Here is a 56085-nt window from a genome sequence, read left to right as displayed (position 1 = left end):
GACTTCAGGCGGCGCGCGGCGTCATCGGATCGATCCGATGCGCCTGGAACTGCGCCGAAAGCGGCGTGATCTCGATCGTCTCGACGAGGCCCGCCAGGGCATAGGGGTCGGCTGCCGCGAAAGCCTCAGCGGCCTCGCGCGAGGCGGCCTCCAGGATGCCGAAATTGCCGGTCGGGCTGGCGCCGTCCTCGGCCGTGGTGGCGCTGCCGACCAGGACCCGGGCGAGCCCGCCGCCGCCGGAGGCGACATGGGCGCGGTGCGCGTCGCGGTGGGCGGCGCGGAGCGCGTCGAGGCCGGGCCGGTGCCGGCAGACCATCAGCCAGAAGGTCGTGCTCATGCGGCCTGCACCTCCGGGTCGGTCGCCGGCGCCTCTGGGCCGGGGGACGGCGCCACCGGGTCGGCTTCCTCGGCCGTGGCGGCATTCTCCATCACGATCATGCCGGCGCCGGTCATCGAGGCCGGCACGAAATAGTGCGTGTGGCGGACGACCACGTCGCGGTCCATGGCGCCGCGCATGACCAGCCACATCATCAGCTCGGCGCCTTCGCTGCCGAACATCTCGACGTAGCGCTCGCGCGACATGGCGGCCAGGCGGTCCGGATCGGTCGCGATGTCCTTCAGGAAGGCGCGGTCCGCCTCCGGATTGACGAAGCCGGCGCGCGAGCCCTGCAGCTGGTGCGACAGGCCGCCGGTGCCGATCACCACGACGCGCTCGTCGCCCGGCCAGGACTCGATCGCCTGGCGCAGCACCCGACCCATCTCGTAGCAGCGGCTCGGCAGCGGGATCGGATACTGGATCACGTTGACGAAGATCGGCACCACCCGGACCGGCCAGGCCTCCGGGCGGCCGAAGAACAGCTCCAGCGGCACCTGCAGGCCGTGATCGACCTCGATCTCCTGGCAGATCATCGGGTCGAAGCGGCTGTCGACCAGCGTATCGATCAGGTGCCAGGAGAAGTCGGCCGCGCCCTCGAAGGGCGGGATCGGGCGCGGTCCCCAGCCCTCGTCGACCGGGCGATACTCCTCCGCGCAGCCGACCGCGAAGGTCGGCACGCGGTCGAGGAAGAACGAATTCCCGTGATCGTTGAAGATCACCACGGCGATGTCGGGCTTCGCGCGGGCGATCCACTCCTTGGCCGGAACATAGCCGTCGAAGAACGGCTTCCAGGCGTCCGTGCCGGCCAGGCCCTTGTCGATCGCGGCGGCGATCGAGGGCACATGCGAGGTGCCGAGACCTCCGATCAGCTTGGCCATTATCGCTTCCCCAGTCGCTCGCGCAGGAACGTGTCGTGGTCCATGCCGGCCTGATGTGCCCCGATCTCGGTGATGCGGACCGGGTCCACGGCGGAAATCTTGAGAATGAAGAAGAGGTTGCCGCCCAGCCGGACCATCTCGCGCCAGTCGCGCGCCATCACGGCCCGCTTCTCCTCGGCGGAGAGGCCGAAGCGGTCCAGATAGGCCTCCTCGCCGGCCAGGAAGGCGGCGCGGTTTTCGGGCCTGGACAGGCCCATCGCCATCTTGTTGATCCGGTAGCCGCGCCGCGAGCGGGCGCGGTCGAACAGCGGCACGGCCGGGATGCTGTCGGCGGGCGTCTCGGGCAGTCCGAGGAAGCGCAGGAGCGCGGCGGTCACCTGTGCGGGCTGTTCGGCCGGGGCCATGTGGCCGCTGTTCTCGATGACGACCAGTTCGGCGCCCGGGATCGCGGCGGCGATCTCCTCGTTCTGGGCGAGCGGGCTCCAGCGGTCCTGCCGGCCGACCATGACCAGGGTCGGGCAGCGGATGGCGCCCAATTGCGGCAGCGCATCGGGCCGGTCGAGCAGGGCGCGGATCTGGCGGCGATGCTGCTCCGGCGTGGCGCGCAGCACCATGGCGCCGAGCGGTTCCATCAGGCCGGCATCGCCGATGCGGTCCTCGTGCACCATCGGCGGCAGCCAGCGCGCGGCCAGCGCCGCCATGCCGTCCCGGTCGGCGAGATCGACCAGCACCTGCCGGGTCGCCTCCTCGCCCTCGCGGCGCGGTCGCGCGCCGGTATCGAGCAGGACCAGCTTGGCGATCCGCTCCGGCGCCCGGCGCACCATCTCCAGCGCGACCCGGCCACCCATCGAATGGCCGACCGCGACGATCGGGCCGTCCCTGAGCGCCAGCGCCGCCTCGGCCATGGCGCCGATCTGGTCCAGCTGCGAGAAATCGGCCACCACGACGTCGGCATGGGGCTGAAGCGCCGCGATCTGGCCGCTCCACATGCTCGCGTCACAGAGAAGGCCCGGTAGAAGGACGATCTGCACGGCGTTTCATCCCAGGGAAAGCGCTGTCGTTGCTTTCGGAGCGGAGCGCGGATCGGATGCCGCGGCCGCCTTGTCGGCGCCATGCTCCGTCCCGCCCGGTCCGGCTCTTCCGGCCGGTCCTCCGGCGGTTAGATGCTGGAATGCGGACAAATGAAGCAAATGGTTTGTTTTGTGCCTTTCATGAAATAGATTCATAGGAACGATCGACCGTAACGGAATGCCGTCATGCGCATCGACTTTCTCGGCCTGCACGCCTTCCTGGCCATCGCGGAACGCGGCAGCTTCCAGCAGGCCGCCGCCCATCTCAATCTGTCGCAGACCGCGCTCAGCCACCGCATGCGCAAGCTCGAGGACGATCTCGGCGTCCGGCTCCTGGCGCGCACCACGCGCGAGGTGGCGCTGACGCCGGCCGGGCTCGACCTGCTGCCGCGCGTCAAGGCGACCATCGAGGGCCTGGCGGCCTCGCTCGAGGACCTGCGCGGCACCGGCAAGGCGCGCCAGGAACGCATCGCCGTCGGCTGCCTGCCGACCATCGCGGCCGGGCGCCTGCCGGCCGTGCTGATGCGCTTCCGCCGTGCCCATCCGGACGTGACCGTCCAGGTCTACGACAATTCCGCCTCCGAGATCGCCCGCCATGTCGCCGAAGGCACGATCGAGTTCGGCATCACGCTGCTCGCCGCGCATCGCTGGGATTTCGAGGTCGATCTCCTGGCGCGCGAACCCTTCGTGCTGGTCTGCCGCGCCGATCACGTTTTCGCGGCGCGGCCGACCGCCAGCTGGGCCGAGCTGGAGGGCGTGCCGCTGATCCGCATCAGCCAGCAGACCGGCAACCGCATGATGATCGACGACGCGCTCGGCAGCCGGCGCGAACAGCTGTCCTGGCGCTACGAGGTCCAGCATGTCGCGACCGCCATCGCGCTGGTGCGCGCCGGGCTCGGCATGACCGTGGTGCCCCGCCTCGCCCTCGACACGCTCGACCGTGGCGACCTGCATGTCATGCGCCTACGCAATCCGGGCGTCACCCGCCAGATCGGCATCGTCTCGCGCCGGGCCGCGCCCCTCTCGCCGCTGGCCGAGGAGCTGCGCCGCTACGTGGTCGAGGAGTTCAGCCCGAATGCCGCCGACGGCGACGAGGATGAGCCGGGCGGGACGGCGCATACCTGAATCTCATTCATGAAAGGCGCCAAACAAAGCATTTGCTGCATGACGCATCCGGGCTCAGAACTCCTCTCCGTCACAACGAGGTTCGGGAGGAGAGCCATGCAACCGCGCGTCCCCTGCATGCTGATCCGGGGCGGAACCTCGAAGGGCGCCTATTTCCTCGCCGCCGACCTGCCCGCCGACCCGGCCGCGCGCGACCGGCTGATCCTCTCGGTGATGGGCTCGCCGGACAGCCGGCAGGTCGACGGCCTCGGCGGCGCCCATCCGCTGACCAGCAAGATCGCCATCGTCGCCCGCTCGACGAAGCCCGGCGCGGACGTGGAATTCCTGTTCGGCCAGGTCCTCGTCAACGAGGCGCGCATCGACTACACGCCCAATTGCGGCAACATCCTCGCCGGCATCGGCCCCTTCGCGATCGAACGCGGGCTGATCGCCGCGAGCGACGGCCGCACCACCGTGCGGGTGCTGACGCTGAACACCGGCACGCTGGCGGAACTGACCGTCGAGACGCCGAACCGGCGCGTGCGCTACGGCGGCGCGGCGCGGATCGACGGCGTGCCGGGCACGGCCGCGCCGATCGCGGTCGCCTTCATGGACACCGAAGGCTCGGTCTGCGGCGCGCTCCTGCCGACCGGTCACGCCGTCGACCGGGTCGCCGGCGTCGACTGCACCCTGATCGACAACGGCATGCCGGTCGTGGTGCTGGCCGCGGCTGCGGTCGGACGCACCGGCCTGGAGCCGCGCGACCTGCTCGACAAGGACCAGGACCTCAAGGCGCGGCTGGAGGAGATCCGGCTCGAGGCCGGTCGGCTGATGGGGCTCGGCGACGTGTCGAAGAAGGTCGTGCCGAAGATGTGCCTGGTCGCGCCGCCGGCGGCCGGCGGCACGCTCGCCACGCGCAGCTTCATCCCGCACGAGTGCCACGCCTCGATCGGCGTCTTCGCCGCTGTCAGCGTCGCCACCGCCGCCATGCTGCCGGGCAGCCCGGCCGCCGCGGTCGCGCAAGTCCCGGCCGGCGCCGACAAGACGCTCTCGATCGAGCATCCGACCGGCGAATTCAGCGTCGTCCTGACGGTCGGCGGCAGCCCGGAGGCGCCGGTCATCGAGCGCGCCGGCCTGTTGCGCACCGCGCGCCTGCTCTTCGACGGCATCGCCTTCGCGCATGAGGACCTCGCCGAGGCCGCCGCCGCGCCGGCCCGCGACGCCGCCTGATCCTGCTTCGCATCCGATCCACAGAGGGTTCCATGGCCACCGACAAGACCGGCCTCGTCGTCACCGCCCATCCGGGCGACTTCGTCTGGCGCGCGGGCGGCGCGATCGCGCTGCATGCCGCCCGCGGCTACCGGATGAAGATCGTCTGCCTGTCCTTCGGCGAGCGCGGCGAAAGCCAGTGGGCCTGGAAGAAGGGCGGCGTCTCGCTCGCCGAGGTCAAGGCGCAGCGCCGCGACGAGGCCGAGCGGGCCGCCGCCACCCTCGGCGCCGAGATCGAGCTCTTCGATGCCGGCGACTATCCGCTGCACCCGACGCCCGAGATGCTCGACCGGCTGGTCGACATCTACCGCGATCTCAAGCCGGCCTTCGTGCTGACCCACTCGCTCGAAGACCCCTACAATGTCGACCACCCGGAGGCGACCCGCTTCGCCCAGGAGGCGCGCATCATCGCCCAGGCGGCCGGCCACAAGCCGAACCCGGACCTCGCCTATGCGGCCCCGCCGGTGTTCCTGTTCGAGCCGCATCAGCCCGAGCAGTGCAACTACAAACCCAACGTGATCCTCAATATCGACGAGGTCTGGGAGACCAAGCGCAAGGCCTTCGAGGTGCTGGCCGCCCAGAAGCATCTTTGGGAATACTATACCCGCGTGGCGCTCAACCGCGGCGTCCAGGGCGGGCGGAATTCCGGCAAGGCCATGACCTATGGCGAAGCCTATCAGCGCATCTTCCCCGAAATCGTCGAGGTGCTGGCATGAAGCCCGTCGTCGTCACCGGCACCCCGCGCACCGACCAAGGCGTCGCCGACCGCCTCGCCGTGCTCGGCGTCGCCACCGCCCATGAGGCGCTCGGCCGGTCCGGGCTCCTGAAGCCCTATATGCGGCCGATCTGGCCCGGCGCGGCGATCGCCGGCAATGCCGTCACGGTGCTGGCCCAGCCCGGCGACAACTGGATGATCCATGTCGCGGTCGAGCAGTGCCGGCCCGGCGACGTGATGGTGGTCGCCTGCACGGCCGACAACACGGACGGCATGTTCGGCGACCTGCTCGCCACCGCGCTCAAGGCGCGCGGCGTGATCGGCCTGATCATCGACACCGGTTGCCGCGATGTCGCGACCTTGACCGAGATGGGCTTCCCGGTCTGGTCGCGCGCCGTTTCCGCCAAGGGCACCGTCAAGGCGACGCTCGGCGCCGTCAACGTGCCGGTGGTCTGCGCCGGCGCGCTGGTCAAGCCCGGCGACGTGATCGTGGCCGACGACGACGGCGTCCTGGTCGTGCCGCGCCGCGAGGCCGAGGCGACCGCGATCGCCGGCGAGGCGCGGCTCGCCAACGAGGCCTCCAAGCGCGAGAAGCTCGCCGCCGGCGTGCTCGGCCTCGACCTCTACGGCATGCGCGAGCCGCTCGCCAAGGCCGGCCTGACCTATGTCGCCTGGACCCCGGAGGACTGACATGACCGAGCGCATCGCGCTGATCGGCTTCGGCGAGGTCGGCCGGCTGTTCGCCCGGCAATGGATCCGGCAGGGCGTCGCCGTGACGGTCTATGACCGGCTGTTCGACGATTCCGCGCGCGGTGCCGCCCTGAGGGCCGATGCGGCCACGCTCGGCGCGACTGTGGCGACCGACCATGCCGGCGCCTGCCGCGGCCAGCCCCTGGTGATTTCCGCCGTCACCGCCGACCAGGCCGTGACGGCCGCCCGCCAATGCGCGCCGGCCCTGGCCCCCGGCCAGACCTATGTCGACCTCAACTCGGTCTCGCCGTCGACCAAGGCCGAGGTCGCCGCGGCGCTCGATCCCAGCGGGGTCGATTTCGTCGAATGGGCCGTGATGGCGCCGGTCGCCGAGCCCGGCATCGCCGTGCCGATCCTGGCCGGGGGCCCACGCGCCGCCGCATGGGCCGGCCGGCTCAACCCGCTCGGCATGCGCATCGACGCGGTCGCCGACCGCATCGGCGTCGCCTCGGCCACCAAACTGTGCCGGTCGATCGTCATCAAGGGCATGGAGGCGCTGATGGTCGATCTCGCCGCCGCCGGTGCCGAGCATGGTGTGCTGCCAGCCGTGCTGGCCAGCCTGACCGCCTCCTATCCGGGCATGGACTGGGCGCAGATCCTCGCCGTCATGCCGACCCGCGTCGCCCGTCACGGCGTGCGCCGGGCCGCGGAAATGCGCGAGGTCGCCGTGATGATGCGCGAGGCCGGGCTGTCCGGCGCGCTCGCCGAGGCGATCGCGGTGCGCCACGAGACCTTCGCGGCTGCCGCCCGGGCCGCCGAGGCAGCGACCCCGTCCGCGCCCCCGTCCCCATCGGAGCGGAGCCCCGCCCATGTCGCCTGAACCGATCCTCGACATCGCCCATCTCGGCCATCTCGAACTCCTGACGCCGAAGCCGCAGGAGAGCCTGGACTTCTTCGTCGACGTGATGGGCATGACCGAGAGCGGGCGGTCCGGCGACAGCGTCTACCTGCGCGGCTGGGACGACTACGAGTATCACACGCTCAAGCTGACCGCCTCGGCGAAGCCCGGCATGGGCCATATGGGCTTCCGGGCGCGCAGCCCGCAGGCGCTGGAGAGGCGCGTCGCGGCGCTCCGGGACACCGAATTCGCGATCGGCTGGACCGACGGCGACGACGGCCACGGCCCGGCCTTCCGCTGCCGAGACCCGGACGGCCACGTCATCGAGCTCTACTACGAGACCGTCCGCTACGAGGCCCCGCCCGCGCTCAGACCCGCGCTCAAGAACCAGGCCCAGCGCTTCCCGGCGCGCGGCTGCAACGTGCGCCGGCTCGACCACCTGAATTGCCTCGCCCGCGACATCGCCGCCAACCGGGTCTTCTTCGAGACCTATCTCGGCTGCCGGCTGACCGAGCAGATCGTGCTCGACAGCGGCATCGAGGCCGGCATGTGGATGACCTTCACCAACAAGAGCTACGACTTTGCCTATACGCGCGACGCGACCGGCTCGATGGGGCGCTTCCACCACCTGACCTATGCGGTCGACAGCCGGGAGGACATCCTGCGCGCCGCCGACATCTTCCTGGAGGCCGGCGTGCCGATCGAATCCGGTCCGCACAAGCATGCCGTCCAGCAGACCTTCTTCCTCTATGTCTTCGAGCCCGGCGGCAACCGCGTCGAGATCGCCAATGCCGGCGCGCGTCTGATCCTGGCGCCGGACTGGAAGCCGGTCGTGTGGACCGAGACCGAGCGCAAGAAGGGCCAGGCCTGGGGCCTGAAGACGGTGGAGAGCTTCCACACCTACGGCACGCCGCCGGTCTGATACCAAGAGGCATTCTGAATGCCTCTTGGTATTCCGTTTGCGGATTTTCCATGTCTCTGACACCTATGGGAAATCCGCATGATTTCAACGGTCGGATGCGTCAGCATCCTCGACCGTTGGCATCAGGACCCGCTCTCCGCCCTGCAGCCGGCGGCCGAGATCGCGGGTCAGCTGGATCAGGAGATCGAGGCCGGGGCGATCGGCGCCGGCCTGGCGGGTGGTCATGCCGACCGAGCCGGACAGGAAGCGCGCGCCGGTCGGGATGGCGACGAGATCGCCGCGCGCCAGATCCTCGGCGATCACACCGGCCGAGATGAACCAGACCGCGTCGGAGCCGAGCAGCAGGCCGCGGCCGACCGCCAGCGAGACCGTCTCGAACACCGGCACCGCCCCGCCGAGGCCGTGGGCGGCCAGATAGTCGGCGACCGGGCGGCGGATGATCGCGCCGGCCGGCGGCAGGATCAGCGGCGACCGGCGCAGCACGTCGCGTGCCGGCAGGCCGGCGAGCGGATGGCCGGCGCGGGCGCAGAGCAGGATCTCCTCCTCGTAGAGATGCTCGAAGGTCAGGCCGGCCATCTCGGCGGCCTCCGGCATGCGCCCGACCATCAGGTCGATGGCGCCGTCGCGCAGGCGGCGCAGCAGGTAGGTGTTCGGGCCGGTCTCGACCGACAGCACGATGCCGGCCCGCAGCGCGCCGAAGCGCAAGGCCACGCGCGGGAACAGCCGCGCCGCCACTGTCGGCAGCACGCCGACGTCGATCCGCCCGCCGGCGGTGGCCGGGGCGAGCGCCGCCGCGCCGGCCTCCAGCGCCTCGACCCCGGCGGCGGCATGGCGGCGGAACAGGCGGCCGGCCTCGGTCAGCGCCAGCCCGCGGCCCTGGCGCAGGAACAGCGGCTGGCCGAGCATGGCCTCCAGTTCGCCGAGGCTGCGCGACAGCGCCGGCTGGGTCAGCCGCCGCGCGCGGGCCGCCGCCGACAGGCTGCCCTCGTCGGCGATCTCCAGGAAGGCACGGATATGGCGCAGCTTGATGCCCGGATGCATAACCATTTCGGTATGGATCGCGCCTCAGTTTGCAGTATCGCGGGGCCTTTGACTGTGGAAGGTTATAGGTGACCGGCCGAGGCGGCAAGGATGGGAAGCCGCCGCCGGTGAGGGACGGGACGGGGCCGGACGACGGGGCGCGCGGGGGCGGGTCGCGCGGTCCGGGCCGATCGGGAGGAGAGCGTGTGATGTCGGATTCGGTCCAGAAGGCCATGGCGACGCGGCGGCGGGTGCTGGGCGATGCCCATGTCGATCGCGCCGAGGCCGCAAAGACCGCGTTCGACGAGCCGTTCCAGGCCCTGATCACCGATGCGGCCTGGGGGCATGTCTGGTCGCGCGACACCATCTCGTTGCGCGAACGGTCGATGCTGACCATTGCGCTCCTGGCCGGGCTCGGCAACGATCACGAGCTTGCCATGCATATCCGCGCGACGGCCCGGACGGGGGCCAGCCGGGAGGACGTGATGGAGGCGTTGCTGCATGTCGCCATCTATGCCGGCGTGCCGCGCGCCAACCATGCCATCAAGATCGCCCGCGAGACCTTTGCCGAGATGGAGCGGGCGTAACGAACGCCCAGGCTCCGACGGGGGAAACGAGATGTTGAGGAACGACAAGCCGAGACCCGGCGAATTCTTCCAGCGCGACCGGAGCCTGCATCCGCCGCAATACACGCCCGGCTACAAGACCAGCGTGGCGCGGTCGCCGCGCTATGCGCTCCTGTCGCTGGAGAATACGATCTCGGAGATGACCGGGCCGGTGTTCGGGCACAACGACATCGATCCGATCGACAACGACCTGATCAAGAACTACGCCAAGACCGGCGATCCGATCGGCGAGCGGATCATCGTCCACGGCCGGGTGCTCGACGAGAGCGGACGCGGCGTGCCGAACACGCTGGTCGAGATCTGGCAGGCCAATGCGGGCGGCCGCTACCGGCACAAGAAGGACACCTATCTGGCGCCGATCGACCCGAATTTCGGCGGCTGCGGCCGGACCCTGACCGACGAGAACGGCTTCTACTTCTTCCGCACCGTCAAGCCCGGCGCCTATCCGTGGCGCAACTACGTCAACAGCTGGCGGCCGGCGCATATCCATGTTTCGGTCTTCGGGACGAGCTTCGTGCAGCGGCTGATCACCCAGATGTATTTCGAGGGCGATCCGCTGATCAAGGTCTGCCCGATCGTCAACACCATTCCGGACCCGCAGGCCATCGACCAGCTGATCGCGCCGCTCGACATGAATGCCGCGATCCCGCTCGACTGCCTCGCCTACAAGTTCGACATCGTGCTCCGGGGCCGTCGCTCGACGCTCTTCGAGAACCGGCTGGAGGGCAATTGAGCCATGCCGCAACCGCTTGATTACCTGAGAGAAACCGCCTCGCAGACGGCCGGCCCCTATGTCCATATCGGGCTTGCGCCGGGCGCCGCCGGCTTCCAGATCTTCCGCCGCGAGCTGGGCTGGGACATTGCCGGGCCGAACGCGCCGGGCGAGCGCATCCGGGTCGAGGGCATCGTCATCGACGGCACCGGCTCGCCGGTCAAGGACGTCTTGTTGGAAGTCTGGCAGGCGGATGCCAACGGCGTCCACGCCCATCCGGAGGACCAGCGGCGCGACCAGGCCGCCGAGGGATTCCGCGGCTGGGGCCGGGTGATCACCGACTTCGACACCGGCCTGTGGGCCTTCGACACCGTCAAGCCGGGGCCGGTCCCGGGGCGCAACGGCAGCCGTCAGGCGCCGCATATCTCGCTCTGGATCGTCGCCCGCGGCATCAATATCGGTCTCCACACGCGGCTCTATTTCGACGACGAGGCGGAGGCCAATGCGGCCGATCCGGTCCTGAACATGATCGAGCATGTCAACCGCCGGCCGACCCTGATCGCCCAGCGCTCGATGCGGGACGGCAGCCCGGTCTACCGCTTCGACATCCGCCTGCAGGGCGACAACGAGACCGTCTTCTTCGACCTCTGAGGGTACGATGTCCAATCCGTGCATCATCTGCGTGGCGATCACCGGCAGCCTGCCGACCAAGGACAACAATCCGGCGGTTCCGATCACGGTCGCCGAGCAGATCGAAAGTACTCACGAAGCTTTCGAGGCCGGCGCCAGCATCGCGCATTGCCACGTCCGCGACGACGACGGCAAGCCGACCTCCGACCCGGAGCGGTTCGCCCGGCTGAAGGAGGGGCTCGAGAAGCACTGTCCCGGCATGATCGTGCAGCTGTCGACCGGCGGCCGTTCGGGCGCCGGCAAGGCGCGCGGCGGCATGCTGCCGCTCCGGCCCGACATGGCCTCGCTGTCGGTCGGCTCGAACAACTTCCCGACCCGGGTCTACGAGAATCCGCCCGACCTGGTCGACTGGCTCGCCTCCGAGATGCTCGCCTACGACATCAAGCCGGAGATCGAGGCCTTCGATCTCTCGCATATCGTGCAGGCGACCCGCATGGCGGCGGACGGCCGGCTGAAGGGTCCGCTCTATGTCCAGTTCGTCATGGGTGTGAAGAATGCCATGCCGGCCGACGAGCCGATCTTCGATTTCTATGTCGAGACCTTGAAGCGGCTGGCGCCGGACGCCGAGTGGTGCGCAGCCGGGATCGGGCCGAACCAGATCCTGATCAACGAATGGTCGATCGCCAAGGGCGGCCATACCCGCACCGGCATGGAGGACAATGTCCGCCTCGACCGCGACCGCCTCGCCCCGTCGAACGCCGCGCTGGTCCGGCGGGCCGTGGAGATCTGCGAGCGCCATGCCCGCCCGGTCGCGACCTGGCGCCAGGCCCGCTCGATCCTGGGCCTGCGCCCCGTCGCGGCCTGAAGCCCCGACACGCGACGGCGCCGGATTGCAATTTTCCTGGCGCCGTTACCCGGCATTTCGAAGCCCTTGCCGGCCGATCCGGTCCGATGCCTAAAGCTCCGGCCTGACCGTCCCGCCCGAGGCCGCCGCCGCGCTGACCGCCAGGGTGGCGGCGAGGGTGCGGGCGGCCGAGCGGGCATCGACCAGCGGCTTGTCCTCGCCGCGGACGACGGCGGCAAAATGCTTCAACTGCAGGACGAGCGGATCGGCCTCCGGGGCGACCAGGCGGGTCGCGGCGATCGGATGGAACCAGTGCGGCGCGCCCTCGTGGCGCCAGAGTTCCAGGCGCGGCACCGACAGGGCGGCTTCGGTGCCGGCGATCAGGTAGCAGGCCTCGCCGGTCGCCGGATAGGCCTTGTTCTCGCCCGAGGTCAGTTCCCAGCTCCACGGCCCGACCGCGGTGTCGGAGAGCGCCAGCGTGCCGAGCGCGCCGCTCGCGAAGGTGAACAGCACCGCGGCGGTATCCTCGACCGCGAAACCGCGCGTGGCGCTGGAGGCGACCGCCTGGACGGCGACGATGTCGCCGCAGAGCGCGCGCAGATCGTCGACGACATGCACCAGATTGATCAGGATCGGCCCGCCGCCGGGCTCGCGCCGCCAGGCGCCGGCGCCGTCGAAATAGCCGCTGTCCGGCTTGCGCAGCCAGGACATCCCGTTGACGGCGACGATGCGACCGAGCTGGCCGGAGGCGACGATGGCGCGGGCGCGCGCCGCGATCGGGCTGTGGCGGCGGTGATGGCCGACCAGGACCGGCACGCCGGTCCGCTCGGACGCCTCGGCGAGTTCGACCGCGCCCGCGACCGTCTCGGCGATCGGTTTCTCGACCAGCACCGGCACGCTGGCCGCGATCGCCGCCAGGCCGCCGGCGACATGGAGCTGGTTGGGGGTCGCCAGAATGACGCCGTCCGGGCGGGCGCCGTCGAGGCCCCGTTCCAGCGTCTCGAACCACGGCACGCCGAGCGCGGCGGCATGGTCCCGGGCGCCCGGCGAGGGATCGGCGATGCCGGCCAGCCCGGTGTCCGGATCGGCCAGGATGCGGCCGATATGGGCGCGGCCGATCAGCCCGGCGCCGGCGACGAGGATGCGGACCGGCGGGCGGCCGGACGGGCGTGCGGTCATCGGGTCTCGGTTCCTGTTCCTGTCCCGGGCCTTGTCCAGTTCGCGTCCCGGCAGGCGCCCTGCCGGGCGCCCGGTCAGCGCGCCGGCATGCCGGTCGGCCGGGCGGTGCGGCGCTGGGCGGCGGTGCGGAAGGGCGCGTTGGGGGCGCCGTAGCCGGTATAGTCGCCGCGCCGCTCGACGATCTCGAAGAACAGGCCCTCGCCGAAGGCGCGCCCGTAGAGCTGGAAGAATTCCCCGCCCCGGTCGCGGTCATACATGATCCGGCCGGCCTTCAGCCGCGCCAGCAGGTCCGGGTCGAGGCCGAAACGGGCGTCGAGGTCGTCATAGTAGTTCGGCCCGATGTCGAGCACCGGGAAGCCGCGTTCGGCCAGTGCGGCGGCGGTGGCGAAGATGTCGTCGGTGGCGAAGGCGATGTGCTGCACGGCCGACCCGAAGGTATCGGAGATGAAGCGGCCGGCCTGGGTGCGGCTCGATTCCGCGCCGTTCAGCGTCACCCGCAGCGCGCCGCCGGCGGTCTCGATCGCCTGGCTGCGGACGAGGCCGTCCGGGTCGGCGACATCGACCATCGGCGCCTTCGCGGCCTCGAAGATCGCGGTGTAGAACAGGGCCCAGCTGAGCATCTCGGCATAGATCATGGTCTGGCCGATATGGTCGACGCGGGTCAGGCCGGCGCCGGCCAGCGGACCGGGCCGGTCTAGGCGGAAATCGACCTCCCAGAGCCGGCCGAGATCGGATTTCGGATCGACGAAGCGCAGCACGCTGCCGCCGACGCCGCGGATCGCCGGGATCTGCAATTCGCCGGGCGCGGTCGCCTGCTCGAACAGGTCGGTGCCGAGCGCGCGGGCGCGGGCGAGCGTCGCCGGGGCGTCGTCGACCCGGACCGCGATGTCGCTGACCGTGGTGCCGTGGGTGACGAAGGCGCTGCGCGCGAAGCCGGTCTGCTCGGTATTGAGCAGGATGTTGATCGCACCCTGGCGCCAGAGCGTCACCGCCTTGGAGACGTGCCGGCCGGCCGGCTCGAAGCCGAGCGCGGTCAGGATGGTCTCCAGCCGTCCGGCATCCTCGCCGCCGGAGGCGAATTCGATGAACTCGATCGCCTGCGCATGGGCGCGCGGCGGCAGGGCCGGAAGGTCGGCGACCACGGCCGGCTCGGCCTGGCGGACGCGGTCCATCAGATGGACGAGCGAGCGCCGGCCGTCGGCGGCGATCAGGCGCGGCAGGGCGGCGCGGTACTGGTCGTTGAAGATCTCCAGGCTGATCGGGCCGCGATAGCCGGTCGCCATGACGGCGCGCATGAAGCCGGTCACGTCGAGGTCGCCCTCGCCCGGCATGTTGCGGAAATGGCGCGACCAGTAGAGCAGGTCCATCGGGATGGCCGGGGCGTCGGCCAGCTGGATGAAGAAGATCTTGTCGCCCGGAATGCGCCGGATGGTGTCGGGCGGGATCTTGCGGCCGAGCGAATGGAAGCTGTCGAGGATCAGGCCGACATTCGGATGGTCGGCGCGGCGCACGATCTCCCAGGCGTCGCGATGGTCGTCGACATAGCGGCCCCAGCACAGCGCCTCGAAACCGATGCGCAGGCCGCGCCGGGCGGCACGCTCGCCGAGCTCGTGGAAATCGGCCGCGGCCCGGTCGATCCCGCCGAGCGCTTCCGGGTGGACGGAGGAACAGACCAGCACCAGGTCGGTGCCGAGCTCCTGCATCAGGTCGAACTTGCGCTCGGCGCGGGCGAAGGCGCGCGTGCGCAGGGGCTCGGGAAGGCCTTCGAAATCGCGGAACGGCTGGAACAGCATGATTTCCAGCCCGTGGTCGCGCACCATGGCGCCGACCTCGCGCGGGGAGGCGTCGGTGGCGATGAAATCCTGCTCGAAGATCTCGATGCCGTCGAAGCCGGCGCTCTGGATCGCCTTGAGCTTGTCCCGGAAGTCGCCCGAAATCGAGACCGTGGCGATGGATGTCTTCATCGGGTCGCTCCCGTACGCCGAAACCGATTCGCTGCCAAAGGCATAGCGGTCTCAGGCGGCCGTTTCCAGGCTGCCGCCGAGGAACAGCTGCCCGACGCGCGGATCGTTGAGGATTTGTCCGGCGGTATCGAACATCCGGGTCTGGCCGAGTTCGAGCACCAGGCCGTAGTCGGACATCTGCAGGGCCGAACGGGCATTCTGCTCGATCATCAGGATCGAGACGCCCTTGGCGCGCAGTTCCAGGAGGATGCCGAAGGTCTCCTCGACCATCTTCGGCGACAGGCCGATGGAGGGCTCGTCGATCAGCACCAGCTTGGGATCGAGCAGGAGGCCGCGCACGATCTCCAACTGCTTCTGCTCGCCGCCCGAAAGCGTCGAGGCCTGCTGGTCGCGCTTGCGGCGCAGGACGGGGAAGCGGTCGAGTGCCGCCTCGATGCGCGCCGGCATGTCGGTGACGCCGCGGCCGGCCGCGATGGTGCCGAACTCGATATTGTGGAACACGGACAGTTCCGGGAAGATGTTGCGGCCCTGCGGCACGTAGCAGATGCCGGCTTCCAGCAGTTTGCGCGGGGTCCAGTTGGTCACGTCGCGGCCGTCGAAGGCGATGCGGCCCTCACGCGCCGGCAACAGGCCGAAGATCGTCTTGAAGACCGTCGACTTGCCGGCGCCGTTCGGGCCGATCACGGTGGTGATCGAGCCGCGCGGCACCGAGAACGTGGTGCCGTTCAGGATGGTGGTCTTGCCGTAGCCGGAGACGACGGCGTCGAGCGTCAGGATCGGGTCGGCGGGCGGGAGCGTGGCGGTCATCGGCGTCAATGTCCCAATCAATGGCCCAGATAGGCGTCGACGACCGCCGGATTGGCGCGCACCTCGGCCGGCGTGCCGGTGGCGAGCACGCGGCCCTCGGCCATCACCAGCACCCGCGAGCACAGGCTCATGACGAAGTCCATGTTGTGCTCGATGACCACGAAGGTCGCCTTGAGCTCGGCATTGATCGCCCTCAGGCGCTCCTTCAGGCTGGCCAGCATGGTCAGGTTGACGCCGCCGGCGGGCTCGTCGAGCAGCACCAGACGCGGACCGGCCATGAAGGCCATGGCGGCGTCGAGCAGCTTCTGCTGGCCGTAGGACAGGCCGCCGGCCTTCTCGTCGGCGAGATGTTCGAGGCGGAAGAAGGCGATCATGCGGTTCGCCTGGGCGGTCAGGCCGGCATCGCGGGCGCCGAACAGGCGCGAGACCATGCTGCCCTGGTGCTCCTGGCCGGCCAGGATCAGGTTCTCACGCACGCTCAGCTGCGGAAAGACCTGCAGGAGCTGGAAGGTGCGCGACACGCCAAGCCGGTTGAGCGCCGCCGGATAGAGGCCGGTGACCGGCCGTCCGTCGAGCTTCACCTCGCCGCCGCTCGGCCGCAACTGGCCGAGGATGCAGTTGAACAGCGTGGACTTGCCGCAGCCGTTCGGACCGATGATGCCGAGGATCTCGCCCTCGTCGACATGGAACGACACGCCGTCGACGGCGTGGATGCCGCCGAACTGCTTGCGCAGTTCGGTCACCTCAAGGACCCTGCCCATCCTCTTGTCCCCTCGTGCGACACGCCGGCCGCTTGCGCCGATCTGGCACCAATTGTCGGGCAAGAGCAAGACCCGGCCCGGGTGCCGGCGACCGTCAGGTCAGGTCAGGGCCGGGCAGCGCCGGGCAGGGGCGCGGAAGCGCACGGCCGGGCGAGGGTCAGCGGCAGCGCATGGTGCGCCGATAGTGCGGGCGGCCGTAGTGGTCGTAGTAGGAGAACACCACGCGGGTGACGCAGAACAGGTCGTTGCGGCCGTCGTCATAGATCACCCGGCCGGAATTGCCGTTGACGATCAGCAGCCTGTCCTCGGCGGCGGCCGGATCGGCGTCGATGATCGCACCCGCCTCGAGGTTGTTGGCCTGCACCACGACCTCGGCGCGGGCGGCGCCGGCACCGAGAGCGAGGGCCAGAAGGGCGAGGGCTGCGGTCGTGCGGAGGGTCATGGCGGGCTCCTGTCGGATCGGGGCTGTGACGCTGAGCCGTGCGGCTCGGTGACGCCGACGATGCCGGCATCGGGCCGCAATGGACAGGGGCCTGCCCGGCAATCCGTTGGGAGGTATCGAATTCGGTTGGTCGCCGAAGCCATCAAAACGTTTGCGCCGGTATATGCGGAGTATATGTCCCGCCATGCCGGCCATGTTCCATTTCGGGATCAGTAAAATATGCTTTCCGGACGGAGCCCGGTTGTTACGCCTTGTTAGGTACCTGCACTATCTGCTCTGATCAAATTCAGATTTTAAGATACTCGTTAGACTCCACGCGCCAATATGGTGTCGATCAGGCGACGAGCCATCCGACGCCCGGACGAGGCCGGTACCCGCAGTCTATCCGGGCGGCGGCCGCACGTGCCGGCCGTTCGGCGTGAGCGGCCGACGGCCCCGCATCCGGGGTCTCGGGGGCGGCGCCACTCGGGACGGGTCGACCGCGGACGGCAAGGCGGGAGCAGGCAGGAGCGAAAGATGTTGGCGAAACGCATGTTTGGCGACCCGAAGGTTGCAAGCCTCCCGGTCCGTCCCGCGCCTCCCGATCGGGCCGGCGACGGCGCCGATCCGGCCCAGACCGTCAAGGACAAGCTGCGCGTCGCCGTCGTCGACGACAACCAGACCAACTGCGTCCTGCTCAGTCACATGATCCGGCGCCTGGACGCCTTCCAGATCGAGACCTTCAACAGCCCGTTCGATGCCGCCGAGGCGTTCCGGAACAACAAGATCGACATCGGCATCATCGACCATCAGATGCCCGGCATGACCGGGACCGAGCTGATCCGGCACATCCGCGCCATGGACTGTTGCGCCGACCTGCCGCTGGTCATGGTGACGACCTTCGATCAGGACGACGTGCGGCTGGAGGCGCTGCAGGCCGGCGCGACCGACTTCCTGTCGAAGCCCGTCAACGCGGTCGAGTTCCGTGCCCGCTTCGCCAATATCGTCACCATCCGGCGCGCCCAGATCGCCCTGCAGGAGCGCGCGGACCGGCTCGCCCTCGAGGTCGAGGCGGCGACGCGGGATCTGTGCGAGCTGGAGGCCGAGGTGATCTTCCGGCTGTCGCGCGCCGCCGAGCAGCGCGACGGCAATACCGGCCAGCATACGCTGCGCGTCGCCGCCTATGCGCGCGAGATCGCCCGACGGCTCGGCTGCCCGAACTCCTTCTGCCAGGACGTGTTCCTGGCGGCGCCGATGCACGACATCGGCAAGATCGCGATCCCGGACGCCATCCTGCAGAAGCGCGGCCCGCTGACCGAGGCCGAACGGCTGGTCATCGAGAGCCATACCACCATCGGCAGCGCCATCCTGGACGGCAGTTCCCGGCCGGTCATCGCGCTTGCCGCGGAGATCGCCGCGGCCCATCACGAGCGCTGGGACGGCACCGGCTATCCGCAGGGGCTCGCCGGCGCCGACATTCCGCTCGGTGCCCGGATCGTCGCCGTGGCCGACGTGTTCGACGCCCTGACCACGCCGCGACCCTACAAGGCCGCCTGGGCGCCGTACGACGCGCTCGAATATCTGGTGCGCGGCAGCGGGCAGCATTTCGATCCCGCCTGCGTCGACGCCCTGGTGGCCGGCTTCGCCGCCATCCTGACCATTCTCGCCGATCATGTGGATCCGTGCCCGCCGGAAGCTGGCGCCGCATTCGATCCTGCCATCTGACTGCAACGTCAAACCGAAGAGAGGAGCCCGCTCGATGGGCGCAAAATCCATGATCCGCTTCCTGATTGCCGGCTTTCTGGCCGTCGGGCTGACCGGTCCGGTCTCGGCGCTGGACAAGCCGAAGGGGAAGGTCGTCCTGACGGTCACCGGCAAGATCACCGAAACCAACGGCAGTGCCGGCGCCGAATTCGATCTCGCCATGCTGGACGCGCTGCCGGGACGCACGGCCCGGATGAAGACGCCCTGGACGGAGGGAGAAACCACCTTCTCGGGACCGCTGTGCCGTGCGATCCTGGCGGCCGCCGGTGCGAACGGGACGGCGCCGATCGTCGTCAGGGCTCTGAACGACTATGCGGCCGATGTCCCGCTGGAGGACTGCAAGAGCCTGGACATGATCCTGGCCACCAAGATCAACGGCGAACCGATCCCGGTGCGCGCCAAGGGACCGCTCTTCGTGATCTATCCGTTCGACAAGGATGCGTCGCTCTACAACGAGAAATATTTCGCCCGTTCGGTCTGGCAGGTGAAGTCCATCGAAGTCCGCTAACGGCGCTTCCGGGAGAGAGGAATTGACCGGCAGTCGCAGCTTCAGGGCATTCACACCGTTTCTGGTCCTCGGCGCGATCGCCTTCGCGTTCCTGGTCACGGTCGTGCTGATCTTCGGAGCCCTGGACGACCGCGAGGATCAGGTCCGGCAGAGCGCGCGCGAGGACGCGCTCTGGGCGATCTACCAGTTCGATCGCGAGACCGCGAAATTCGCGGCGGCGCTGGACGGCGCGGTCGCGGCGGATCGGATCGACCAGGCGGCGTTGGAGGCGCTGGCCCTGCGCTACGACATCCTGTTCAGCCGGATCGAGTTCCTCAACAACGGCAACTTCGCGCTCGAATTCCGCAAGCTCGACCGGTTGAACACCGAGTTCGAACGCGCCTGGTCGGCGGTGCAATCGGCCCGCACCCTGTTCGACCGGATCGAGGCCGGCTATGTCCCGACCGTCTACGAACTGCGCCCCTTCCTGATCGTCTTCACGGATCTGCGCCGTTCCACCGAGGATCTGCTCACCTTCGCCAATGCGCGCGTCAACGAGATGCGCGCGGATTTCCGCGATGGCACCAGCCGCCTCTACCGATCGCTCGGCTTCGCCATCCTGTGCCTGACCCTCGCCATGGTCGGCATCGTCGCGCTGCTGGTCCGCCAGATCCGCGCCGCCTTGCGGTCGCGCGCCGAGATCGCCGCCCTGGTCGCCTCGCTGGAGGAGGCGGCAACGGCGGCGGAGGCCGGCAACCGCGCCAAGTCCGCCTTTCTGGCCACCATCGGTCACGAGATCCGGACCCCGCTCAACGGGGTGCTCGGCATGGCGGCGGCGCTGGCGGAGACCCGCCTCGACAAGGACCAGACCGCCTGCCTGGCGGCGATCGACGATTGCGGCCGGACGCTGGTCGAGATGATCGATTCGATGCTCGACTTCGCCAAGTTCGAGGCCGGCGAGATCCCGGTCAGCCCGATCGATTTCGAGCTGGCGCCGCTGATCCGCTCGTCCGTTTCGGTGATCGAGGCGCGGGCGCGGCAGCGGCACAACGCGATCTCCGTCTCGCTCGCCGCCGAGGTCCCCGAGCGCCTGCACGCCGATCCGAGCCGCCTGCGCCAGGTGCTCGTCAACGTGCTCGGCAACGCGGTCAAGTTCACCGAGAACGGGATCATCCGTCTGTCGGTGGTATCCGTCGGCCGGGATCGGCTGCGCTTCGCCGTCGAGGACACCGGCATCGGCATCGCGCCCGAGGCGCATCATCGCATCTTCAAGGAGTTCAGCCAGGTCGACAGCTCGATCAGCCGCAAGTTCGGCGGCACCGGCCTCGGCCTGTCGATCTGCAAGCGGATCGTCGAGCGGCTCGGCGGCGAGATCGGCTTCGAGAGCGAGCCGGGCCGTGGGTCGATCTTCTGGTTCGAACTGCCCTGGCAGGCGGCGCAGACCGCCTCGGCGACCGGTCCGGCCGCACTCGTCGACGATGCGCCGGTCGCCGCGAGCCTGCGCATCCTGGTGGTCGAGGACAACCGGGTCAATCAGGACGTGATCCGGCGCTTCCTGATGCGGCTCGGCCACTCGGTGGCGCTCGCCGACGACGGGCGGAGCGGTGTCGCCGCCGCGGAGGCCGAGCGCTTCGATCTGATCCTGATGGACATGCACATGCCGGGCATGGACGGCTTGGCGGCGACGACCGCGATCCGCGCCGGAACCGGCATCAATTCTCGGACCCCGATCGTGGCGGTGACCGCCAACGCCTCCGACCAGGACCGGCTGGCCTGCACCCGCGCCGGCATGAACGGCTTCCTGTCGAAGCCGGTCGGGCTCGAACAGCTGCGCGCGATGCTGTCCGAATTCGCCCCGCAGGCGTCCCTGCCGGGCGGCCCGGCGCCCGAGCCGGCCGCGGACGCCGCCGCAGCCTCCGATGCCGAGCGCGCCGGTGCCCGGACGGACGCCGCCGCCGTGCGGCCGACCGCGTCCGACCCGGCCGCCCGGCTCGCCAGCCAGGACCCGGACCGGCGTCAGGAGCTGGTCGAGGCGATCGGCGAGGACAGCGTCGGCGAGCTGGTCGAGAGCTTCGCCGACGATCTCGGCGGGCTGGTCGCCGCGCTGGAAGCGGCCGTGGCGGCGGCCGATCCGACCGCGATCGACCATGTCCTGCACACCATCGCGGGCGCCGCCGCCAATGTCGGCTTCACCGCCCTGGCCGAGCATGCGCGCATGATGCGCGGCGATCCCGCATCGGCGACGGCGGAGCCCTTCGCCGCCGCCCTCGGCCTGCTCGCCGAAGGCCGCCGCCGCGCCGCCTGAGCGCTCTCGACGGCGCGGGCCGGGCGGGCGATGATGCCGCCTTCCCGAGGGGGCCGGCCGATCCGATGTCCGCTGCCGATGCTTCGCCACTGATCGCCGCCCTGTCGGCGCAGCCGCTCTTCGCCGGCGCCTCGGCCGACGATCTCGCTGCGGCCGCCCGGCTGTTCCGGCGCCATCGCTACGGCCGCGACGAACTCGTCTTCGCGCGCGGCGATCCGGGCGAGTATCTGATCCTGATCGAGGCCGGCCGCATCCGGCTGTCGGTGATGGCCGCCGACGGCCGCGAACTGTCGCTGCGCATCGCCGGGCCGGGCGCCATCGTCGGCGAGATCGCCGTGCTCGACGGCGGTTCGCGCAGCGCCGATGCGACCGCGCTCGACGCGGTTTCGGCGCAGATCCTGTCGCGCGGCGATTTCGAGCGCCTGTTCGAGACCCGCCCGGGCTTCGCCCGCGGCGTCGTGCGCATGCTGTGCGGGCGGCTGCGCGACACCACCGACCAGCTCGAATCGATCGCCCTCTACCGGATCGAGGCGCGCCTGGCCCGGCTGTTCCTCGGGCTCCTGCGCCAGTCCCACGATCTCGACACCGCCCGCTCGGCGACCCTGCGCCTGGACATCAACCAGACCCATCTCGCCGAAATCGTCGGGGCGAGCCGGCCGAAGGTCAACCGTGCCCTGATCGACCTGGAGGCGGCCGGCGCGATCCGCCGCAACGACGGCGAGATCCTGTGCCGGATCGAGGCGCTGACCGGGATCGCCGAGGCGGAGGATGGAGGCCTGTGATGCGCGCCCCGGCCATCGCCCGACCGAGGCCGGTCCGATGACGGCGGCACCGTGAGGATCGGGCCGCGGGGCCGCGCCGCAACCGCCGGGCTGGCGGCGGGCATCGCCGTGCTGGTGTCGTGGTCGGTCTGGCCCCAGGCGGTCGAGGACGGGCTGTCGACCCCGGCGATCGATGCGCTCTACACGGCCTTTCCGGGCCCGGTGACGCCCGGCGTCGTGGTCGTCGACATCGACCGGGCGAGCTTCGGCCGCCTCGGTCCCTGGCCCTGGCCGCGCGACCGCCTGGCGGCATTGGTCGAGCGGATCGCCGAGGCCGCGCCGCGGGCGCTGGCGATCGACATCCTGCTGTCCGAACCGGACCGCCGATCCCCCGCCGCGCTCGCCCGCGCGCTCGGCGCCGCCACCGGTCGCGACGATCTCGCCCGGCTGGCCGAGGGCCTGCCCGATCCGGATGCCAGCCTGGCCGCGGCGATCGCGCGCGTGCCGACCGTGCTCGGCCTGGTCGCCGCGGCAGAGCCCGGCGGGGCGACGGCCGGACCGCCGATCGTGATCGCCCGTCAGGCGGCGGTCGGCTCGGTCTGGACGGAGCCCGGCGTCGAGGGACCGCTCGCGGTCCTTGCCGCCGGCGCGGCCGGGATCGGCGTCCTGTCGCTGACCGGCGACGAGGCGGACGGGGTGGTGCGCGGCGTGCCGCTGCTCGCGGTCTTCGGCGGACGCGCCTATGCGGGCCTTGCCGCCGAGGCGGCCCGGGTCGCCGAGGGCGCCCGCTCGCATCTCGTCGCCGGCAGCCCGGCCCAGATGGCGATCGGAAGCCGGCGGGTTCCGGTCTCGGCGCGCGGGACGATGGCGCTGCGGCCGACCGACCGGACCGGCCAGGCGGCGACCACGATCTCGGCGGCCGATCTGTTCGATCCCGACCCGGCGCCGGCCCGCGCCCGGCTGGCCGGGGCGATCGTCTTCCTGGGTTCGAGCGCGCCGGAACTCGGCGGCCTCCGGCCGACCCCGGCCGATCCGCTGACGCCGTCGGTGCGCATCCAGGCCGATGCGGCGGGGCAGATCCTGTCCGGGCGCATCCCGGTCCGCGCCGCGGCGGCCGTCGCCTGGGAACGCGCCGCCGCGCTGCTCGCGGCCGTGCTGGCCGTCATCTTGGCGCTGGTCACCGGACCCTGGTTCGGTGCGGCCGCGATGATCGCCGCCGCCGCCGCCTGGGCCGCCGGCGCCGCCACGGCGACCCTGCAGTTCGACCAGATCGTCGACCCGGTCACGCCGCCGGCGGTCGCCCTGATCGCCTTTGCGGCCACCTCGCTGGCCGCCTTCGCCGAGACCCGGCGCCGGGAGGGTGCGCTGCGGCGGCGCTTCGAGCAGCATCTGGCGCCGGATCTGGTCCGGCGCATCGTCGAGAACCCGGATCTCGTCCGCGTCGAGGGCGAGCTGCGGCCGGTGACGGCGCTGTTCACCGATGTCGAGGGCTTCACCAGCCTGACCGAGCGGGCCGCGCCGCGCGCCCTCGTGGCGCTGCTCGATCGCTATTTCGAGGGCATGACGCAGACCGTCGTCGCCCATGGCGGGCTCGTCGACAAGATCGTCGGCGACGCCGTGCATGCGCTCTTCAACGTGCCGGTCGATCAGCCCGACCACGCCGCCCGGGCGGTCGACTGCGCGGAGGCGCTGGCCGCCTTCGCGGCGCGCTTCGCCCGCGAGCCGGACGCCGCCGCGCTTCAGTTTGGGCGGACCCGGATCGGGCTCGAGACCGGGCCGGCGATCGTCGGCGACGTGGGCGGCGGACGGAAGCTCGATTTCACGGCGCACGGCACGGTGGTCAATTCCGCGGCCCGGCTGGAGGCGGCCAACAAGACATTCGGCTCGACGATCTGCGTCGGACCGGCCCTGGTCGCCGCGCTGCCCGCGCGATCCTGGCGCCCGCTCGGCCGGATCACCCTGCGCGGTCTTTCGGCGCCGACGCTGGTCAGCGAGCCCTGGCCGGACGGCACGCCCGCCGGCCTGATTGCCGGCTATGCGGCCGCCTTCGCGAGGGTCGAGGACGACCCGGCCGGTGCGGCGGCGGCCTTCGCGGTGCTGGCGGCGGACCATCCTGGCGACGCGGTTCTGGCCGGCTGGGCGGCTCGGCTCGGCGCCGGCGGTTCAACAGGCTGACGCGTCGCTCAAAGCACGCTCGCCATGGCCTCCGCGATGCGCGGCGCGCCCCAGCGGGCGACCGGGCTCGGCGGACGGCCGGGCGCCGGGATGTCGGTGCCCTCGCCGGCGCTCAGGAGGCGGGTCACGCCCGCCGCCGCGACCGTGACGGCGCCGCGCTCGACGAAGACGCCGAACACCCCGCGGCTCGGGCCGGCGAAGAAGCGCGTGCCGCGCACCGCGATCACGCCATAGGCCGAGCGCATCTTCACGTCGACCTTGGGCGCCTCCTCGGGCCGGTCGAACAGGGTGGCCCCGTCGGCGAGGTCGAGCACGCCGCCCATGTCGGCGATGAAGCGGTCGATCACCAGCCGGCTGCGGGCGCCGAGGCGCACGGTGGTGGCGAGGCCGAGCTTCATGGCGAGCCGCGCCTCGGTCCCGGTCCAGACCATGTCCTGAAGATAGAGATCGGCCGCGGCCGCAAGGCGCCGCTCGGCCGATCCGCCGCGCGCGAAGGCATCCCCGACCACCTCCTGCACGACGCCGATCCGGCCGGCCGTCGCCGCCGATGCCGGACCGACCAGGGTGGCCGATCCCGGGCCGGCGGCCAGCAGGGCTGCGGCGCCGAGTAGATCGCGCCGCGTCAGGGGCGGCCGCGAAAGGCTGTGCGAAGGATCCATAGGCCGCGTCTCCGTGCCGGTCGCGCCGGTGTCCGAGGCCGCACGGTGGCACCGTCTGCCTGAACGGAAGCTGACCGATGCCTGCACGCCCTGTAGCCTTCGCGCCGTACCGTCTCTTTGGACATGCAAAATATCGAATAAATCTCCAAAAGCATCAAACTGAGACGGCAAATTTCGTCTGCATGCGCAAAATGCCTGCACGATGTATCGGTTTTCAAAAATAGCTGGAGAAAACGAGAACGATCGGCCATGATCTGTCGGCTATTTTGGCTCCGACGGCACTTTAAATGCGCTTTCGGGTGGAGCGGAACTTGCCGTTTTGGCATCATCAGGTAGCGCGATATCTGAAAGAGCAAGAAACAATCCGTTCAATGCAGGTTCAGGTTAAGTTTGCGAAACTGAAAAGCATCGAGACCGCAAGAATGTCCGTGATCGATAAGCGCGATCACAATCTATGAAGTCAATATATGCGGTTTCAAATCGAGAAATTCGATCAAAATATCACCCGAACTGGAGTAATTTCGATGAATAAAATCGTCTTCACGGTCATGATCACTATGTTGGCTGCGTCGGGTTTGAGCGTTCGTGCGAGCGAAATCCTGATCAGCGATGGCGCCATGCGGCAGGACCTTGGGCAGAATACGGGCGGCGAGATCAGCCGGACCGTCAATCGCAAGGTGAGCCCTTCTGGTTTCATCATCTATCATCAGCTGAGCAGTCGCTGGACGCGGCACTATCGCAATTCAAGCAGCCCTGCGCCCCGGTAAACGGATGGGCTCGGCACCGCCAGCCGCCGACCGGTTCCGGCCGGTCGGTGAGGGTGCCGATCGCGACGTGACGGAACCCGGATGCCGGTCGATCGGGACGGACGAGTGCGATCCGTTCCGACCTGCCCGACGGGTGTCGCCGCCGCTCGGACGCCGAATGCTCATTTCCTGCCGAACCGGGCGCAGCCATCGGATATGTCATGCCGAAGATTCCTGGCCGTCTCGCCGTCTTGCCTCTGCTCTCCACGCTGCTTGCCTTGTCGACGCAGACTATCGCGGTGGCCGACCCGGTTCGACAACGCGAATTCATCTTGAACGAGCGGATGATCGAACGCCTCGGAACGCCGGCTGCGCCGCCGGCATGCGAACCGCGCACGGTTGTTGCCGATCTGATTCGACAGATCGGTCCATCGGCTACGGTCTATCCAACTGAAAACTATTACTATTTTAATTTCTTTCAAGATGGGAAATCATACTCCGGAAGCTTGCGATTCACGCCGGGCAAGCGTGAAAAAGGCATTCTCGAGTTCGCTTGCTATGAAACCTATGCCAGTTGGCTCCAGTTCGATCGTGACGCCGACTTCTACGCCGACCTTTCGGAAAAAGATGGAGTCCGGCTGACTCCTCGGGAGCATCTGGACTTCGAGTTGGCCGTGGACGGACATGCCACGGTCTTCAAGCTCAACGATGTCGATCAGACGCCGAATCCGGCCAACCTGACCTCCGGCGAACGCTTCGCCGGCCGGGTCTTCGATGAATCCGGCTTGCGGTTCGATCTGATCTACATTCCGGACAGAAAGGTTTTCTTCTTCGTTCTCGACACTCGAACGCCGGTCGCCGAGACATTTGTAACGGTGAGCGAGAATGTTCATCTCGGCCGGCGGACTGGCTTTGTCTTCTACGAAGACAAAATTCAAAAACGGCATATCCTGATCGCGGTCAATTCCGAGGAAACATACAAGAACAGCTGGCTCGACGGACCGTTCGACCAGCTTCCTGAGAACTATTATGAAACCAACGGTTTCTGGAACTATGTCTATGACGCCTATCCGGACCTCAAGGGACGCCTGACCGCGAACGGCACCTTCCTGGACAACGGCAGCATCTTTGCGATGATGCCGTATCGCGTCTACCTTTCGCAGGCGGGTCTTGCCTTCATCAAAACCTGCCAGGAAAGCAACGCCGACCGGACCGACCTTCTGGTCTGCTTGACGAACGGGCACGACAAGTAGCGCGGCCGCCGGCGTCGCAGCACCCGTGTGGCCGGGTTCCGTCCGCCGACCGCCGCCTCATGCCAACGGCCCAGGATGCTGACGCATCGGGCCGTTGAAGTAACGCGAATTTCTCATCTGCATCAGGGGCATGAGAAATTCGCCTATCGAATACCGACGATCATTTCATGACCGCCGCCTCACAGGCCCCAGCGCAGGGCGGCGGTGTGGACGCGGGCATCCCACAGGCGGGCCATCTCGTCATCGAGCCGGGTGACCGTCAGCGAGCAGCCGGCCATGTCGAGCGAGGTGACGTAGTTGCCGACCGCCGAGCGGGCGATGCGCAGGCCGTGCCTGTCCAGCAGGCGGGCGGCGTTGTCGAACATCAGGTAGAGTTCCATGGCCGGCGTGCCGCCGAAGCCGTTGACCAGCAGGAGCACGTCGGAGCCGCCCGCCGCACCGAAATCCTTGACGATGGCGCCGATCATCTCTTCGGCGATGTCGGCGGCCGGGGCCAGTTTGACGCGGCGGCGGCCGGGTTCGCCATGGATGCCGACGCCCATCTCCATCTCGTCCTCGCCGAGCGCGAAGGTCGGCTTGCCGGCGGCCGGCACGGTGCAACTGGTCAGCGCCACGCCCATCGAGCGGGTCGCCTGGTTGACGCGGTCGCCGAGCGCCTTGCAGGCGTCGAGATCGTAGCCGGCCTCGGCGGCGGCGCCGACGATCTTCTCGACCACCATGGTGCCGGCGACGCCGCGCCGGCCGGTCGACCAGGTCGAGCTCTCCACCGCCACGTCGTCGTCGGTCAGGATGCGGGCGACCGGGCCGGACGCCATTTCGGCGGCCATCTCGAAATTCATCACATCGCCCTCGTAGTTCTTGACGATGTAGAGGATGCCGGCGCCGCCATCGACGGCTTCCGCCGCGGCGAGCATCTGGTCCGGGGTCGGCGATGTGAAGACCTGGCCGGGGCAGGCGGCGTCGAGCATGCCCTGGCCGACGAAGCCGGCATGCAGCGGCTCGTGGCCGGAGCCGCCGCCGGAAATCAGCGCCACCTTGCCGCGCGCGGGGAAGCGCCGGCGCACGAACTTGCCCTCGTCGCCGAGCGTCACGATGTCGGCATGGGCGCGCACGAAGCCGGCGAGGCTTTCGGACAGGACGGTATCGACGGCGTTGATCAGCTTCTTCATGGACGTCTCCCTGCTGTTCGCGCCGGCCGGGACCTCAATCCTCGACCAGCTTGGCGATGCGTGCGACGAGATCGTGGATCATGTCGTCCATCGCCTTGTTCTTCTTGGCATCTTCGAAATCGGGCAGGCGCAGCGCCAGGGTCCGGTGGCGGCGCGCCTCGGCCGGCCGGCGCGCGCGGCGCGGATGCGCCTCCTCGTAGGCGGCCAGGAAGCGGGCGCGCTCGGCCGCCGAGAAATGGCAGATCTCCAGGATCGTCTCGACATGGGCGACCGGGATCGGCGTCGGATAGGCCGGATTGGCGATCTGGCTGACGAAGCTCGGGTTGCGCTCCAGCGCCTCGGCGAGGCGCCGGCGCATGCCGGACGGGCGCTTTTCGAGCACCTCGCGCAGCACAGCCTTGTAGGCGGCGACCGCCGGATGGCCGTCCGGGCCCGCAGACGGGGACTCCTGCGCGCTCATGGCCGGATGCCGGTCAGGTGTGTCGCCCGGATCGCCGCCTTGGCGCGCGGCACGGCGGCCGCACCCATCGACAGCGCCCGCAGGCCCGCGGCGAGCAGATGCGGGATCGCGGCCGGATCGCCGCCGGCATCGCCGCACAGGCTGACCGGCAGGCCGCGCGCGGCGGCATCGCGCGCGACGGTCTCGATCACGCGCAGCACCGCCGGAGCGAGCGGGTCGGCCAGCGCCGCCACAGCAGCGGAATCGCGGCCGGCGGCCATCAGATATTGGATCAGATCGTTGGAGCCGATCGAGACGAAGTCGGCGGCGAACAGATCGAGCGTCAGCGCCGCCGCCGGCACCTCGACCATCATGCCGAGCTCGAACCGGCCGGGCGGGGTGCCGGCGGCGGCGAGCGCGGCGGCTTCGCGATCGACCAGCGCCTGCACGGCGGCCATCTCGGCCGGCACGGCGACCATCGGGATCATGATCTTGAGCGGCCCATGCGCGGCGGCGCGCAGCAGGGCGCGCAGCTGGATGCGGAAGACGGCCTCGCGGGCGAGCGAGAGGCGCACGCCGCGCAGGCCGAGGAACGGATTGGCCTCGCCGTCGAGCGTGTAGCCCGGGATCGGCTTGTCGCCGCCGGCATCGAGCGTGCGGATGGTCACCGGCCGTCCGTCCGCCCAGGCGAGGATCGCCCGGTAGGCCTCGAACTGCTCGTCCTCGCCGGGCAGGTCGTCGCCGCCGCGGCCATGGAACAGGAACTCGGTGCGCACCAGCCCGATCCCGTCGCAGAGGGCCGGATCGAGCCCGGCGAGATCGCCGGGGCCGCCGATATTGAGCAGCACCTGGACGGGCGTGCCGCAGGCGGTCGCGGCCGGCTCGAAGGCCTGCGCGCCGGCCGCCCGGTCGCGGTCACGTCCGGCCGACCGGCGGATGTCGAAGGCGGCGCGGTCCGCGGCATCGGGGGCGAGATGCAGGGTCCCGGCCTCGGCATCGAGCAGGGCCTCGGTGCCCTCCGGCGCGTCGATCCCGGCCACGCCGACCAGCATCGGAATGCCGCGCGCGCGGGCCAGGATCGCGACATGGCTGGTCAGGCTGCCCTCGGCCAACGCGATGCCCTGGCCGGGACGCCAGTCGATTTCCAGGAAGCGCGACGGGGCGAGGTCGCGCCCGACCAGGATGGCGTCGTCGGCGAGCGCGCCGGCCGCGCCGGCCGCGCCGGCGAGATGCGCCAGGACGCGCGCCTTCAGGTCTTCCAGGTCGCTGCCGCGGGCGCGGAAATAGTCGTCGTCGGAGGCCCGGTAGCCGGCGATCTCGGCATCGAGCTGGGCCGCGAAGGCCGCCTCAGCGCCCAATCCCTCGGCGAGCGCCGCGAAGACCGGCTCGGTCAGGGCGTCGTCCTCCAGCATGGCGAGCTGGAATTCGAGCATCGCGGCGGCCTCCGCGTCGTCGAGGCCGCCGATCAGGCCGGCGAGGTCGGCCGAGGCCGCGGCCAGCGCGGCCTTCAGCGCCGCGGCCTCCTCGTCGGGCGTGCCGACGGCCCGCGCGGCCGCCGCGCCGGACCCGGGCTCCCGCTCCAGCCGCACGATCCGGCCGGCCGCGAAGCCCGGCGCGGCGGTGCGGCCTTGCAGGACCCGGTTCGGCTGCGCGGACGCGGCGGTCATGTCAGGCGCCTTCCTCGACCTCGGCGAAATCGGATTCGACCAGCCGCACCAGCGCCGCGACGGCCGCCTCGGCATCGCCGCCTTCGGCCCGGAAATGCAGCACGGTGTCCTTCGGCGCCTTGGCGGCCATCACCCGGACGATGCTCTTGGCGTCGATCCAGGGTCCGTCCGCGTTGGTGGCCAGTTCGATGCGCGCCCCGAAGCCCTTGGCGACCTTGGTCAGCTTGACCGAGGGCCGGGCATGCAGGCCGACCTCGTGGAACAGGAGAACAGAGGCGTTTGCCTTGGTCATGAACGGGCCTCCTCAACCCGGCGACAGCTCTTCGGCCGTGCGGCGCACCTCGTCGAGGCTCGCGCCGCCCCAGGCCTCGGTGGCGGCCATCACGGCGCCTTCCACCACGGGCGCATTGCAGACGACGATCCGGTCGCGCCGGTCCTCCGGCATCAGTTCGATCGCCATCTCGCTGTTGGTCTCCGCGCCGCCGAGATCGACCAGGATGGCGACGCCCTTGGGCGACCAGGCCGCATCGATCGCCGCCATGATCTTCTCGACCGAGGTGCCGAGCCCGCCGCCGGGATCGCCGCCGGTCCAGGCGAGCGGAACCTCGGTGCCGACCATCTGCCGCACCATGTCGGCCGTTCCCTTCGCCACGTCGGGCGAATGGGAGACGATGACGATGCCGACCTTGTCGCTCATGCCTTGGTCTCCAGCACGTCGAGGACCGCCTCGATCATGATCACCGACGAGCGCGCGCCCGGGTCCATATGGCCGATCGAGCGTTCGCCCAGGAAGGATGCCCGGCCGCGGATCGCCAGCATGGGCACCGTCGCGGCCGCGCTCTTGGACGCGATTTCGCGGATCTCTGCAAGGCTTGCGCCGGATGACAGGGCTGCGGAAACCGGCACCAGCACGTCCAGCATGGTCTTCTGCCCGGTCTCCGACTTGCCGCGCGCCTTGACGGCGTCGATCGCGGCCGCGAAGGCGCGGGCGACGCCGGCGCGGTCCGGCGCGGCGCCGAGTTCCTTGCCGAGCGTCATGAACAGCGTGCCGTAGAGCGGGCCGGAGGCGCCGCCGACCTTCATGACCAGCGTCATGCCGGCGGTCTTCAGCGCCTCGCCGGGTGCCAGCGCGGCGAGTTTGGCGCGGTCGGCGGCCACCGCCTCCATGCCGCGCTTCATGTTGCTGCCGTGGTCGCCGTCGCCGATCGCCGAATCGAGCGCGGTCAGTTCCTCCGCGGCGGCGATGATGCGGGCGGTCACGGTTTCGAACAGGCGGTCCATCGTGTCTTGCATGGGCATGGCCTCAACCGATGCGCCGGCCGGCGGCATCGAAGCAGAGCGGGTCGGCGAGCGTGATGTCGACGGCGGCATCGCGTTCGAGCGCGGTATCGGGATCGACCAGGGCGACCAGCGAATGGCCGTCGAGGGCGATGTGCAGGTGGCTCTGATCGCCGAGATGCTCGACCCACTTGACCCGGCCGCGCGCCTGGCCGTCGGCCGGGGTGACTCGGATATGCTCGGTGCGCGCGCCGACCGTGCGGGTGCCGGCCGCCAGCCGGTTGGCGGGCAGCAGGTCGGCCGGCAGCAGGTTGATGGCGGGCTGGCCGAGCCGCTGGGCGACATAGGTGTCGACCGGCTGCTCGTAGATCTCGCGCGGACTGCCGACCTGCACCAGCCGTCCGCGATCGATCACGCCGATGCGGGTGGCAAGCGTCATGGCCTCGATCTGGTCGTGGGTGACGTAGAGGATCGTGGCGCCGAGATCCACCTGGATTCGCTTCAGCTCCAGCCGGAGGTCGGCGCGCAGCTTGGCGTCGAGCGAGGAGAGCGGCTCGTCCATCAGGTAGACCGACGGGCGGCGCACCAGGGCGCGGCCGATGGCGACGCGCTGCATCTGGCCGCCGGACAGCTGCGTGGCGCGGTTCTTCAGCTTGTCCTCGATCTGCAGCAGACGGGCAAGCTCCCGCACCGTCGTCTCGATCTCGGCCTCGGGCACGCGCCGGGTCGGCGAGCGCAGCGGGAAGGCGAGGTTGTCGTAGACCGAGAGATGCGGGTAGAGCGAATATTGCTGGAACACGAAGGTCACGTCGCGCGCCGCCGGCGGTTCCGCGGTCACGTCGCGGCCGCCGATGGCGATGCGGCCGGCATCGGGCCGCTCCAGCCCGGCGACGAGGCGCAGCGCGGTGGTCTTGCCGGCCCCGGTCGGGCCGAGCAGGACCAGGAATTCGCCGTCCGCGATGGTCAGCGACAGGTCCTCGACCGCGGCAGTGCGGCCGAATCGCTTGGTGACGCCCTCGAGCCTGATCTCAGCCACGGCGATGCCCCTTCGTCTCGGCGGCGACGGTCCAGGCCGTCCGGAGCGCCCGGCCGGTCGCCTTGTCGAACAGCGACAGCTTCTCGGGCCGGAAGGCGAGGCCGACCGGCGCCCCGACGGTGACGGTCTCGGCAGAGGAGAGCCGCGCCCGCACCGTGCCGGCGCCGGTGCGGAGGGTGACGATCTGGGTGGTGCCGAGATATTCGGCGCCGAACACCTCGCCGCGCAGGCCGCCCTCGTCGACCAGTTGGACCTGTTCGGGGCGCACGCCGAGGACCAGATCCGTGGCGGTGGTGCCGTCGAGCACGGCCGGGATGCCGGCGACGGTCTCGCCGACCTGAACGGTGGTCGCGCCCGGCGCGAGCGGGCCGCGGCAGGGGATCAGGTTCATCGGCGGCGAGCCGATGAAGTCGGCCACGAACAGCGTCGCCGGCCGGCCGTAGATCTGCTGCGGGGTGTCGAATTGCTCGATCACGCCTTTGTTCATGACCGCGATCTTGTCGGCCATCGCCATGGCCTCGAGCTGGTCGTGGGTGACGTAGAGCGTGGTCGCGCCGAGCCGGTCGTGCAGCGCGCGCAATTCGGCGATCATGGCCTCGCGCAATTCGGTGTCGAGCGCGCCGAGCGGCTCGTCCATCAGGAAGGCCTTCGGGTTGCGCACGATGGCGCGGCCGAGGGCAACGCGCTGGCGGTCGCCGCCGGACAGGCCGGAGACCGAGCGGTCGAGCAGATGGCCGATGCGCAGCGTGCGCGCCGCCTCCTCGACCCGGGTCTTGATCTCGGGCTTGGCGACGCCCTGGTTGGCGAGCGGATAGGCGATGTTCTTGCGCACGTTCATGTGCGGATAGAGCGCGAACAGCTGGAACACGAAGGCGATGTCGCGCGCCGACGCCCTGAGTTGGGTCACGTCGTCGCCGTCGAGCCGGATCAGGCCGGAGGAGGGCAGTTCCAGCCCGGCGATCATGCGCAGCGTCGTGGTCTTGCCGCAGCCGGACGGCCCGAGCATGACGAAGAACTCGCCGCTCGCGACCGTAAAGCTCGAATTCTTCACGGCGACGAACTCGCCGAAGGACTTGTGCAGGTTTTCGACACGGATCTCGGCCACGGGCGCGCTCCTCAGGCCGGGAATTTCGATCCGACCACGAACAGCACCGTGCCGGCGAGCGTGACCGCGAAGGAATAGGTGTAGAGGGTCAGCGAGAAGGGCTGCATCAGCATGATCACGCCGGCGACGATCAGGGCGGTGGCCAGGCCCTCGGCGAGGCCGCGCGGCGAGAGCCGGCGCCTTTCGGAGCCCGGAGAGGCGAATTCGGGTTCGTTCAGCCGGCTCATTTCCTGACCGCTCCGAAGGTGATGCCGCGCAGGAGGTGCTTTCTCAGGAGCACCGTGAAGACCACGATCGGGACCAGGAAGATCGCCGTTCCGGCCGCGACGGCGGGCCAGTCCTGGCCGCCCTCGCCGATGATAATCGGGATGAAGGGCGGGGCGGTCTGCGCTTCGCCGGAGGTCAGCAGCACCGCGAAGGCATATTCGTTCCAGGCGAAGATCATGCAGAAGATGGCGGTCGCTGCGATGCCGGTGGCGGCCTGCGGCAGCACGACCTTGCGGAAGGCCTGCAGGCGCGTATAGCCGTCGATCATCGCCGCTTCCTCGTATTCGCGCGGGATCTCGTCGATGAAGCCCTTCAGCAGCCAGACGGCGAGCGAGACGTTGACGGCCGTGTAGAGCAGGATCATGCCGAACTTGGTGTCGGACAGGCCGAGCTCGCGATACATCAGGTAGATCGGGATGGCGACCGCGATCGGCGGCATCATGCGCGTCGACAGGATGAAGAAGAGCAGGTCGTCGGCGAGCGGCACCCGGAAGCGCGAGAAGCCGTAGGCCGCCATGGTGCCGAGCGCGACCGCGAAGAAGGTCGAGCCGAAGGCGATCACGACCGAGTTCCAGAAGCGCGGCACGTAGTTGGACGGCCCGGCGACGACCATGTTGCGCGCCCGGGCGATCTGCTCGCAGGTGCCCGAGGCCGGCGGCAGGGACTTGATATAGTCCTCGGTCTGCCGCGAGCGGGTCGTGAACAGGTTGCAGAAGCCTTCCAGCGACGGCGTGAACACGATCTTGGGCGGATAGGAGATCGAATCCGGCGGCGTCTTCAGCGCCGTCAGGAAGATCCAGACCAGCGGCAGCATGGTGATCAGCGCATAGGCGATGACCAGGCTGCCGGCGATGGCCTTGGTGCGGCCCGTGGGCTCGACGACGGAATGGGCGGACGTGCTCATCGGCTCTTCACCCGGTTGAGCGCCTTCACGTAGATGTTGGCGAGGCCGAAGACGGTGACGAAGAGAATGATCGCGAAGGCGGAGGAATAGCCGGTGCGCCATTTCTCGAAGGCTTCGCGCTTCAACGTGATCGAGGCGACCTCGGTGGTCGAGCCGGGCCCGCCGGAGGTCAGCAGGTTGACCATGTCGAACATCTTGAAGTTCTCGATGCCCCGGAACAGCACGGCCAGCATGATGAAGGGCAGCGCCATGGGCAGCGTGATGGTCCAGAACTGGCGCCAGGGCGAGGCGCGGTCGACTTCGGCGGCCTCGTAGATGTAGTCGGGGATCGAGCGCAGGCCGGCCAGGCAGATGAGGATCACGTAGGGGGTCCACATCCAGGTATCGACGATGACGATCGCCCAGGGCGCCAGCGCGACCGAGCCGAGCATCTCGAAGGAGGACGGCGGCACGCCGGTCACGGCCGAGATGCCGTAGTTGAACAGGCCGATCTGCGGCTGGAACAGAAAGCGCCAGAAATTGCCGACCACGGCCGGCGACAGCATCATCGGCACCAGGATCACGGTGGTCCAGAAGCCGTGGCCGCGGAACTTGCGGTCGATCGCCCAGGCGAGCGAGAAGCCGAGCACGGTCTGGATCAGGATCGTCCAGATGACGAAATGCGCCGTCGCCTGCATCGGCTGCCAGACTTCCGGATCGGTCAGGATCGACACGTAGTTGTCGATGCCGACATCGCGGACCGGCGCATTGGTGCGGTTGGCGCGGAAATTGGTGAAGGACAGCCGGATCGTCCAGATCAGCGGGAAGATGTTGATCGCCAGGAGGAGCACGATCGTCGGCGCGATGAAGATCCATGCGATCGCCCGGTCCGACAGGCCGCGGATGTGCCGGGCGAGGGCGGGCGGCGTGGACGCGGCGGCGCGGTCGATGATGGGCGGGCTCACGGTCTCGGATCCATGGCTCTGACGGGGGGCTCTGGTGAGGGCTCTGACGGGAGCTCGGACGAAGGGGTCGGGGCGCGCGCGGCATTCGAAGCGGCTCCGGGCCGCGGCTCCCGTGAGGGCGGATGGGCCGACGCCATCCGACAGCGGTCAGGCTGCGGCCGAGCTGGCTTCGCGGGGCGAGGCGTTGAGCCTGCTCATCGTCGGGCGTGCCGGCGCCATCCTGTCTGGGGCGGGCGGAAGACCGGCGCCGGTCGTGGCATTCCGGCGCTTCCTGGAATTCGGGCTTCCGGAACCGGCCGCACCGGTCCTTGACCCTGCGTACCGGCACGGTCGTACCGGTTCGGTGGCATCCGCCCGCGACTGGGAGCCCGCGGGCGGAGCCTTGGCTTGGACGGCGTCAGAGCTTGCCGTCGTCCTTGAACACCTTGATCCAATCCTTGACCAGGGCGTCGAGGGCTTCCTTGGCGGTGCCCTTGTCGGCGACGACATATTCGTGGATGCGCTTCTGTTCGGCGAGCAGCAGCTGGGCATAGGACGGGTCGGCCCAGAAGTCCTTGACCTCACCCATCGCCGTCAGGAAGTCGGCCGCGAAGGGCGCGGAGGCCTTGAAGTCCGGCGCGTTGAGCACGCCCTTGTGGCAGGTGTAGCCGCCGAGCGCCCACCACTTCTTCTGCACCTCGAGCGAGGCGAACCACTTGATATACTGCAGCGCCTCGTTCTTGTTGGGCGAGTAGCTGACGACCGAGATGCCCTGGCCGCCGAGCTGCGAGGCGTGGACCTTCTCGCCCGGGTTGACGAAGAAGCCGATCTTGGCGCCGCCGACCTTCTCGTCCTTGTAGAGGCCGGGGAAGAAGGCGAACCAGTTCATCTGCATCGCGACCTGGCCGGACTTGAAGGCGTCGAGGCCTTCCTGCATGTAGGCGTCCGTATAGCCCGGCGGCGTGCAGCACTTGTACAGCGCCTTGTAGAATTCGAGACCCTTGACGGCGTCGGCGCTGTTGACGAAGCCTTCCATGCTGTAGGGCTTCTTCGGATCCTGGTACTGGAAGCCGAAGGTATAGAGCGCGTTGGACACGCCCATCGTGATGCCTTCCGAGCCGCGCTCGGTGAAGATCGCGGCGCCGTAGACCTTCTTGCCGTCGATCTCGCGGCCCTGGAAGAATTCGGCGACTTCCTTCAGCTCGGTCTGCGTCTTCGGCGGGGCGAGGTCGCGGTTGTGCTTCTTCTTGAACTCGGCCTGCAGCTCGGGCTTGGCGAACCAGTCCTTGCGGTAGGTCCAGCCGAGCGCGTCGCCCATGGCCGGCAGCGCCCAGTAGTTCGGCGTGCCCTTCGGCCATTCGGCATAGCCGGCGACCGTCGCCGGCATGAAGTCGTCGATCTTGATGCCTTCCTTGGCGAAGAAGTCGTTCAGCTTGACGTAATGGCCGTTCTCGGCCGAACCGCCGATCCACTGGCTGTCGCCGATCAGCAGGTCGCACAGCTTGCCCTTCGAGTTCAGCTCGTTGAGCATGCGGTCGGCGAAGTTGGGCCAGGGCACGAATTCGAACTTCATGCCGACGCCGGACTTGGCGGTGAAATCCTTGGACAGTTCGACCAGAGCGTTGGCCGGGTCCCAGGCGGCCCAGCACAGCGTGATGGTCTTGCCCTGCGCGGCGGCCGGAGCGGCGGTGAGCGCCGTGGCGACGAGGGTCGTGGCCGCCGCGAGGCCGGCCGACGCCAGAATCTTCCTCATGCGATGTCCTCCCATGTTCGCGTGCCACCGCGCTCCGAAACGGCGAGATCAATCGCCGTTGAGCGAGGAAAAGCACCATCCCGTCGCGCTCAAAGCCAAGATGAGCGCGCGAAATCAGCCTGATTGTGCTGGAGGCGATGGGCCTCCTCCCGGATCGTCCCTCTGATGCGGGGACGTTTAGTTGCGTGTTTAGTGAAACTCAAATCACTAAACTTGGCAAGGGGGAGGAGGCCACCTTCCGTCGATTATACCAGAGGGACCCAGGTCCCGCCGGCCGCGGCGCTTTGCACGGCCGCGGCGACGAAGCGGACGCCGGCGAGACCGTCGGCCACATCGGGGAAGATCACCGCCGGATCGGCGGCGGCGCCGCTCTTCCGGGCCGCGAGCGCGTCGGCGATCTCGCGGTAGATGTTGGCGAAGCCCTCGATATAGCCCTCCGGATGGCCGAACGGGACGCGCGTCAGCCGGCCGGCCTCGGGGCCGGCGCCGTCGCCGCCGCGGGTGATGCGGCGCTTCGGCTCGCCGAAGGGCGTGAACCAGAGATAGTTCGGGTCTTCCTGCGACCATTCCAGCCCGCCGCGGCTGCCATAGACGCGCAGGCGCAGGCCGTTCTCGTTGCCGGGCGCGACCTGGCTCGCCCACAGCATGCCGCGCGCGCCGCCGCGGTAGCGGATCAGCACGCCGACATTGTCGTCGAGCCGCCGGCCGGGCACGAAGGTGGTCAGCTCGGCCAGGATCGCCTCCGCCTCCAGGCCGCTGACGAAGCGGGCGAGGTCGTAGGCATGGGTACCGATGTCGCCGACGCAGCCGCCGGCGCCCGAGCGGGCCGGATCGGTGCGCCAGTCGGCCTGCTTCTGGCCGCCCTGCTCGATCGGCTCGGTCAGCCAGGCCTGCGGATACTCGACCTGCACGACCCGGATGTCGCCGATCGCGCCGGCCGCCACCATGGCGCGGGCCTGCCGGATCAGCGGATAGCCGGTATAGTTGTAGGTGACCGCGAACAGCCGTCCGCTGCTCGCGACCAGGCCGGCCAGGGCCTCGGCTTCGGCGACGGTCGCGGTCAGCGGCTTGTCGCAGATCACGTCGAAACCGGCCTCCAGCGCGGCGCGGGCGACCGGATAGTGCATGTGGTTCGGCGTCACGATCGCGACCGCGTCGATGCGGTCGGGCCGGCCGGCCTCGGCGGCCAGCATGTCCTGGTAGGAGGCATAGGCGCGGTCCTCGGCGATGCCGAGTTCCAGCGCCGAGGCGCGCGCCCGTGCCGGATCGGACGACAGCGCGCCGGCGACCAGGACCCAGCGGTCGTCGAGCCGCGCCGCCATGCGGTGGACCGCGCCGATGAAGGCGCCCTGTCCGCCGCCGACCATGCCGAGACGCAGCCGTCCGCCAATCGCGTCGCCACGACCTTCGATGCTCATGGGATGCTCCGTGGTTCAAGGTTCATGGCAACGGCCCAGGATGCGGACGCATCGGGCCCTTCAAGCAGCGCGAATTTCGCATCTGCGACAGCGGCATGAGAAATTCGCGCGACGAAGACCGGCGGTCATGTCCCATGACCGCCGGTCTCTGGATCAGGCGAGGCCGAGCAGGCGGCGGTTGGCCGCCTCGTCGATGCCGGCGGCGGCGAAATCGTCGAAGGCACGCTCGGTGACGCGGATGATGTGGCCGGCGATGAACGGCGCGCCCTCCGCGGCGCCCTGCTCGGGATGCTTCAGGCAGCATTCCCATTCCAGCACCGCCCAGCCCGAATAGCCGTATTGGGCGAGCTTGGAGAAGATGCCGGAGAAGTCGACCTGGCCGTCGCCGAGCGAGCGGAAGCGGCCGGCGCGGTCGATCCAGGGCTGGTAGCCGCCATAGACGCCGACCCGGCCGGACGGGTTGAACTCGGCATCCTTGACGTGGAAGGCGCGGATGCGCTCGTGGTAGATGTCGATGAAGGCGAGATAGTCGAGCTGCTGCAGCACGAAATGCGACGGATCGTAGTTGATCGCGCAGCGCGGATGGTTGCCGACCCGCTCCAGGAACATCTCGAAGGTCGCGCCGTCGTGGATGTCCTCGCCGGGATGGATCTCGTAGCAGACATCGCAGCCGGCCGCGTCGTAGGCGTCGAGGATCGGGCGCCAGCGGCGGGCCAGTTCGTCGAAGGCGGTCTCGACCAGGCCGGCCGGGCGCTGCGGCCAGGGATAGAGAAACGGCCAGGCGAGCGCGCCCGGGAAGGTGACATGCGAGGTCAGGCCGAGATGGGCGGAGGCGCGCGCGGCCTTCATCATCTGGTCGACGGCCCATTCGGTGCGGGCCTTGGGATTGCCGCGCACGGCCGGCGCCGCGAAGCCGTCGAAGGCCTCGTCATAGGCCGGATGCACGGCGACCAGCTGGCCCTGCAGATGGGTCGACAATTCGGTGATGGCGACGCCGGCCTCGGCGCAGATGCCCTTGACCTCGTCGCAATAGGTCTTCGAGGCGGCGGCCTTGTCGAGATCGAACAGGCGGGCGTCCCAGGTCGGAATCTGGATGCCCTCGTAGCCGTAGTCCGCGGCCCAGCGGACGATGGCGGGCAGGCTGTCGAACGGCGCCGCGTCGCCCGCGAACTGGGCGAGAAAGATCGCGGGCCCCTTGATGGAACCGAGCTTGGTCACGGATATCCTCCCACGCGAGAGAGCCGTCTGATGCGGCTCTTGGCGTTCCGGGCGGCTGCTCCAGCCGCCGGAGGCGGAGGACGCGGGCCGATCCCGAAACGGTCGCGGGACGAAGTCTGTCACGATTGGCAGCGGTGCCGCAACTCCCCGATGCGGATCCCTTGCAGGTCGCGGCTCAGCGATCGGCGCGGAAGCGGGCGGCGACGGCGCGGCCGAAGCGGGCGAGCGTGGCGTCGAGCGCGCGGCCCTGGTCGGGGCTCATGCGCACCAGGAAGAGGTCGCGCATCACGAACATGACGAGCAGCGTCAGGCCCCAGGCGATGACCACGTCGGACAGGAAGTGCGCCCCGAAGGCGACCCGGTTGAGCGAGATCGCCACGGTCCAGACCGCCGCCGCCAGAATGGCGGGCAGCCGCCAGCGGCCGGGGGCCAGCACCGCGAAGGCCATGAACAGAACCGCCGTGGACGCCTCGCCCGAGACGAAGGAACAGTTGGCCGCGCACTGGTCGGCCGGAATCCAGGGCGGCGTGAAATGGGCGCTGCCGCCGAAAAGATCGACGTGATTCGGACGGGCCCGGCCCCAATGCTGCTTCAGGATCAGATTGACGAGCAGGAGCGGACCGGCCAGCAGGCTGGCGCCGAGGAACAGCGGACGCCGGATGTCGACCCCTTGGACCCGGTCGGGGCTGGCGATCTTGAGCAGGATCGGCACCAGGGGGGCCAGCGCCAGCACCCAGGTGGCGGCCCGCCCGGCCTCGCGCAGGACCAGGAGCCAGCCGGACTCCTCGGCTGCAAATCCACGACCCGTCTGATAGAAAAGCGCCGTCACGCCGGTATCGACCGCCGGCATGGCATAGAGCAGGACGGAGACGACCAGAGTGGCCAGCAGCGTGACAAGAACCGGCCTGCCGGCCGCCCGCCGCGGTCCGGTCTTCGCCAAATCGATCCTGTGGCCGCCGTCTTCGGCTATCGTCATGCTGGCTCCGCGTGGGCACGCGTGGTCTGGGAGTTAGCGGTTCGATCGACCCGTCCGGCAAGCCTGGCGTCGATCGTGCCGCTGGGAAGGTCGGCCCGGGACCCTATATGAAGAAGGCTGGCGACAGCCTGACGAATTTCACGAAGGCACCGTCCGAAACGGCCATGCGCACTCTCCTGCTGCTTCTGGCGGCCTCGACCGCGGTCCGGCTGCTGCTGGCCGTCCTGATCGATCCCGGCATCGACGAGGCCTATGCGCGCGCCGTCGCGGAACGGCTGGACTGGTCCTATTTCGACCATCCGCCGCTGACCTTCTGGGTCGTCCATGCCGTGCAGGCGATCGCCGGGCCGGCCGCGCCGGACTGGCTGGTGCGGCTGCCCTTCGTGGCCGCCTTCACGGCGACCGGCGCGATCGCCTACCGGCTGGCGGCACGGCTCGGCGGCGCGGCGGCGGGCATCGCCGCGGTCCTGACGCTGACGCTCGCGCCCTTCTTCCTGGTCTCGGCCGGCAGCTGGATCGTGCCGGACGGGCCGATGCTGCTGTTCGCCGGCCTCGCCGCGCTGGTCCTGGCGCGCATCCTGTTCGACGAGGCCGATCCGGGCCGCGCCGACCGGCTCTGGCTGCTGGCCGGCGCCGCCTTCGGGCTGGCGCTGCTGTCGAAGCTGCATGCCGGGCTGATCGGGGTCGGGGCGCTGCTGTTCCTGCTCGGCTCGCCGCGGCATCGGGGCCTGATCGCGACGCGCGGGCCCTGGCTCGCCGCGGCCGTCGCTCTCGCGGTCTTCGCGCCGGTGATCGGCTGGAATGCGGCGCATGGCTGGGTCTCGTTCGGCTTCCAGGGCGGCCGCGGCGTGCCGACGGGCTGGCATCCGGCTGCGGGCGCCCGGCTCCTCGGCGGGCAGGTGCTCTATCTGCTGCCCTGGACCTTCGCGGGCCTCGCCTGGGCGCTCTGGGGCGGGCTCGCGCGGGCCGGCGCGGACACGCCGCAGCGCTTTCTGGCGTCTCTGGCATGGCCCTGTATCGCGCTCATGACGGTCGCGCCGTTCCTGTCCGGCCAGGGCCTGCCGCATTGGGCGATGCCGGGCTGGTTCTTCGCCGTCCCGCTGCTCGGCGCCCGGATCGCGGCGGCCGCTGCGGCCGGATCGCCCTGGCCGCGCCGCGCCGCGCTGGCCTCGGCCGGGCTCCTGGCCCTGGCCGTGGCGGTCGTGACGCTGGCGCCTGTCGTGCAGACCCGCCTGCCGGCGACGTGGCGCCCGGCCGTCGATCGCGCCTTCGCGGAGGCGCTCGCCTGGCGCGGCCTCGACCGGCTGCTCGAACGGGAGGGCCTCTTGCCCGCGAACGGCTTCGCGGTCGCGACCAGCTGGCGGCAGGGCGGGCGGATCGCCGGCGGGCTGGCCGGGCGCATCCCGGTCACGGTCTTCTCGCCCGACCCGCGGGGCTTCGCCTTCCTGGCGCCGGCCGACGCCCAGATCGGCCGCGACGCGGTGGTGATCGGCACCGGGCCGGGCTTCGCCCGCGACCTCGCGCTGATGAACGGCCTGTTCGAGCGGATCGGCCCGATCCGCGACCTGACCCTGGTCCTGCCGGGCGGGGCGGAACTGCCGGTCCGCGCGGCGTCGGCGACCCGGCTGCGCGTGCCCTATCCCTGGCCCTACGGACGGGCCGGCCGGATTGCCGCCGGCCATTCCGGCCCGTAATCCGGACCGCGGCCGAGACCGGGCTTGATCGCCACCGCAACTCGTATGACAAGTCGCCAACCCGACCGCATGCCTCGGAGGAGAAACCGATGGGCCTCATTCACGAAGACCGCCTGTTCCCGGCGGACCCGACCACCCGCGCGATCGCGCGGCGGCTCTACGAGACCGTGAAGGATCTGCCGATCGTCTCTCCGCACGGCCACACCGATCCGCGCTGGTTCGCCGAGAACGAGCCCTTCCCGGATCCGGCCCGGCTGTTCGTCATCCCGGACCACTATGTGACGCGGATGCTCTACAGCCAGGGCGTCCGGCTCGAGGAACTCGGCATCGCCACCCGCGACGGCAGCCCGACCGAGACCGATCCGCGTCGGATCTGGCGGCGCTTTGCCGAGAACTACCATCTGTTCCGCGGCACGCCGTCGCGGATGTGGCTCGACCATTCCTTCGCGACCCTGTTCGGCCTCGAGACCCGGCTCGGCGCCGATACGGCCGATCTCTACTACGACACCATCGCCGACCATCTCGCACGCGACGACTACCGCCCGCGTGCCCTGTTCGAGCGCTTCAGGATCGAGGTCATCGCCACCACCGAGAGCCCGCTCGACCCGCTGACCTGGCACGGCCAGATCCGCGCGTCGGGCTGGTCCGGCCGGGTGATCACGGCCTACCGGCCGGATCCGGTCTGCGATCCCGACTTCGCCGGCTTCCACGACAATGTCCGCCAGCTCGGCGCACTGACCGGCTGCGACACCGGCACCTGGTCGGGCTATCTGGAGGCGCATCGCCGGCGGCGCGCCTTCTTCAAGAGCTTCGGCGCGACCTCGACCGATCACGGCCATCCGACCGCACGCACCGCCGACCTGTCGCGCGCCGACGCCGAGGCGCTGCATGCCCGGGTCATGGCCGGGGCGGTCTCGGCGCAGGACGCGGAACTGTACCGCGCGCAGTGCCTGACCGAGATGGCCGGCATGAGCCTCGAGGACGGTCTGGTCATGCAGATCCATCCGGGCTCCTGGCGCAACCACAACCCGCTGCTGTTCGACCGGTTCGGTCGCGACATGGGCGCCGACATCCCGAGCCGCACCGACTATGTCGGCGCGCTGAAGCCGCTGCTCGACCGCTACGGCAACGAGCCGGCCCTGACCGTGATCGTGTTCACGCTCGACGAGACCACCTATTCGCGCGAGCTCGCCCCGCTCGCCGGGCACTATCCGGCGCTCCGGATCGGGCCGGCCTGGTGGTTCTTCGACAGCCCCGAGGGCATGAAGCGCTACCGCGAACTGGTCACCGAGACGGCGGGATTCTACAATACCGTCGGCTTCAACGACGACACCCGCGCCTTCACGTCGATCCCGGCCCGTCACGACGTGTCGCGTCGGGTCGATTGCGGCTATCTGGCCGGTCTGGTCGCCAGCCACCGCCTCGACGAGGACGAGGCCTTCGTGGTCGCCCGCGACCTCGCCTACGATCTGGCGCGCAAGGCCTACAAGCTCGATTGAGCCGGTGGGGCGGCGGCCGAAGCGCCGGCGCCGCCCCGGGCCTCGCCCCGAAGCGGCCGCCGCCCCGCGCGCGTCCGGCGCTTCCCGGCCGGCGCTTCCCGGCACGTCGGAATGGTGTTGAAGTCAGATACTTGACTTCCTATGCTCCGTCGCGGAACCACGGTTCGATCGCGCGAGGCCGTCATCCGATGTCAGGCGAAAGCCTGCGATCCCGTGTCCGTCCAGGAGCCGCGTCGTGCCGGAGCCGACCATCGCCATCTCCGATCTGGTAGACGATTCGGCGATGCCGTCGCCGGCCCCGGACATCGAGATCGCGGCCTTGGGCCCGGCCGAGATCCGCAGCGCCGCGGAGGTCTTCAAGGGGCTCGGCCATGACGGGCGGCTCGCCGCCCTGGCCTTTCTGGCCGACGGCGAGAAGTCGGTCGGCGACATCTGCGACCATCTGCATCTGAACCAGCCGGCGACGTCGCAGATCCTGGCGGCGCTCAGGGCTTCGCGGCTGGTCGCGTTCCGGCGCGACGGCAAGAATGTGCTCTATCAACTCGCCGCCCCCGAACTCGCCGACCTGATCCGCATCGCCGGGCGGCTGAAATTCTGACCGGGCCGCAACGGTCCGGCGTCGCATCGGGGCTTTGGCTTCGCATCGGGGGTTTGGCTTCGCGTGGAGGGTTTGGCCGGTCGCCGTCCCGGGGGACCCGTTCAGACGCGGCGCGCGGCGATGACGCGTTCCGTGGCGAAGACGGCGAGCCCGACCACCGCGACGGTCCCGGCCAGCGCCCAGGCCGACCGCGCGGCCCCGGCGCCGACGACGATGCCGATGACGGCCGCCGCGGTCATCTGCAGGAGGCCGATCAGCGAGGAGGCCGCGCCGGCCCGCTCCGGGAAGGGCATCAGCGCGGACGCCTGGGTCAGCGGGAAGGCGATGCCGACGCCGATCATGTAGACCATCATCGGGGCGACGATCTCCAGGACATGACCCGGGCCGAAGGCGACGCCGGCCGCCATGGCCAGTCCGCCCGTGCCCATGGCGGCGGCGCCGACGCCGATCGCACGCGCCATGCCGGCCAGGCGGACCACGAAGCGACCGGTCACGGTGCCGAGCATGTAGGCGAGCGCGCAGGCGCCGAAGGCGAGGCCGTAGGCGATCTCGCCCAGCCCGTAGAGCCCCTGCAGGACGAAGGACGAGCCGGAAATGAAGGCGAACAGGCCGCCATAGGTGCCCGCGCACAGTAGCACATGCAGGCGGAAATGCTCCGAGCGGAGCAGGGCGCCGAAATCCGACAGGATCGCGACGACCGAGAGTGGCGATTCCAGGCGCTGCCGGACCGTCTCCGGCAGGTGCATGACGACGAACCACAGTGCCGTACCGGCCAGCGCCAGGGCGCCGAGAAAGTTGGCGCGCCAGCCGAGCGTCACCTCGAGACCCGCGCCGACCACCGGCGCGACCGCCGGCACGAAGGCCATGATGGTGCCCATCCGCGACAGTTCCTGGCCGGCCCGGTCGCCGGAATAGAGGTCGCGCACGATCGCCCGCGCGATCACGATCGGCCCGCAGGCGCCCAGGGCCTGGATGAAGCGGGCGGCGATCAGGGTCTCGATCGACCAGGCGAAGGCGCACAGCGCCGAGGCGAAGGCGTAGAGGCTGAGGCTGGCGATGAGAACCGGCTTGCGGCCGAGCCGGTCGGAAACCGGCCCGTACAGAACCTGCCCGATGGCAAAGCCGAACATGAAGCCCGACAGGGTCAGCTGGACCGCGGGGCTGTCGGCCTGCAGGGCGCGCCCGATCGCCGGCAGCGACGGGAGATACATGTCGGTCGACATGGGGCCGAGCGCGATGAGCAGCGCCAGGACCAGCGTCATGCCGAGGGTGTTGGGTTTCAGCACGGGAGATCACGCCCAGTTGGAGACGGGCGCGACCATCCTTCGGCAGCCTGCCGGACGCAAGGCCGAGCCGCTATGCGCATGCTGCGGGGATCGGGCCCGGCCGCGGCCGGCCCGAGCGCCGGAGCCCGGACCGCCGGAGCCCGGCCGGACCGCTGGACCCCCGCCACTGGCGCCCGGCCGCGGCGGCCCGGCCGTGGGAACCTGTCCGGTCAGGCGTCCTTGATCTTCGGCGCCCGGGTGGCGAACTGCTCGTCCTGCGGCAGCGACGGGATCGAGCCATGCTCGTTGGCGTGGCGGACCAGTCGGCCGATCAGCTTCAGACCGAGCGGCGCCAGGGCACGTTCCCACAATTCCCGGGCGGTCTCGCCCTTGCGGACGAAGCACCAGTCCTGCATGGCGATCGCGCCGGCATCCATCTTGTCGGCAAGATGGTAGATGGTGCCGCCGGCGATCGCGTCGCCCTCCTTGACGGTCCATTCGACCGCCGCGATGCCGCGATGCCGCGGCAGCAGAGACGGATGGTAGCCGACGCCGCCGAGCGGCGCCTTGGCGACCGCCTCGGCGGTGACGCGCGCATGGCTGTGCGCGGTCACGATCAGGTCGGTGCCGTCCGGGATCTCGCTCGCCGGCACGACCTTCGGGTCGGCCTGGACCGTGACCGGGATGCCCTTCTGCTCGGCCGCGGATTTCAGCCGGTCATCCGCCGTCGGAACCACAACGCCGATGACGTTGCCGCCCTCGGCCAGGATCGCATCGAGAGCCGCCGAACCGAAATAGCGGGAACCGACCACCGTGATCTTCATGTTTCCTCCCCGGATTGCCGTGCCGGACCTTGATCTGGCATTCGTTGTGCCAGCTTTGCGTCGCGACCGGAACCGTCCGCGGTCCTGGTGCGGCGGCCGGTCGCAACCCGCATCCTAGAGCATTTCGGGCCCGGGCGAAATCGTGCCGGCGAAAAGGAAATGCACCAGAGTCAAGGGCTTGAGCCGGCCCGCGGCGCGCCTCCTGCGGGCCGGTCGCGCTCCGACGCCCGCATCCGGCACCGCCGGCCGGCCGTCAGGGTGGCGCCAGGACCCAAGCGGAACGGCCCGGCGGGGTGCGCCGGGCCGTCCGATCCAGGGCCGCGACGCGGCTGCGGCGGCGGTTACTGCGGATTGACGGGCGTCTTCGGGGTCACCGGGCCGGAGCCGGTCGCCCCCGTGGTCGCGCTGCTGCCGGCGCTGCGCTTGTCGAGCTTCTTGAAGTCCGGAGCCGCCTTGAGGGCCTCCTTGGTGGTCGACATGGCGACCCGCGAGACCTGCGCGTTGTCCGGATCGCGGGTCACCTGCACCGCGTCGAACGGAACCGCGACATTCTTCTCGCCGATGCCGAGGAAGCCGCCGACGCCGATCACCACCGCCTGGGCCCGGCCGTCCCGGTCCAGAATCACGTCGTCGATCTCGCCGATCGTCTCGTTGGCCGAACCGCGCACCGTGGCGCCGATCAGGCCCGAGGCGAGCATCTGGTCGGGCATCTGCTGCTGCACGAAGGTGATGCTGGTCCGGCCGGTCGTGGTGGTGGTGGTCGTCGTCGCGCCGGTGGTCGTGCCGACCGGCGGATTCACGACGCCGGGGGTCGAGGTGCCGATCGGCGGGGTGATGGTGCCGGGGGTCTTGGTATCGCTCTGGGCCATGGCGCCGGTGAACGGAACAGCCACCAGGGCGGAGATCATCAGGGCACGCTTCATCATGGGCTTTCTTCCTTCTATAGGGAGGGCGCAATTCGCGCTCTTGGGATCAACCGACAAACACTGGAATTGGTTCCGAACAATACAGACAAAGGGGGGCCCTATTGCTTCGCTCAAGTGTGTCGGCGATCCGGATATTCGTTCCGCCGCGCCAAAAAAATACGGCCGACCGCTGGGGAGCGATCGGCCGCCAAGGTCAGGAAGGGGAACGTCTCTGCGTCCGGACGTCCGCCGAAGCCTGACGCCCGACCGTCCAACGCGTGACGGTGCGGCGGGTTCCGCGGCGGATCGAAAAAAATTCGACGGCGCACGATCGCGGGCGTGTCCGCCGGCAACGGCGAAACCGGAGCCGCCCAGGGGGCGCTCCGGCTCGTCGTCGCGGCATCAGGCCGGCAGCGGATCAGTAGCAGAAGGTCTTGTTCTTCCAGACCGGACCCCAGGGGGTGTGGACCAGCTTCGGCTTCACCACGCAGCCGCCGCCGTAGTAGCCGCCGTAATACGGGCCGCCGTAGTAGGGGCCGCCATAGTAGGGGCCGCCGTAGAAGTGATGACCGTGATGGCCGCCCTGGACCTTGATGACCACCTTGGCTTCGGCGGCGGAGGTGGCGGCGACGGTGCCGGTGGCGAGGGCGGCGGTGGCGGCCAGCGCCATCATGGTCTTACGCATGATCATGTCGGTGTCTCTCTCTTTCGGCTCGGACCGTCGATCGATCCGTCATGAGGAGACAATGCAACCGCGGCGCTGAACCCGTTCTGAGGCGGGCGTTCATCCAATCTGCAGGATTCGGCAAGTCGGACGCGGCCGCGCCCGAAGGCGGCTGCCGAAAATCACTCCGAACCCGGCATTCTGTCATCCCAGGGCTTGTCCCGGGGATCCAGTGCGATGGCCAAGTCCTTGGAAAGTCTGGATCCCCGGGACAAGACCGGGGATGGCAGAGTTGAAACGGGCCGCGTCTGATCGCGTTCCGACGCGGTTTTCAGCAATCTGCTAGGGCTCCAGATCGACGCCGTCGAAGGGATAGCGGCCGAGCGGGTCCATGCGGAAGCCGGTCACCTCCTTGCGGGTCGCCATGTAGACGACCGAATGGGCGATCGGCACCCAGGGCGCGTCGGCCTTGGCGATGACCTGGGCCTCGCGATAGTAGCGCTCGCGCTCGGTCTGGATCGCGGTTTCCTTGGCGCGGGTGATCAGCTGGTCGAAATCGGCATTGCACCACTTGGCGACATTGTTGCCACCGGCGCGCGCGGCCGTGCAGCCGAGCATGGTGTCGAGGAAATTGTCCGGGTCGCCGTTGTCGCCGGTCCAGCCGAACAGGGCCATCGGCGCCTCGCCGGCCTGCAGGCGGGCGCGGTAGGAACTCCATTCGTCGGTGACCAGCTTCAGCCGGATGCCGACCTTGGCGAGATCGGTCTGGATCAGTTCGGCGATGCGCTTGCCGTTCGGATTGTAGGGGCGGCTGACCGGCATGTACCAGAGTTCGGTCTCGAAGCCCTGCGCCAGCCCCGCCTCGGCGAGCAGCTTGCGGGCGGCGGCCGGGTCGTAGGGATAGTCCTTCACGTCGTCGTTGTAGGACCAGAGCGTCGGCGGGATCGGGTTCTTGGCCGGCGTGCCGGCGCCGCCATAGACGGCGGCCACGATGGTCTGCTTGTCGATCGCCATGTTGACGGCACGCCGGACGCGCAGGTCGTCGAACGGCGCCCGCGTGACGTTGAGCGACATGTAGCCGATGTTCAGCCCTTCCAGTCTGAGCAGCCGCAAGGCCGGATCGGCCTCGATGCGCCGGATGTCGGCCGGGTTCGGGAAGGCCATGACGTGGCATTCGCCGGCCTTCAGCTTGGTCAGCCGCACCGCCGGATTGGGCGTGATGGAGAAGACCAGCGTGTCGAGCGGCATGCGCCCGCCCCAATAGTCCGGGAACACGCGATAGCGGATCGCGACGTCCTTCTGGTAGGAGACGAACGAGAACGGCCCGGTGCCGATCGGCTCCAGATCGAGCTGTTCGGGATGGCCCTGGCGGAGCAGCAGGTCGGCATATTCGGCCGAATGCACGACATTGAACGACATCGCCAGATTGGCCAGGAACGGCGCGTTCGGCCGCTTCAGGCGGATCACCACGGTGCGCGCGTCGCGCTTCTCGATGGCGTCGAGAAGCTCGGACATGGCCAGGTCCTTGAAGTAGTCGTAATTGCCGCCCGAGACCTTGTGGTAGGGGTGATCCTCCTTCCACTGCCGCATCAGCGAGAAGACCACGTCGTCGGCGTTCATGGTCCGCGACGGGGTGAAGACGGCGTTGGAATGGAACTTCACGCCCTCGCGCAGCCGGAAGGTATAGACCCGACCGTCCTGCGAGATGGTCCAGGATTCGGCCAGTCCCGGCAGGATGCGGGTGCCGCCCGGCTCGAACTCGACCAGCGAGTTGAACATCGGCTTGCCGGCCGTGACCCCGGTGGTGGTGGTAACGAGCTGCGGGTTGAGCGCCTCCGGATTGCCCTCCGAGCAGTAGACCAGCGTCTTGGCGGCGGCGGGCAGCGGCGTCGCCAGGGCGGCGGCGGCCAGGAGGGGAGCGGCCAGGATGAGAGCGCGTGGCGTGCGGGCGAGGATCATCGGAGGGCCTCCGGAGCGAAGGGAGCGGGACGGGTCATGCGGATTGGCGCAGCGCCTCGGGGCCGCCGAGGGTCGCCGGGATGTCGATGACGAAGCGGGTGCCCTCGCCGGGCTTGGAGAAGATCTGGATCTGCCCCTGCAGCGTGACCGTGACGATGTTGTGCACGATATGCAGGCCGAGGCCGGTGCGGCCGCGGTCGCGGCCGGTCGTGTAGAAGGGGTCGAACACCTTCGGCAGATGCTCGGCCGCGATGCCGCTGCCGTCGTCGGAGAACTCGATGCGCACCCAGCCGGGCTTCGGGTCGGTGACCACGATCGACAGCACGCCGGAGCGGCCGTCCCGGAAGGCGTGATCGCGCGCATTGGTGATCAGGTTGGTGACCACCTGGGCCAGGCTGCCCGGATAGCTGTCGAGCACCAGCCCGTCCGGACAGTCGATCCGGATCTGGTGGCCGGATTTGCGCAGCACCGGCGACAGGCTGGTCAGCACCTCCTTCAGCCATTCCTGCATCTCGAAGGCGCGCCGCTCGCCGCTGGCCTGGTCGGCGGCGACCTGCTTGAAGCTGTGCACCAGTTCGGCCGCCCGGTAGAGATTGGCGAACAGCAGGCGCGAGCCCTCGGTCAGCCGCTCGACCGCGCGGGTCAGGTCGGAGCGCAGCAGACGCCCGGTCTCCGCCCCCTCCTTCAGCCGCTTGACCTCGCCGTCGAGCGCCGTCGACGTGGTCAGCGCGATGCCGACCGGCGTGTTGATCTCATGCGCCACGCCGGCGACCAGCTGGCCGAGCGAGGCGAGCTTCTCGGCCTGGATCAGGTTGGTCTGGGTCTCCTTCAATTCCGCCAGCGCCGCGTCGGCCCGCTCCTTGGCGCCGATCAGGTCGCGCTCGCGCCGGCCAAGCTCGGCGACGAAGAAATTCGCCGCCCGCGCCATGGCGCCGAGCTCGTCGTTGCGGTCCGCGCCGGTGACCCGGCCGCGCGAGGGATCGGCGGCGAGCGCGCGCATGTCGTCGCGCAGCCGCATCAGCGGGCCGGTGATCGACAGCGCCACGATCCAGGCGGTGATCGAGCCGAGCAGCAGGCCGAGCCCGGTGCCGATCAGCAGCATGGTGCGGACGAAGCCGTCGATGCGCTCGGCATTGGCGGCGAAGCGCTCGTTGAGCGTGTCGGCATGGCGGGTCATGTCCGCCGCGGTCGCGTCCATGCGCGCCAGGATGCGGTTCTGCTCCTGCAGCCCGTCGCGGGTGGTGGTCAGGCGCTGGCGCCACTGATCGATGGAATCGATCATTTCGGTCTGGATCAGCGGTGAGATCGGCAGGCTCGACACGGTGGTGCCGAGGCTCGCGCTTTCCGCCAGGATCGCCGCCACGGTCTCGACATCGCGGGCAGCCAGCGCGTCGACGGTGCGCCGGCCGAGCTTCAGGGTCTGGATCGCGATGGTCTGGGTCGCCTGCTCGGTCTCGGAGGCCTGCACCGAATAGGTCAGGAGCTGGGTGATCTCCTCGTGCAGCGAGCGCTGGTCGGTGGCGTTGACCTTGATCAGGCGTTCGATCCAGTCGGTCAGCGCGGTTGCGTCGCTGCCCCCGACCGCCGCGGCCGGGATCATGGCGCGCAGCTCGTCGGCCTCGTCGACCTTGTCGGAGGTGCGCAGCAGGGTCTCGACATCCTCCGCCGCCGCATTCGCCCGCGCGATGCCGGTCGGGGTCGGCCCGCCCGCATGGGCTTCGAGCCGGATCGCCAGGATCGCGGCGCGCAGTTCCTGGGCCTTGTCGACGATGTCGCGCGCGATGCGCAGCCGCCGGTCGCCCTCGGTGATCGAGGTGACGATGTCGGCGTTCGAGGCATGCTGGCGCGCGCGCGCCGTGTCGGTCAGCGCGATCAGGGCGGCCGCACGGGCGTTCATCTCCTGGACCAGATGGTCGTTGCGCCGGGTGACCAGGCTCAACTCCTCCATCTCGCGGCTGTAGAGCTCGAGCGCCCGGCGCACCTCGACCACCACCGGCAGGAACTCGCCCTCAGACGGGCCCTTCAGATCCTCCAGGCGCGCCCGCGCGCGGCCGGCGAATTCGACGAAGCGTTCCGCGCCGCGCGTGCGGTCCTGCGCCTGCACGCGGATGAAGTCGTCGCGCGCGATCGAGACCGCGGCGAGGTCGCGGGTCGCGGCGCTGGCCAGCACGGCGCCGCGCCGCGCCTGCTCCGCCTCGTCGAGCAGAAGCCAGGCGACCAGCGCGATCGCGGCCGCGATCGTAATCGGGATGCCGCCGACCAGGGCGACCTTGTAGCGTATCCGCATCTGCCGAAGCCATTCCGTCCCGACATGCGTCGGAGCCGCTCTTGCCTGATCCGCACCGACCCATTCGGTTCTTAGCAGGTCGTCGGCGCGGAGGCGATGGTTGCGGACCGGCCTCAGCGGAAACCCCCGGACGCTGGCCCGGCCGAGCCGGCCGGGCCGGCTTCGGCTGCGCCGGCTTCCGTGGCGCGCGGATGGCGCTATGCTGGCGGCACGGGCAGGGTGTCGGGGAGGCTGTCCATGGCGGCGAGGCGGCAGACGCGCGAAAGGCTGGTCCATGCGGCCGCCGACCAGTTCTGGGCGGTGGGCTACGAGACCGCGACGCTCGCCGCCATCGCCACGTCGGCCGGCGTGCCGCCCGGCAACGTCTTCTATCATTTCCCGACCAAGGCCGATCTCGCCCGCGCCGTGACGGCGCTGTTCGTGGCCGAGGCGGCCGGGACGCTGGCCGAGATCGACCGGCGCGGCGGCGATCCGGCCCGGCGCATCGCCGCCTTCTTCGACCTCATCGCCGACACGGTCGCCTCGCGGGTGGCGCGCGGCTGTCCGATCGCCCGGGCGACGCGGGACTTCCCGGCCGACGCGGAGACCGGCGGGCCCGCGCACGTGTTCCGCATCATGATCGCCGGGCTGGCCGCCCGGCTCGCCGAGGCCGGGCGGGCCGATGCCGAGGCGGCCGCGCGCGCGGCGTTGGCGCGCTGGCAGGGGGCCATCGTGCTGGCGGCAGGGCTCGGCGACGCGGCCATCCTGGCCGCCGAGATCGCCGCCCTGCGCGCGGAATTCGGCGGGCCGGGCGCAGCGCCGGCGGTCATCACATCGATTTGAGGCGGATCCGCCGCCTTGAGGGCGGCTGTCAGCTTTCTGTAATCTTGAAATGGCCAGGCCGCACGCCACATTGACGCTCACAGGCGGTCGCCCATTCTTCGGTCGTGTCCCCCGTCGCACCGAGGGCGATCCGCCGCGATCGGTGTTCCCTCCCGATCGGGCGCGTCCGCAAGGCCGCGCGAGCGCTCCGTCTCCCCCCGGGACGGAGCGCTTTCTTTATCGGCCGCGACCACGCCGGCGCCGCCGGCGGTCGGGGATCCGGCCCGGGGAACCCGGCACGGGGATCCGGCACGGGGCTGTCGGCGAGATGCCGGTGCATGCGCGCGGTTTCCCGCGCGGCCGGCGATTTCCTCGGGCTGCGGGATGGTCTAGGTTCCGGTCAAACCCTGATGCGACCGGCCGCGCGTGGCCGTCAGCCCCGTGGCGCCGATCCGAGATCCTGCATGGCCCGTTCCTTCACCCTCGCCACCTGGAACATCAATTCCGTCCGCATCCGCACCGACCTGGTCGAAAGGCTGGCGGCGGAGCGCGCGCCGGACGTGCTCTGCCTGCAGGAGATCAAGTGCCCGGAGGCGAATTTCCCGGCATCGGTCTTCCGCAAGCTCGGCTACGTCCATCAGGCGATCAACGGCCAGAAGGGCTATCACGGCGTCGCGGTGCTCTCGCGCCTGCCGTTCGCGGCGATCGACCGGCGCGGCTTCTGCGACAAGGGCGACGCGCGCCACATCGCGGTGACCGTCGACGACGGCGGCGACGGCGTCGAGATCCACAATCTCTATGTTCCCGCCGGCGGCGACGAGCCGGACGCGACCCTCAACGAGAAATTCGCCCACAAGCTCCAGTTCCTCGACGAGATGGCCGCATGGATCGGCAAGGCGCCGGCCGGCCGGGCCTCGATCGTGGTCGGCGATCTCAACATCGCGCCGCTCGAGCACGATGTCTGGTCGCACAAGCAGCTTCTCGGCGTGGTCAGCCATACCCCGGTCGAGACCGCCGCCCTGGAGGCGATCCGCACCGGCGGCGGCTGGGTCGACGCGATGCGCAGCCACATCCCCGTCCCGCAGAAGCTCTATACGTGGTGGAGCTACCGCTCGGCCGACTGGTCCGCCGCCGACAAGGGCCGCCGCCTGGACCATGTCTGGGCCTGCCCGGCCGTCGCCCCGCGCGTCGCCGCAATCGAGGTGCTGCGCGCCGCGCGCGGCTGGGATCGCCCCTCCGACCATGTCCCGGTGATCGCCCGCATCGAACGGTGAGGGCGCCCGTCGCGTGGGCGGCGGTTTTTCAGTCGCTCAGGGAATGGTATGAGACGCGATGGCGGTACCATGGCTGGGGCGCCATCCCGGGAGGATCATCGGTGGACACCAAGGCCCTCAGCCGGAGCGTCGCCCATGCGCTGCGCCACGAGCCCTGGCTCTACGAGCTGGAACTGGACGAGACCGGCGCGGTCGCGGTCGCGGACCTGATCGCAGGCCTGAAGCGCGAGCGGCCGGACTGGCGCGATCTCGTCCCCGCCGATCTCGACACCATGCTGGCGACGGCGTCCAAGACCCGCTTCGCGATCGAGCACGGCCGCATCCGCGCCATCTACGGCCATTCGCTGCCGCAGCGACTGGAACGCATCGCAGCGGCGCCGCCCGCGATCCTGTTCCACGGCACGTCACCCGAGGCGGCGGCGGCGATCCGCACCGACGGGCTCCGGCCGATGGGCCGCCAGTATGTCCATCTCTCGACCGACCGGGCGACCGCCGCCGAGGTCGGCCGGCGCAAGGCCGACACGCCCGTGATCCTGACCGTCGCCGCCGGCGAGGCCGCAGCCGCCGGCCATGCCTTCTATGCCGGCCACGACAAGGTCTGGCTCGCCGACCACGTCCCGCCGCAGTTCATCGCCTGATCACCGCCCGCGCGTCATCCCCTGACCGCCAGTGTGTCATCCCCTGACCGCCAGCACGGCACCGGGACGCAAGCGGGCGAGTAGGCGGCGCATGGCGGGCAGGGTGACGGCGACGCAGCCGGCCGTCGGGGCGGGGTCCGGGCGGGTCAGGTGGAAGAAGATCGCGCTGCCGCGCATTTGGCTGCGGCGGGTGACGTTCCAGTCGAGCACGACGACAACGTCATAGACGGAATCGTCGCGCCACAGCGCCTCGTGGGACGGGGCGAAGGGCAGCCGGACGGGGCGGTTGTAGCGGCCGTCGCCGGGCGCGTCGCACCAGCCGTCGTCGCGGCGCAGCGCGCTGACCGGCAGGCGCGTCGCCGGGCGCGCGATGCGGTCGGCGCGGTACAGCACCGCGAGCACCCGCATGGCGGCGACCGGAGTCGCGCCGTCGCCCTCGCGCTTGAAGCGGGTGATGCCGGTGCGGCCGAGCCGGCACGGCACGGCGA

The 56085-nt window shown here is 69.9% G+C and carries 55 protein-coding genes (1 of these 55 cut by a window edge); 23 read left to right on the top strand and 32 right to left on the bottom strand.

The window, feature by feature from the left end; all coding sequences use genetic code 11:
- Positions 1-4: 4 nt before the first annotated feature.
- Genes ABB55_RS12515 through ABB55_RS30620 form a run of 3 tightly spaced genes read right to left on the bottom strand, consistent with a single transcriptional unit; the run spans position 5 to position 2285 of the window.
- The gene (locus tag ABB55_RS12515) at positions 5-337 is read right to left on the bottom strand and encodes a YciI family protein (protein WP_054359101.1); all 333 of its coding nucleotides are present in this window, start codon (positions 335-337) and stop codon (positions 5-7) included.
- The gene (locus ABB55_RS12510; protein WP_054359100.1) at positions 334-1254 is read right to left on the bottom strand and encodes a class III extradiol dioxygenase family protein; all 921 of its coding nucleotides are present in this window, start codon (positions 1252-1254) and stop codon (positions 334-336) included. Before ABB55_RS12510 ends, ABB55_RS12515 begins: the two co-directional genes overlap by 4 nt.
- Positions 1254-2285, bottom strand: coding sequence for an alpha/beta fold hydrolase (locus ABB55_RS30620; protein WP_244472027.1), 1032 nt, complete (start codon positions 2283-2285; stop codon positions 1254-1256). The genes ABB55_RS12510 and ABB55_RS30620 overlap by 1 nt, the downstream gene beginning before the upstream one ends.
- A gap of 225 nt (positions 2286-2510) precedes the next feature.
- Between ABB55_RS30620 and ABB55_RS12500 the strand changes: the two genes are divergently transcribed.
- The 6 genes from ABB55_RS12500 (at position 2511) to ABB55_RS12475 (ending at position 7922) form a co-directional block, all read left to right on the top strand.
- Positions 2511-3449 carry a LysR family transcriptional regulator gene (locus ABB55_RS12500; protein WP_054359099.1) on the top strand — a complete coding sequence of 313 codons (939 nt, stop codon included), beginning with the start codon at positions 2511-2513 and terminating at the stop codon, positions 3447-3449.
- 96 nt (positions 3450-3545) lie between these two features.
- Complete coding sequence (locus ABB55_RS12495; protein ID WP_054359098.1) at positions 3546-4658, top strand: 4-oxalomesaconate tautomerase; 1113 nt, start codon at positions 3546-3548, stop codon at positions 4656-4658.
- Positions 4659-4690: 32 nt separating this feature from the next.
- Positions 4691-5413: a PIG-L deacetylase family protein gene (locus ABB55_RS12490; protein WP_054359097.1), complete on the top strand. Its 723-nt coding sequence runs from the start codon at positions 4691-4693 to the stop codon at positions 5411-5413.
- Entirely contained in the window at positions 5410-6102 is a 693-nt protein-coding gene (locus ABB55_RS12485; RefSeq protein ID WP_054359096.1) for a 4-carboxy-4-hydroxy-2-oxoadipate aldolase/oxaloacetate decarboxylase, read from the top strand. The genes ABB55_RS12490 and ABB55_RS12485 overlap by 4 nt, the downstream gene beginning before the upstream one ends.
- A 1-nt stretch (position 6103) precedes the next feature.
- Entirely contained in the window at positions 6104-6982 is an 879-nt protein-coding gene (locus tag ABB55_RS12480) for an NAD(P)-dependent oxidoreductase (RefSeq protein WP_054359095.1), read from the top strand.
- On the top strand, positions 6972-7922 hold the full coding sequence (locus ABB55_RS12475; protein WP_054359094.1) for a catechol 2,3-dioxygenase: 951 nt from the start codon (positions 6972-6974) through the stop codon (positions 7920-7922). The genes ABB55_RS12480 and ABB55_RS12475 overlap by 11 nt, the downstream gene beginning before the upstream one ends.
- A gap of 84 nt (positions 7923-8006) precedes the next feature.
- On the opposite strand, the gene ABB55_RS12470 is transcribed toward ABB55_RS12475, so the two are convergent.
- Positions 8007-8969 (bottom strand): LysR substrate-binding domain-containing protein, encoded by a 963-nt coding sequence (locus tag ABB55_RS12470; protein ID WP_083463569.1) that lies wholly within the window; start codon positions 8967-8969, stop codon positions 8007-8009.
- 182 nt (positions 8970-9151) lie between these two features.
- Between ABB55_RS12470 and pcaC the strand changes: the two genes are divergently transcribed.
- The 4 genes from pcaC to ABB55_RS12450 are packed head-to-tail and all read left to right on the top strand — an operon-like array spanning position 9152 to position 11775.
- Positions 9152-9529 (top strand): 4-carboxymuconolactone decarboxylase, encoded by a 378-nt coding sequence (gene pcaC / locus ABB55_RS12465; RefSeq protein WP_054359092.1) that lies wholly within the window; start codon positions 9152-9154, stop codon positions 9527-9529.
- Positions 9530-9560: 31 nt separating this feature from the next.
- Positions 9561-10301 (top strand): protocatechuate 3,4-dioxygenase subunit beta, encoded by a 741-nt coding sequence (pcaH, locus tag ABB55_RS12460; protein ID WP_054359091.1) that lies wholly within the window; start codon positions 9561-9563, stop codon positions 10299-10301.
- Between the two features lie 3 nt (positions 10302-10304).
- Positions 10305-10931 carry a protocatechuate 3,4-dioxygenase subunit alpha gene (gene pcaG, locus ABB55_RS12455; protein ID WP_054359090.1) on the top strand — a complete coding sequence of 209 codons (627 nt, stop codon included), beginning with the start codon at positions 10305-10307 and terminating at the stop codon, positions 10929-10931.
- A 7-nt stretch (positions 10932-10938) separates the two neighbouring features.
- Positions 10939-11775: a 3-oxoadipate:acetyl-CoA acetyltransferase gene (locus ABB55_RS12450; RefSeq protein WP_054359089.1), complete on the top strand. Its 837-nt coding sequence runs from the start codon at positions 10939-10941 to the stop codon at positions 11773-11775.
- Positions 11776-11865: 90 nt separating this feature from the next.
- Here ABB55_RS12450 and ABB55_RS12445 read toward each other — a convergent pair whose 3' ends face one another.
- The 5 genes from ABB55_RS12445 to ABB55_RS12425 form a co-directional block, all read right to left on the bottom strand.
- On the bottom strand, positions 11866-12933 hold the full coding sequence (locus tag ABB55_RS12445; RefSeq protein WP_054359088.1) for a Gfo/Idh/MocA family protein: 1068 nt from the start codon (positions 12931-12933) through the stop codon (positions 11866-11868).
- A 74-nt stretch (positions 12934-13007) separates the two neighbouring features.
- The gene (locus ABB55_RS12440) at positions 13008-14897 is read right to left on the bottom strand and encodes a bifunctional sugar phosphate isomerase/epimerase/4-hydroxyphenylpyruvate dioxygenase family protein (RefSeq protein ID WP_054359087.1); all 1890 of its coding nucleotides are present in this window, start codon (positions 14895-14897) and stop codon (positions 13008-13010) included.
- 51 nt (positions 14898-14948) lie between these two features.
- The gene (locus tag ABB55_RS12435) at positions 14949-15704 is read right to left on the bottom strand and encodes an ABC transporter ATP-binding protein (protein WP_054359086.1); all 756 of its coding nucleotides are present in this window, start codon (positions 15702-15704) and stop codon (positions 14949-14951) included.
- Between the two features lie 17 nt (positions 15705-15721).
- The gene (locus ABB55_RS12430) at positions 15722-16465 is read right to left on the bottom strand and encodes an ABC transporter ATP-binding protein (protein WP_054359085.1); all 744 of its coding nucleotides are present in this window, start codon (positions 16463-16465) and stop codon (positions 15722-15724) included.
- Positions 16466-16622: 157 nt separating this feature from the next.
- Entirely contained in the window at positions 16623-16907 is a 285-nt protein-coding gene (locus ABB55_RS12425; protein ID WP_054359084.1) for a hypothetical protein, read from the bottom strand.
- Positions 16908-17423: 516 nt separating this feature from the next.
- On the opposite strand from ABB55_RS12425, the gene ABB55_RS12420 reads away from it, so the two are divergent.
- The 5 genes from ABB55_RS12420 (at position 17424) to ABB55_RS12400 (ending at position 24378) form a co-directional block, all read left to right on the top strand.
- Complete coding sequence (locus ABB55_RS12420; RefSeq protein WP_054359083.1) at positions 17424-18611, top strand: HD domain-containing phosphohydrolase; 1188 nt, start codon at positions 17424-17426, stop codon at positions 18609-18611.
- A 34-nt stretch (positions 18612-18645) separates the two neighbouring features.
- Complete coding sequence (locus tag ABB55_RS12415; protein ID WP_244472026.1) at positions 18646-19158, top strand: putative pterin-binding protein; 513 nt, start codon at positions 18646-18648, stop codon at positions 19156-19158.
- 22 nt (positions 19159-19180) lie between these two features.
- Positions 19181-21442, top strand: coding sequence for a hybrid sensor histidine kinase/response regulator (locus tag ABB55_RS30335; RefSeq protein ID WP_054359082.1), 2262 nt, complete (start codon positions 19181-19183; stop codon positions 21440-21442).
- 65 nt (positions 21443-21507) lie between these two features.
- Positions 21508-22224: a Crp/Fnr family transcriptional regulator gene (locus ABB55_RS12405; RefSeq protein WP_083463568.1), complete on the top strand. Its 717-nt coding sequence runs from the start codon at positions 21508-21510 to the stop codon at positions 22222-22224.
- Positions 22225-22275: 51 nt separating this feature from the next.
- Positions 22276-24378 (top strand): adenylate/guanylate cyclase domain-containing protein, encoded by a 2103-nt coding sequence (locus ABB55_RS12400; protein WP_054359081.1) that lies wholly within the window; start codon positions 22276-22278, stop codon positions 24376-24378.
- Between the two features lie 8 nt (positions 24379-24386).
- Here the strand turns inward: ABB55_RS12400 and ABB55_RS12395 are convergent, their stop codons facing one another.
- A complete protein-coding gene (locus ABB55_RS12395; RefSeq protein ID WP_054359080.1) occupies positions 24387-25037 on the bottom strand; it encodes a FecR domain-containing protein in 651 nt (216 codons plus the stop codon).
- 524 nt (positions 25038-25561) lie between these two features.
- On the opposite strand from ABB55_RS12395, the gene ABB55_RS12390 reads away from it, so the two are divergent.
- On the top strand, positions 25562-25804 hold the full coding sequence (locus ABB55_RS12390) for a hypothetical protein (protein ID WP_054359079.1): 243 nt from the start codon (positions 25562-25564) through the stop codon (positions 25802-25804).
- A gap of 200 nt (positions 25805-26004) precedes the next feature.
- Entirely contained in the window at positions 26005-27036 is a 1032-nt protein-coding gene (locus ABB55_RS12385) for a hypothetical protein (RefSeq protein ID WP_152982024.1), read from the top strand.
- Positions 27037-27215: 179 nt separating this feature from the next.
- On the opposite strand, the gene dhaK is transcribed toward ABB55_RS12385, so the two are convergent.
- The 15 genes from dhaK to ABB55_RS12310 all read right to left on the bottom strand — a co-directional run bounded on the left by dhaK (position 27216) and on the right by ABB55_RS12310 (position 41189).
- Positions 27216-28205, bottom strand: coding sequence for a dihydroxyacetone kinase subunit DhaK (gene dhaK, locus ABB55_RS12380; protein WP_054359077.1), 990 nt, complete (start codon positions 28203-28205; stop codon positions 27216-27218).
- Between the two features lie 34 nt (positions 28206-28239).
- The gene (locus tag ABB55_RS12375) at positions 28240-28665 is read right to left on the bottom strand and encodes a hypothetical protein (protein ID WP_054359076.1); all 426 of its coding nucleotides are present in this window, start codon (positions 28663-28665) and stop codon (positions 28240-28242) included.
- Positions 28662-30311: a phosphoenolpyruvate--protein phosphotransferase gene (ptsP, locus tag ABB55_RS12370; protein WP_054359075.1), complete on the bottom strand. Its 1650-nt coding sequence runs from the start codon at positions 30309-30311 to the stop codon at positions 28662-28664. Before ptsP ends, ABB55_RS12375 begins: the two co-directional genes overlap by 4 nt.
- A gap of 1 nt (position 30312) precedes the next feature.
- Positions 30313-30603, bottom strand: a complete 291-nt coding sequence (locus ABB55_RS12365) for an HPr family phosphocarrier protein (protein ID WP_054359074.1) — start codon at positions 30601-30603, stop codon at positions 30313-30315.
- 12 nt (positions 30604-30615) lie between these two features.
- Positions 30616-31008: a dihydroxyacetone kinase phosphoryl donor subunit DhaM gene (gene dhaM, locus ABB55_RS12360; RefSeq protein ID WP_054359073.1), complete on the bottom strand. Its 393-nt coding sequence runs from the start codon at positions 31006-31008 to the stop codon at positions 30616-30618.
- Entirely contained in the window at positions 31005-31610 is a 606-nt protein-coding gene (dhaL, locus tag ABB55_RS12355) for a dihydroxyacetone kinase subunit DhaL (protein WP_420848229.1), read from the bottom strand. Before dhaL ends, dhaM begins: the two co-directional genes overlap by 4 nt.
- 4 nt (positions 31611-31614) lie before the next feature.
- Positions 31615-32625, bottom strand: a complete 1011-nt coding sequence (locus tag ABB55_RS12350; protein ID WP_054359072.1) for an ABC transporter ATP-binding protein — start codon at positions 32623-32625, stop codon at positions 31615-31617.
- Positions 32618-33730, bottom strand: a complete 1113-nt coding sequence (locus tag ABB55_RS12345) for an ABC transporter ATP-binding protein (RefSeq protein ID WP_054359071.1) — start codon at positions 33728-33730, stop codon at positions 32618-32620. Before ABB55_RS12345 ends, ABB55_RS12350 begins: the two co-directional genes overlap by 8 nt.
- Before the next feature lie 11 nt (positions 33731-33741).
- A complete protein-coding gene (locus ABB55_RS12340; RefSeq protein WP_054359070.1) occupies positions 33742-33957 on the bottom strand; it encodes a hypothetical protein in 216 nt (71 codons plus the stop codon).
- Positions 33954-34901: a carbohydrate ABC transporter permease gene (locus tag ABB55_RS12335; protein WP_054359069.1), complete on the bottom strand. Its 948-nt coding sequence runs from the start codon at positions 34899-34901 to the stop codon at positions 33954-33956. The genes ABB55_RS12340 and ABB55_RS12335 overlap by 4 nt, the downstream gene beginning before the upstream one ends.
- A complete protein-coding gene (locus tag ABB55_RS12330; RefSeq protein ID WP_054359068.1) occupies positions 34898-35845 on the bottom strand; it encodes a carbohydrate ABC transporter permease in 948 nt (315 codons plus the stop codon). Before ABB55_RS12330 ends, ABB55_RS12335 begins: the two co-directional genes overlap by 4 nt.
- Before the next feature lie 397 nt (positions 35846-36242).
- Positions 36243-37577 (bottom strand): ABC transporter substrate-binding protein, encoded by a 1335-nt coding sequence (locus ABB55_RS12325; RefSeq protein ID WP_054359067.1) that lies wholly within the window; start codon positions 37575-37577, stop codon positions 36243-36245.
- 245 nt (positions 37578-37822) lie between these two features.
- Positions 37823-38995, bottom strand: coding sequence for a Gfo/Idh/MocA family protein (locus ABB55_RS12320; RefSeq protein WP_054359066.1), 1173 nt, complete (start codon positions 38993-38995; stop codon positions 37823-37825).
- A gap of 153 nt (positions 38996-39148) precedes the next feature.
- Positions 39149-40213, bottom strand: a complete 1065-nt coding sequence (locus tag ABB55_RS12315) for a sugar phosphate isomerase/epimerase family protein (RefSeq protein ID WP_054359065.1) — start codon at positions 40211-40213, stop codon at positions 39149-39151.
- Between the two features lie 175 nt (positions 40214-40388).
- Entirely contained in the window at positions 40389-41189 is an 801-nt protein-coding gene (locus tag ABB55_RS12310; protein WP_054359064.1) for a phosphatase PAP2 family protein, read from the bottom strand.
- A 164-nt stretch (positions 41190-41353) separates the two neighbouring features.
- On the opposite strand from ABB55_RS12310, the gene ABB55_RS12305 reads away from it, so the two are divergent.
- From ABB55_RS12305 to ABB55_RS12295, 3 genes are all read left to right on the top strand, one after another.
- Positions 41354-42883, top strand: a complete 1530-nt coding sequence (locus ABB55_RS12305; RefSeq protein WP_160321221.1) for a glycosyltransferase family 39 protein — start codon at positions 41354-41356, stop codon at positions 42881-42883.
- A gap of 89 nt (positions 42884-42972) precedes the next feature.
- A complete protein-coding gene (gene uxaC / locus ABB55_RS12300; RefSeq protein ID WP_054359062.1) occupies positions 42973-44382 on the top strand; it encodes a glucuronate isomerase in 1410 nt (469 codons plus the stop codon).
- 235 nt (positions 44383-44617) lie between these two features.
- A complete protein-coding gene (locus ABB55_RS12295) occupies positions 44618-44980 on the top strand; it encodes an ArsR/SmtB family transcription factor (RefSeq protein WP_200912021.1) in 363 nt (120 codons plus the stop codon).
- Positions 44981-45081: 101 nt separating this feature from the next.
- Here ABB55_RS12295 and ABB55_RS12290 read toward each other — a convergent pair whose 3' ends face one another.
- From ABB55_RS12290 to ABB55_RS12265, 6 genes are all read right to left on the bottom strand, one after another.
- Positions 45082-46266 carry a multidrug effflux MFS transporter gene (locus ABB55_RS12290; protein WP_054359061.1) on the bottom strand — a complete coding sequence of 395 codons (1185 nt, stop codon included), beginning with the start codon at positions 46264-46266 and terminating at the stop codon, positions 45082-45084.
- 209 nt (positions 46267-46475) lie between these two features.
- The gene (locus tag ABB55_RS12285) at positions 46476-47069 is read right to left on the bottom strand and encodes a formyltransferase family protein (RefSeq protein ID WP_054359060.1); all 594 of its coding nucleotides are present in this window, start codon (positions 47067-47069) and stop codon (positions 46476-46478) included.
- Between the two features lie 341 nt (positions 47070-47410).
- Complete coding sequence (locus ABB55_RS12280; protein ID WP_054359059.1) at positions 47411-47995, bottom strand: PRC-barrel domain-containing protein; 585 nt, start codon at positions 47993-47995, stop codon at positions 47411-47413.
- Between the two features lie 397 nt (positions 47996-48392).
- Positions 48393-48665, bottom strand: coding sequence for a hypothetical protein (locus ABB55_RS12275; RefSeq protein WP_054359058.1), 273 nt, complete (start codon positions 48663-48665; stop codon positions 48393-48395).
- A 315-nt stretch (positions 48666-48980) separates the two neighbouring features.
- Positions 48981-50597 (bottom strand): ABC transporter substrate-binding protein, encoded by a 1617-nt coding sequence (locus tag ABB55_RS12270; protein ID WP_083463567.1) that lies wholly within the window; start codon positions 50595-50597, stop codon positions 48981-48983.
- A 34-nt stretch (positions 50598-50631) separates the two neighbouring features.
- Entirely contained in the window at positions 50632-52884 is a 2253-nt protein-coding gene (locus ABB55_RS12265) for an ATP-binding protein (RefSeq protein ID WP_054359057.1), read from the bottom strand.
- Positions 52885-53121: 237 nt separating this feature from the next.
- On the opposite strand from ABB55_RS12265, the gene ABB55_RS12260 reads away from it, so the two are divergent.
- The 3 genes from ABB55_RS12260 (at position 53122) to ABB55_RS12250 (ending at position 55597) form a co-directional block, all read left to right on the top strand.
- Positions 53122-53706 (top strand): TetR/AcrR family transcriptional regulator, encoded by a 585-nt coding sequence (locus ABB55_RS12260; RefSeq protein WP_054359056.1) that lies wholly within the window; start codon positions 53122-53124, stop codon positions 53704-53706.
- A gap of 443 nt (positions 53707-54149) precedes the next feature.
- A complete protein-coding gene (locus tag ABB55_RS12255; RefSeq protein WP_054359055.1) occupies positions 54150-54959 on the top strand; it encodes an exodeoxyribonuclease III in 810 nt (269 codons plus the stop codon).
- A gap of 101 nt (positions 54960-55060) precedes the next feature.
- Positions 55061-55597, top strand: coding sequence for an RNA 2'-phosphotransferase (locus tag ABB55_RS12250; protein ID WP_054359054.1), 537 nt, complete (start codon positions 55061-55063; stop codon positions 55595-55597).
- A gap of 36 nt (positions 55598-55633) precedes the next feature.
- Here ABB55_RS12250 and ABB55_RS12245 read toward each other — a convergent pair whose 3' ends face one another.
- Positions 55634-56085, bottom strand: the 3' portion of a protein-coding gene (locus ABB55_RS12245; protein WP_338053650.1) for a L,D-transpeptidase family protein. It continues 148 nt past the right edge of the window; the window shows 452 of its 600 coding nt (coding positions 149-600); its start codon lies beyond the right edge, outside the window; it ends in the stop codon at positions 55634-55636.

This window comes from Prosthecodimorpha hirschii, assembly GCF_001305515.1.
In the GTDB taxonomy this organism is placed as follows: Bacteria; Pseudomonadota; Alphaproteobacteria; order Rhizobiales; family Ancalomicrobiaceae; genus Prosthecodimorpha; species Prosthecodimorpha hirschii.
This window is presented reverse-complemented; position numbering and strand designations above follow the sequence as displayed.

Excerpts from the sequence above, each read along its gene's own strand:
- ABB55_RS12395 (WP_054359080.1), bottom strand. The coding sequence starts at position 25,037 with ATGGATCCTTCGCACAGCCTTTCGCGGCCGCCCCTGACGCGGCGCGAT.
- ABB55_RS12320 (WP_054359066.1), bottom strand. The coding sequence starts at position 38,995 with ATGAGCATCGAAGGTCGTGGCGACGCGATTGGCGGACGGCTGCGTCTC.
- ABB55_RS12420 (WP_054359083.1), top strand. The coding sequence starts at position 17,424 with ATGTTGGCGAAACGCATGTTTGGCGACCCGAAGGTTGCAAGCCTCCCG.
- uxaC (WP_054359062.1), top strand. The coding sequence starts at position 42,973 with ATGGGCCTCATTCACGAAGACCGCCTGTTCCCGGCGGACCCGACCACC.
- ABB55_RS12490 (WP_054359097.1), top strand. The coding sequence starts at position 4,691 with ATGGCCACCGACAAGACCGGCCTCGTCGTCACCGCCCATCCGGGCGAC.
- dhaK (WP_054359077.1), bottom strand. The coding sequence starts at position 28,205 with ATGAAGAAGCTGATCAACGCCGTCGATACCGTCCTGTCCGAAAGCCTC.
- ABB55_RS12435 (WP_054359086.1), bottom strand. The coding sequence starts at position 15,704 with ATGACCGCCACGCTCCCGCCCGCCGACCCGATCCTGACGCTCGACGCC.
- ABB55_RS12325 (WP_054359067.1), bottom strand. The coding sequence starts at position 37,577 with ATGAGGAAGATTCTGGCGTCGGCCGGCCTCGCGGCGGCCACGACCCTC.
- ABB55_RS12305 (WP_160321221.1), top strand. The coding sequence starts at position 41,354 with ATGCGCACTCTCCTGCTGCTTCTGGCGGCCTCGACCGCGGTCCGGCTG.
- ABB55_RS12280 (WP_054359059.1), bottom strand. The coding sequence starts at position 47,995 with ATGATGAAGCGTGCCCTGATGATCTCCGCCCTGGTGGCTGTTCCGTTC.
- ABB55_RS12310 (WP_054359064.1), bottom strand. The coding sequence starts at position 41,189 with ATGACGATAGCCGAAGACGGCGGCCACAGGATCGATTTGGCGAAGACC.
- ABB55_RS12445 (WP_054359088.1), bottom strand. The coding sequence starts at position 12,933 with ATGACCGCACGCCCGTCCGGCCGCCCGCCGGTCCGCATCCTCGTCGCC.
- ABB55_RS12285 (WP_054359060.1), bottom strand. The coding sequence starts at position 47,069 with ATGAAGATCACGGTGGTCGGTTCCCGCTATTTCGGTTCGGCGGCTCTC.
- ABB55_RS12515 (WP_054359101.1), bottom strand. The coding sequence starts at position 337 with ATGAGCACGACCTTCTGGCTGATGGTCTGCCGGCACCGGCCCGGCCTC.
- ABB55_RS12365 (WP_054359074.1), bottom strand. The coding sequence starts at position 30,603 with ATGACCAAGGCAAACGCCTCTGTTCTCCTGTTCCACGAGGTCGGCCTG.
- ABB55_RS12415 (WP_244472026.1), top strand. The coding sequence starts at position 18,646 with ATGGGCGCAAAATCCATGATCCGCTTCCTGATTGCCGGCTTTCTGGCC.
- pcaG (WP_054359090.1), top strand. The coding sequence starts at position 10,305 with ATGCCGCAACCGCTTGATTACCTGAGAGAAACCGCCTCGCAGACGGCC.
- ABB55_RS12500 (WP_054359099.1), top strand. The coding sequence starts at position 2,511 with ATGCGCATCGACTTTCTCGGCCTGCACGCCTTCCTGGCCATCGCGGAA.
- ABB55_RS12470 (WP_083463569.1), bottom strand. The coding sequence starts at position 8,969 with ATGGTTATGCATCCGGGCATCAAGCTGCGCCATATCCGTGCCTTCCTG.
- ABB55_RS12475 (WP_054359094.1), top strand. The coding sequence starts at position 6,972 with ATGTCGCCTGAACCGATCCTCGACATCGCCCATCTCGGCCATCTCGAA.
- ABB55_RS12385 (WP_152982024.1), top strand. The coding sequence starts at position 26,005 with ATGCCGAAGATTCCTGGCCGTCTCGCCGTCTTGCCTCTGCTCTCCACG.
- ABB55_RS12430 (WP_054359085.1), bottom strand. The coding sequence starts at position 16,465 with ATGGGCAGGGTCCTTGAGGTGACCGAACTGCGCAAGCAGTTCGGCGGC.
- ABB55_RS12340 (WP_054359070.1), bottom strand. The coding sequence starts at position 33,957 with ATGAGCCGGCTGAACGAACCCGAATTCGCCTCTCCGGGCTCCGAAAGG.
- dhaM (WP_054359073.1), bottom strand. The coding sequence starts at position 31,008 with ATGAGCGACAAGGTCGGCATCGTCATCGTCTCCCATTCGCCCGACGTG.
- ABB55_RS12440 (WP_054359087.1), bottom strand. The coding sequence starts at position 14,897 with ATGAAGACATCCATCGCCACGGTCTCGATTTCGGGCGACTTCCGGGAC.
- ABB55_RS12390 (WP_054359079.1), top strand. The coding sequence starts at position 25,562 with ATGAATAAAATCGTCTTCACGGTCATGATCACTATGTTGGCTGCGTCG.
- dhaL (WP_420848229.1), bottom strand. The coding sequence starts at position 31,610 with ATGCCCATGCAAGACACGATGGACCGCCTGTTCGAAACCGTGACCGCC.
- pcaH (WP_054359091.1), top strand. The coding sequence starts at position 9,561 with ATGTTGAGGAACGACAAGCCGAGACCCGGCGAATTCTTCCAGCGCGAC.
- ABB55_RS12260 (WP_054359056.1), top strand. The coding sequence starts at position 53,122 with ATGGCGGCGAGGCGGCAGACGCGCGAAAGGCTGGTCCATGCGGCCGCC.
- ABB55_RS12375 (WP_054359076.1), bottom strand. The coding sequence starts at position 28,665 with ATGAGCGCGCAGGAGTCCCCGTCTGCGGGCCCGGACGGCCATCCGGCG.
- pcaC (WP_054359092.1), top strand. The coding sequence starts at position 9,152 with ATGTCGGATTCGGTCCAGAAGGCCATGGCGACGCGGCGGCGGGTGCTG.
- ABB55_RS12335 (WP_054359069.1), bottom strand. The coding sequence starts at position 34,901 with ATGAGCACGTCCGCCCATTCCGTCGTCGAGCCCACGGGCCGCACCAAG.
- ABB55_RS12405 (WP_083463568.1), top strand. The coding sequence starts at position 21,508 with ATGTCCGCTGCCGATGCTTCGCCACTGATCGCCGCCCTGTCGGCGCAG.
- ABB55_RS12480 (WP_054359095.1), top strand. The coding sequence starts at position 6,104 with ATGACCGAGCGCATCGCGCTGATCGGCTTCGGCGAGGTCGGCCGGCTG.
- ptsP (WP_054359075.1), bottom strand. The coding sequence starts at position 30,311 with ATGACCGCCGCGTCCGCGCAGCCGAACCGGGTCCTGCAAGGCCGCACC.
- ABB55_RS12270 (WP_083463567.1), bottom strand. The coding sequence starts at position 50,597 with ATGATCCTCGCCCGCACGCCACGCGCTCTCATCCTGGCCGCTCCCCTC.
- ABB55_RS12275 (WP_054359058.1), bottom strand. The coding sequence starts at position 48,665 with ATGATCATGCGTAAGACCATGATGGCGCTGGCCGCCACCGCCGCCCTC.
- ABB55_RS12265 (WP_054359057.1), bottom strand. The coding sequence starts at position 52,884 with ATGCGGATACGCTACAAGGTCGCCCTGGTCGGCGGCATCCCGATTACG.
- ABB55_RS12495 (WP_054359098.1), top strand. The coding sequence starts at position 3,546 with ATGCAACCGCGCGTCCCCTGCATGCTGATCCGGGGCGGAACCTCGAAG.
- ABB55_RS12255 (WP_054359055.1), top strand. The coding sequence starts at position 54,150 with ATGGCCCGTTCCTTCACCCTCGCCACCTGGAACATCAATTCCGTCCGC.
- ABB55_RS12510 (WP_054359100.1), bottom strand. The coding sequence starts at position 1,254 with ATGGCCAAGCTGATCGGAGGTCTCGGCACCTCGCATGTGCCCTCGATC.
- ABB55_RS12450 (WP_054359089.1), top strand. The coding sequence starts at position 10,939 with ATGTCCAATCCGTGCATCATCTGCGTGGCGATCACCGGCAGCCTGCCG.
- ABB55_RS12485 (WP_054359096.1), top strand. The coding sequence starts at position 5,410 with ATGAAGCCCGTCGTCGTCACCGGCACCCCGCGCACCGACCAAGGCGTC.
- ABB55_RS12425 (WP_054359084.1), bottom strand. The coding sequence starts at position 16,907 with ATGACCCTCCGCACGACCGCAGCCCTCGCCCTTCTGGCCCTCGCTCTC.